This window comes from Kitasatospora sp. NPDC093102, assembly GCF_040683915.1.
Classification (GTDB): Bacteria; Actinomycetota; Actinomycetes; order Streptomycetales; family Streptomycetaceae; genus Kitasatospora.
Genome location: NZ_JBFBFA010000018.1, coordinates 1 through 56373, shown reverse-complemented (window position 1 = coordinate 56373; position 56373 = coordinate 1). Strand labels below are relative to the sequence as shown.

Sequence of the window (56373 nt, the reverse complement as noted above, 5' to 3'; positions counted from 1 at the left end):
GGTGGGGGTGCCGCCGCGCTGGGTGTGGCCGAGGATCACCGGGCGGGCCTCCTTGCCGAGGCGGTGCTCCAGTTCGCGGGAGAGCTGGGTGGCGATGCCGGTGAACCGCTCGTGGCCGTAGATGTCCTTGGTGCCCTCCTCCCAGTGCATGGTGCCGGGCTCGGGCTTGGCGCCCTCGGCGCAGACCACGATGGCGAACTTCTTCTGCCGGTCGAAGCGCTCGCGGACGACGGCGGTGAGCTTCTCGATGTGGAACGGGCGCTCCGGGACGACGATGGCGTGCGCGCCGGCCGCCATGCCCGCGTTCAGCGCGATCCAGCCGGTGTGCCGGCCCATGACCTCGACGACCATGACCCGCTGGTGGGACTCGGCGGTGGTCTTCAGCCGGTCCAGCGCCTCGGTGGCCACCGAGACGGCGGTGTCGAAGCCGAAGGTCACGTCGGTGGCGGCGATGTCGTTGTCGATGGTCTTCGGCACGCCGACGATCGGCAGGCCCGCGTCGCTCATCAGCTTGGCGGCCTTCAGGGTGCCCTCGCCGCCGATCGGGATGACCGCGTCCAGACCGAGGTCGGAGCAGTACTTCCTGGCCCGCTCGACGCCGTCCCGCAGGTGGCTCGGCTGGACCCGGGAGGAACCGAGGATGGTGCCGCCCTGGGCCAGGATGCCGCTCACCGAGTCCAGGGTCAGGGGGCGGTGGTGGCCCTCCAGGAATCCGCGCCACCCGTCCTCGAACCCGATGATCTCGTCGCCGTGGTCGACCACCCCCCGGTGGACCACGGAGCGGATCACCGCGTTCAGGCCGGGGCAGTCACCGCCGCTGGTCAGCACTCCGATACGCATTAGCTTTGCAACTCCCGAGCAGAACCGAGGAACGGCCGGACTACAGGCTGGGACGACGAGCCGACACCGTCACGGGGCGCTCCCGCACCGTGGTGGCGGGGAGGCGGCCGTGGGGTGAAGGACCGGCCGATCCGGACAGAACGCCCGAAAACGGCCGTGAAGTCGAGCATACGGCCCCTGGTCCGGCCGGGCAGGAGCCGACGCGGGAGCGGCGCCGTCGGCGCCCCCGCGCGGAATTGCAGCCTGCTGCCGAGGAGGGTGTGCAGTAGGCAGCCCCATTGTGGTACTTCCGGGGCCGCCCGCGGACCGGGTGACCGCATGGCGGGCACCCGACCGGGGCGTACGGGTGTACTACTGGGGGCGCGTCGCGGCCGCGATGCGCTCGGCGCGCAGCGCGTCGTACCAGGTGGTGTCGGCCGGCGGCAGGGCGCTGACGTCCAGCGCCAGCTTGAGCAGCATGTCGGCCACGGCGGGGTTGCGGGCCAGCACCGGGCCGTGCAGGTAGGTGCCGAACACGGTGTCCCGCCAGGCGCCCTCGGTGCCGTCACCGGTGCCGTTGCCCCGGCCGACGGAGACGTTCGCGAACGGCTGGACGCCCTGGCCGAGGTGGGTGACGCCCTGGTGGTTCTCGAAGCCGGTCAGCTGCGGCAGGCCGAGCCGGGGGTCGACGTCGGCGAGCACGTCGCCGACGCAGCGGGCGCCCTCGCCGCGGGTGGTCCAGACGTCGAGCAGGCCCAGGCCCGGCTCGCGCTCGCCGAGGTCGTTGATGAACTCGTGGCCCATGATCTGGAAGCCGGCGCAGACGCCGAAGATGATCGCGCCGTTCTCGGCGGCCCGCACCAGGCCGCTGTCGGCGCGCAGCCGCTCGGCGGCCAGGCGCTGCGGGCGGTCCTCGCCGCCGCCGATCAGGTAGATGTCGCCGCTGGTGGGGATCGCCTGGTCGGAGCGGACGTCGATCCGGGTCACGTTGAGGCGGCGCTGGCGGGCACGGCGCTCCACGACCAGGGCGTTGCCCCGGTCGCCGTAGGTGCTGAGCAGGTCCGGGTAGACCCAGACCACGCGCAGGCTGCTCTCACTCATCCTCGAAGGCCTTCCGTCACGTAAAGACTGGTGTGCGGGCGCGGCATCAGCCGGCCACGACCTTCCGCAGCTGCTGGAAGGCGGTGTAGTTGGCGATGGCCTCGATCCGGCCGGGCGGGGCCATCCGGACGGCCTGTTCCAGGGTGTCGACCACGTGGAACTGGAGCCCGGCGACCTCCAGGCGGACCGCCAGGTCCAGCTTGCGCTGGCCCATCACGAAGACCGGGTGCCCGGCGAGGCGCTCGTAGTCGACGTCCCACAGCCAGGAGGTGTCGGTGCCGTCGGCGTCGAGGGCGTTGACGGAGAGGATCACCGGAGCGGGCGGGCCGTCGATCAGCGAGAAGGTCTCCAGCCAGCCGGCCGGGTTCTTGGCCAGCAGCAGGCGGATGTCCCGGCCCTGGTACTGGACCACGTCGTAGCGGCCGGCCACGGCGGCCACCGAGCGCATCCGCTCCAGGGCGACCTGCGGGGCGACGCCGAACACGGCGGCGACGGCGGCCGAGCTGGTGGCGTTGGCCAGGTTGGCCCGGCCGGGCAGCTGGAGCTGGATGGGCCAGGCGCCGCGCTGCGGGTCGATCACGTGGGTGCCCTGGAGCGCCCAGTGCGGGTTGGGACGGCGGAAGCCGCAGTCCTGGCAGAACCAGTCGTCGCCGGGCCGCTGCATCACACCGCCGCAGGCGGGGCAGGACCAGGCGTCCTCCTTCCAGGCCTGTCCGGCGGCCACCCAGACCACCTTCTTGCAGGAGGAGGCGGCCCAGGTCACCAGCGGGTCGTCGGCGTTGGCGATGACCACGGCCTCGGTGTTCTGGAGGCCCTCGCGCCACTTCTCGGCCATCATCCGGGTCTCGGCGGCGCGGTCGAGCTGGTCGCGGGAGAGGTTGAGCAGGGCGATCGCCTTGGGGCGGGTGTCGCGGGCGACCGTCGCCAGGTACTTCTCGTCGACCTCGATCACGCCGAAGCGGGCGTCCGTGCCGCCGGCCAGGGCGGAGGTGATGCCGGCGGGCATGTTGGCGCCCAGGGCGTTGGAGACCACCGGGCCCGCGGCGCGCAGCGCCTCGGCGATCAGGCGGGTGGTGGTGGTCTTGCCGTTGGTCGCGCTGACCAGGACGACGTCCAGGTGGTCGGCGAGGGTGGCGAGCAGGTCGGGGTCGAGCTTGAGGGCGACCTTGCCGCCGATCACCGAGCCGCTCCCGCGCCCGGCCTTGCGCGACACGGCGGCGGCGACCCGGCCGGCGGTGACCGCGATCTTGGCGCGGGCCGGCAGCGAGGCGTCGCGTGCGCCTGTGGGCTCCGATTCGGTGCCTGCCATGCTCAGTGGTTCCTCCTTGCTGCGGCACCGCCTGCGACCGGATAACGGGCCGTCGGGCGGCGGGGACGGGGGTCAGCCTACCGACTCCGTCGCCCGACCGGACGATCCGGACCCCGCGCCGCCTGCTGCGACGCGTTCGCGGGTGCTGCTGAGGGCCCGTCAAGGAGGGCGGTGTACGGAGCGACCCCTTACTGCTTGACGACGCTCCGCGGGTACCGCCGGGTTCCCGAGCCGCCCGGTAAGGATCTGGTGAAGAAACGATCAGTGGTCCGGATGGTGGGTGCAGCCGGCCGGATTCCCGGCGGCCAGCGTGGCGGTGATCACCAGGGTGCCGTCGTCGGCCCGGAAGTCCAGCGGTGCGTCCAGCCGTCGCATCGCGGCGATCAGCCCGGTGTTGGTGCCGTGGGTCACCGCGTAGACCGTCCGGACGCCTGCCGCCCGGGCCGTCGCCGACAGCCGCCGCAGCAACGCCAGGCCCAGCCCGCGCCGCTGCCAGGCGTCCTCGACCAGGACGGCCAGCTCGGCCTCGCCGTCGTCCCACATCAGGTGCCCGAGCGCGACGATCCGCCCGTCCGGGGCGGTCACCGCGAGGCTGCGGCCGTGCCGGGGGTCCAGCAGGTGGTCCAGGTAGCGGCCGGCGTCGCGGACCGGGCCGTGGTAGCGCAGTCGCAGCGCGGCGGGGGAGCAGCGGCCGTGCATCGCCAGCGCCGCCGCCCGGTCGGCAGGCCCGGCCGGACGCAGCAGCAGCCCGGTCCCGTCCGGCAGGGACAGCCGGGACGGGGCCTCCGGTGCCTGGCCGGCGGTGCGGGTGGCGGACGGGTGCGGCCGGACGGTCCGGTACGGGCCGCCGGTGAGCGCGGGCAGCCGGGTGGCCTGGCCCTCGGGCGCCGCGCACCTGCGGCCGGACCTGCGGAAGGGCCGGTGCCAGAGCCGTTCGGGGCGCGTGCGTGATGCCTTCATGCCGCCGACGCTACCGACGGTGCGCTTCCGTTCGGTTACGTGATCGTGAACGTGCGAATGCCCCGCGTCGCGGCCGGGCGGTGGGGCGCCGGGCGGGACGGGCCGTCGAGGGCGGCACCGGCTGCTCCGCCGCCCCGCCCGCCCTCGCCCAGCCCGCCGCCGCCGAGCACAACGGACCCAGGACACCCGGGGAGGCCGCCGCCTGCCACCAGGTGATCGGCGCCCTGTTCGGCGGTTTCGGGCCGGTGCTCGCGAACTCGGCCGGTGTCCTGCGGCCCGCCGTCGAGGGCTGGGCGGCCGTCCTCACGGCGCCTTCGCCGGTGCGGGCCCCGGCGGGACCCGCGCCGGCGCACCGCTGCGCGGAGCCGGGCCTCAGGGCAGTCGCGAGACCTGGTAGTGCGCGATGGCCCACCCGTCGTCGGAGCGTCGCAGCAGGACACCGAGGTTGACGGTGAGGGTCGGGCGGTCGGTGAAGGCGAACTCGGTGCCGAGGTAGCCGAGGAGCAGGCCGTCGGCCGGCCGGCGGGTCTCCAGGACGCGGTACTCGGCGGTCATCCCGAGCGGCTGGGACTCGTAGTAGGCGGCGACGCCCGCGCGTCCGACGCTGTAGGGGTGGAGGCCCTGGAGGACCGCGTCCTCGGTGAAGAGGGCGGCCACCCGGTCGGGCCGGTGCTGGTCGACGGCGGCCTTCCAGCGGTCGAGCACGTCGCGCAGGATCGCCTCGTCCTGGGCGTTGGTCCGGTTCATCGCTCTGCTCCGGGAGTCGAAGGGAGGGACGGGGCAACGGGGGCTCAGTGGCCGGCGCTCATGCCGCCGTCCACGTGGAGGATCTCCCCGGTGACGAAGGCCGCGTTCTCCAGGTAGAGCACGGCGTCGACGATGTCGGCGATCTCGCCCAGGCGGCCGACGGGGTTCATCCGGGCCAGGTGGTCGTGGGTCTCGGGGGCGTGCATCGGGGTCCGGACGTTGCCGGGGGAGACGGCGTTCACCCGGATGCCCCGGGTGGCGTACTCGATGGCCAGGGACTTGGTGGCGGACTGCAGGCCGCCCTTGGTCAGCGAGGCGAGCACGGAGGGGGCCCGGGTGTCGGCGTTGTCGACCAGGCTGGTGGTGATGTTGACGATGTGTCCGCCGCCCTGCGAGAGCATCTGACCGACGGCCAGCTGGGTGAGGTGGAAGAAGCCGGTCAGGTTGACGCCGGTCACGGCGGCGTAGTCGGCGGGCGTGTAGTCGGTGAAGGGCTTGGCGATGAACAGGCCCGCGTTGTTGACCAGGGTGTCGATCCGGCCGAAGCGCTCGATCGCGGCGGAGACCAGCCGTTCGGCGGTCGCCGGGTCGGCGATGTCGCCCGGGACGGCGAGGACGCCCGCGTCGTCGGCGGGGGCGATGCCGCGCGAGGTGGCCACCACGGCGTGGCCGAGCTTGCGGTAGCCGTCGACCAGGCCGGCCCCGATGCCCTGGGAGGCTCCGGTGATGAGGGCGACCTTCTGCCGCGGCCCCGGCTTGGACGTAGACATGACATACCTCCGGTGGGTGCGGCCGGGCATCGGCCCGGTGGCGGGTGCGGGATCGCTGTCGACCACGGTTGCGGCCCCGTCCTTCGGGGCGTCCGCCGGCCGACTCCTCGACGGTAGGCCGGGCGCCATGGTCGGGCAACGCCGAACCGCCCCAGCGCCGGGACCGGCGGTGGGCCGCCTGCCCCGGCGCAGTGGCCTACCGCAGCAGTTCCGACGCCGCGGCCTTGACCTCGGCGAGCAGGAGGTGGAGGTCGGCCTCCGTGGTGGCGGCGTTGAGGAGGCAGGCGCGGAGCATCTCGGCGCCGCCCAGACGGGCGCCGGTGACGAAGACCCGGCCGCGCCGCTGGACGGCGACGGGGAGCTCGCGGTTGAGGGCGTCGCGGGCGGCCTCGTCCAGACCGGGCGCGCGGTGGCGGAACGCCACGATCGAGGTCTGCACCTCGGCGAGCAGCTCCAACTCCCCGTCCGCTTCGACGAGTTCACCGAGCCGGCGGGCCAGGGCGGTGCACCGGGCGATGTCCTGGACGAGGCCGTCGCGGCCCTTGTGGGCGATGGTGGCCCAGACCTTGAGGGCCCGGAAGGGCCGGGTCTGCTCGGTGCCGTACTCGGAGAACCAGCCGAGCGCGCCGGACGCCTCGTCGCGCAGGTAGGACGGGACGAGGCTGAAGGTGCCGCGCAGCTCCTCGGTGTCGCGGACCAGCGCGCAGCCGCAGTCGACCGGGACGCCGAGCCACTTGTGCGGGTCGAGGGCGAGCGAGTCGGCGCGCTCCAGGCCGGTGTAGCGGTGGGCGATGGCCGGGTCGAGCCGGCCGAAGGCGCCGTACGCGCCGTCCACGTGCAGCCAGAGGCCCTGGTCCTCGCACAGGTCGGCGATCGGGCCGAACTCGTCCACCGCGCCGGCGCCGACGGTGCCGGCCGAGGCGACCACCAGGAAGGGCAGCAGGCCGGCCGCGCGGTCGCGCTCGATCGCCGCCCGCAGGTCGGCGGTGTCCAGTCGGCCGTCCGGGCCGGTGGCCACGGTGCGCAGGTGCCTGCTGCCGAGGCCGAGGAGCTCGGCGGCCTTGCGGACGCAGGAGTGGGTCTCGCCGGTGACGTAGCCGACCAGCGGCGGGAGTCCCGTCAGGCCGTCCTCGCGGACGTCCCGGCCGGCGAGCCGGGCGGCGCGGTCGCGGGCGGCGGCGAGGCAGACGATGGTCGCCATCGAGGTGCCGGAGGTGAGCAGACCGCCGCCGGCCGGGTGCGGGAAGCCGACCAGCTCGGCTATCCAGCGGACCACGGCGCGCTCCAGGTGGACGTCGGCGTGGTCGCCGCCGGCCGAGCTGGGGTTCATCGCGGAGGCGGCGAGGGTGGCGAGCACCCCGGCGGGGGCGGGGGCGGAGTTGACCCAGCCGAAGAAGCGCGGGTTGCCGTTGCCCATCGGGTACGGCAGGACGTCCCGCCCGATGGCGCCGATCAGCTCGTGGAGCGGGCGGCCGCCGGCGGGCAGCGGGGCGTCGAGCAGGGCTTGGCGGGCGGTCTCGTCCATGGGCTGCCAGACCGGGCGCCCGGGCAGTTCGGCGAGGTAGTCGGAGACCAGGTCGGCGGTGGCGTGCGCGGCGGCGCGGAAGTCCTCGGTGGTCATGGCGTGCTCCAGGGAGGCCGGGGGACTGGCTGGGCGAGGCGCGGCTTCCTCGGCGCACCCTGATCTGGCGATGATCGGGGGATCCTATGCATGAGGGCCCTCGCCGTGCGGCGAGGGCCCTCATGCTGAGACCGGGAGCGTCGGTCCGGGAGACCGGGAGCGTCAGTCCAACGTGCTGGACAGGCCGCCGGCCGAGCGGCAGTAGCCCTGCATCTCCTTGTTGGTGATCTTGGCGCAGAGCCGTCCGGCCGCGCCGCCGTCGGTGTAGTTGACCGTGTAGTAGCTGACCAGGCCCTCGGCACAGGCCTTGCGCTGCCAGCCGTCGGCGGCGGTGGCGCACTGCTCGGCCGCCCAGTCCTCGCGGTCCAGGTTGTACTTCATGGTGCGTGAGCCGACGCCGCGGCTGCAGTCCACCGCCCCGCCGTCGGCCTTGCCGTTCAGGCACCACTTGAGGGCCTCGGCGTAGACCTCGGGGTGGTTCGGGTAGTCGTGCGAGGACAGGTAGAAGGTCGGGGCGTAGAAGTAGCAGGCGGACTGGAACAACGCCGGCTGGTCCTTGCACGGGTAGAGCGGATCCTGGGCGAGCTTGTCGGCGGGCAGGTTGGCCTTGGCCTGCTCGTCCTCCTCGTCCGGGCCGAAGAGCTGCATGAACAGGCCCTCGGAGCAGCGGATCCGGTTCTGCTCGGAGGGGAACTTGTTGCACAGGTCGCGCGCCTTGGCGACGTCCTGCTTGACCACGAACATGGTGCCGTGGCCGACGCCGTGGATACAGGGCCCGGCGTTCTTGGGCGCGCAGAGCTTGAGCAGGTCCGTCTCGGGCTGGGTGGAGGCGTTGAGCATCTCCTCGACCGCGCCGTGCAGGTAGCCGGCCGCGCAGGTCTCGTGCGGGAAGGAGATGACCTTCTGGAAGTCGGCGTTGAAGCGCTTGACCGCCGCGTGGCCGAGCTCGTGCGCGATCGGGTGGCAGAAGCGCACGGTGTACGGCTTCTCCTTGGTGATCTTGTCGAGGTCGGCCAGGGCGACGCCGGGGTCGGTGGCGTCCATCTCGGCCATCAGCTTGTTGCGCAGCGTGGAGCGGGTCCACACCGCCGGGTCGCCGGTCGGGGTGGCGCTCGCGGGGCCGGTCACGGCGAGCCGGGCGCCGGCGCTCCCGGGGGCGACGGCGGCCTGGGTCGCGGTGGCCGCCGCGGGCGACCAGTCGGTGACGGCCACCGACCCCAGGCCCAGGACGCCCAGGAGCAGGGCGGTGAGAATCGCGAAGACTCGCGGCTGCATGACGGGATCCCCCGGCGGATCGAGGTGAACGTTTCGCTTCCATCCTGACGGTACGTGAGCGGTAATCCGCGAGTTCGTCCGCCATTCGGGAGGTGTCGGCGACGCTACCTCACCCCGGGACCTCCGGGCCTGGCGGGATGGTCCCGCACAATCACCCGGACGGAGTATGGGGGCGCGGGCGTCGGCGGCTGCGCCGTCCGGGTGGTGGTGCCGGGCGCCCCGGCGCCTCGTGGGTGGCGGCGCCGGCGGCCCCGCCCTCCGCTGTTCGGGCGCTGACGGCTCCGCCGCTCACAGCTCCAGCGTCACCCGGTACTCCGTCAGCCAGGCGTCGAAGTCCAGTGCGAGGTCGACGGCCAGCCGGACGGACTGCGGGTCGGTGTCCGGGGCGAGCGCGTCGGCGAGGCGCTGCCGGTCCAGCAGGTCCAGGGCAGGGGACGTGCGTTCGGCGGCGAGCCGGGCCAGTCCGGCGCGCAGCTTCGCCGGGTAGTGCGGGTCGGTGGTGACCGGGTACGGGCTCTTCGCCCGCTCGGCGACCGCTTGCGGCAGCACGTCCCGGACCGCGGCGCGCAGCAGGCTCTTCTCCCGTCCGTCGAAGGACTTCATCGCCCACGGGGTGTTGAAGACGTACTGCACCAGCCGGTGGTCGCAGAACGGCACCCGCACCTCCAGGCCGTTGGCCATGCTCATCCGGTCCTTGCGGTCGAGCAGGATGCAGACGAAGCGGGTCAGGTTGAGGTACGAGATCTCGCGCATCCGCCGTTCCAGTGAATCGGCGGCCGGAAGGTGCGGGACTTCGGCGATCGCCTCGCGGTAGCGGGCCTTGCGGTAGCCGTCCAGGTCGAGCTTGCGGAGCAGTCCGGCGTCGAGGAGGTGCTCGCGCGGGGTGGCTCCGCCGCCGGCGATGTCGGTGAGGCCGAGCGCCCAGGGGAAGTCCTCGACGGCGATCGTCTTCGGGTCGTGGAACCAGCGGTAGCCGCCGAAGAGCTCGTCCGCGGACTCGCCGGACAGTGCGACGGTGGAGTGTCGGCGCACGCCCCGGAAGAGCAGCAGCAGCGAGGTGTCCATGTCGCCGACGCCGTTCGGCAGGTCGCGGGCGCGCAGCACGGCGGAGCGCCGGGACGGGTCGGTCAGGTCGGCCGCGTCCAGCTCGACGACGCTGTGGTCGGCGCCGACGTGGTCGGCGAGCAGCCGGGCGTACGGGCCGTCCTGGGTTTGCCGGACGTCGTCGGCGTGGAAGTTCTCGCTCTGCCCGGCGAAGCCGACGGAGAAGGAGCGCACCGGCCCGGCCCCGGCGGCGCCCAGTGTCCGGGCGGCCAGGGCGGTGACGGCGCTGGAGTCCAGGCCGCCGGAGAGCAGCGAGCAGAGCGGGACGTCCGCCTCCAGCTGGCGGTGCACGATGTCGTCCAGCAGGGCCCGGACGGTGGCCACGGTGGCCTCCAGGCTGTCGCCGTGCTCGCGTGCCTCCAGCGCCCAGTAGCGGCGGATCGAGAGGCCCTCGCGGCGCACCCGGACGACGTGCCCGGGCCGGACCTCGTGGATGTCCCGGTACGGGGTGAGGCCGGGGGTGCGGGTGTAGCCGAGCAGTTCGCGCAGCCCGTCCAGGTCCACCACCGGGCGGACGGCGGGGTGGGCGAGCAGGGCCTTGACCTCGGAGCCGAAGACCACGCCGTCCGGGGTGCGGTGGTAGTGCAGGGGCTTGACGCCCATTCGGTCGCGGACCAGCAGCAGCTCCTCGCGCCGGACGTCCCAGACCGCGAAGGCGAACATGCCGTTGAGTCGCTCGGCCAGGTGCTCGCCCCACTCCAGGTAGGCGCGCAGCACGACCTCGGTGTCGCTGTGGGTGCGGAAGCGGTGCCCGGCCGCCTCCAGTTCCGCGCGCAGTTCGCGGTGGTTGTAGACCTCGCCGCTGTAGGTGAGCACGGCCAGCGGCCGGCCGTCGTGTTCGACCGTCATCGGCTGGACGCCGCCCGCGATGTCGATCACCGCGAGCCGGCGGTGGCCGAGCGCGGCGTGCGGCTCCAGGTGGACGCCGCCGGCGTCCGGGCCGCGGCGGAGCTGGGTGGCCGTCATCGCGTCGAGGACACCCCGTTCGGCGGTGAGGTCGCGCTCGAACGCGACCCATCCGGTGATCCCGCACATCAGCAAGCCTCCGGTCTTCCGCTTCGTGTTCAGGGGGTCACGCTACGTGCGGAGTCGGCGCCGCTTCAAGGGGCTTTCGGGAACGGGGGCGAACGGGCGGCCGGTTGACGGTCGAATGTGGAGGAGGTGTGAAGGTGGGCTGAAAGTCGTAATGTCTGCCCGATTTCGGGCAGGAACTTTGGCTTCGGTGGGCCGCGCGACCTAGGCTCCTCATTCGTGCCGAGCTCACCCCACCCTCACGAAGACCTCCTCGCCCACCTCACCCGGACCAGCCCGCTCGGGCCCCGGGAGGCGGCGCGGGTCGTGGCGGAGGTGCTGGCGTACTTCTCCGAGAGCACCGAGGAGTACGTGCGCCGCCGCCACACCGAGCTCCAGGCACGCGGTCTGACCAACGAGCGGATCTTCGCCCGGCTCGCCGAGGAACTGCCGCAGCGCCGGGTCTCGGCGCCGGAGCTCTCGGCCCGCCAGCTGCGGCGGATCGTCTACGGCTGAGCCGTCGTTCCCGACCTTCCGAAGACTTCGAAGAGGAGACCACGCATGTGCGGAATCGTGGCCTACATCGGCCCCAAGGACGCGACCCCCTTCCTGCTGGAGGGGCTGGCGCGGCTGGAGTACCGCGGGTACGACTCGGCCGGCGTCGCCGTCACCGGGCGCAGCGGCGGGATCAAGCTCCGCAAGGTGAAGGGCCGGGTCGCGGACCTGGCCGCCGCCGTGCCGGCCCGGTTCAAGGGCACCACCGGCATCGGCCACACCCGCTGGGCCACCCACGGCGTCCCCAGCGACGCCAATGCGCACCCGCACCTGGACAACGCCGAGCGGATCGCCGTCGTCCACAACGGCATCATCGAGAACGCCGACGAGCTGCGCGCCAAGCTCACCGCCGACGGCGCGGTGTTCCGCTCCGAGACCGACACCGAGGTGCTCGCCCACCTGATCGCCGCGCACGTCGCCGAGGGCGTCGAGCTGGAGGACGCGGTGCGGGCCGCGCTCGGCCGGGTGGTCGGCACCTACGGCATAGCCGTGCTCGACGCCCAGCAGCCGGACCGGATCGTGGTCGCCCGCAACGGCAGCCCGATCGTGCTGGGCATCGGCGAGAAGGAGATGTTCGCCGCCTCGGACGTCTCCGCGCTGGTCCGCTACACCCGCCAGGTCGTCCACCTGGAGGACGGCGAGCTGGCCACCGTCCGGGCCGACGGCTTCCGCACCTTCACCGCGGACGCCCGCACCACGCACCGCCAGCCGTCCACCGTGGACTGGGAGGTCGACTCCTACGACACCGGCGGCTTCGAGCACTTCCTGCTCAAGGAGATCCACGAGCAGCCCGGCTCGGTCGAGCGCACCCTGAGCGGCCGGCTCGACGAGCGCTTCGCCACCGCGCACCTCGGCGGCCTCAACCTGGACGCCCGGGAGCTGCGCGAGATCCGCCGGGTGAAGATCCTCGGCTGCGGATCGGCCTACTACGCGGGAGAGATGGGTGCGCAGCTGATCGAGGAGCTGGCCCGCATTCCTGCGCACAGCGAGCCCGCCTCGGAGTTCCGCTACCGCAACCCGGTGATCGAGGCGGACACCCTGTACGTCGCGGTCAGCCAGTCCGGCGAGACCTACGACACCCTGGCCGCCGTCCAGGAGATCAAGCGCAAGGGCGGCCGGGTGCTCGGCGTCGTCAACACCGTGGGCAGCGCTATCGCCCGGGAGTGCGACGGCGGCATCTACCTGCACGCCGGTCCGGAGGTGTCGGTCGCCTCCACCAAGGCGTTCACCTCCACCGTGGTCGCCTTCGCGCTGCTCGCCCTGCACTTCGGTCGCATCCACGACCTGTCGCCCGCCGACGGGCGCCGGATCGTCTCGGCACTCCAGGCGCTGCCGGACCAGATCCGCGAGGTGCTGGAGCAGAGCGAGGCGATCGCCGGACTCGCCGCCGAGTACGCCGACTCGGTGGGCATGATGTTCATCGGCCGGGTGCGCGGCTACCCGGTGGCTCGCGAGGGCGCGCAGAAGCTCAAGGAGATCTCCTACGTGCACGCCGAGGCCTACCCGGCGAGCGAGCTCAAGCACGGTCCGCTGGCGCTGATCAGCCCCGAACTTCCCACCGTGGCACTGGTTCCGGACGACGAGCTGCTGGACAAGAACCTGACCACGCTGGGCGAGATCAAGGCCCGCTCCGGGCGGGTCATCGCCGTTGCCCACCGGCGGCCGGAGGAGAAGCTCGCGGACCACTGCATCCTGGTGCCGAAGAGCGAGCCCGAGCTGGACCCGCTGCTGCTCAACATCCCGCTCCAGCTGCTCGCCTACCACGCCGCCGTCGCCCTGGAGCGGGACGTGGACAGGCCGCGCAACCTCGCGAAGAGCGTGACGGTGGAGTAGGGCCCTTCGGGGAGGGCGCCCTCGGAGCCGGGCGCGTGCATCGGACTCGCGGGTTCCGGTCGCTGTGCGGACGGCCGGGGCCCGCGTCCGGCTGGACTTCGCCTCGCCGGGCGGCTGACCCGGCGAGGCGGTCCGGTCGGCCGGGCCGGCCCGGTCAGGCGGCAGGCCGGCGGAACTGTTCGATCAGGGCCGCGTAGCCGCTTCCGGCGTGGCCCGCGGCGATCGCTCGGTCGACCAACTCCCGGTAGAAGTGGGGAAGTTCGACGTTCACGCCAAGGGCTTCACTCTCCTCGGTGAGGTGGCGCAGGCCGCCCGGTGGCGGCTCGGAACCGATCAGAACACCGAGCACCCGGAGAGGGTGGTCAGAGTGTCCAGGGCGGTGACCGCGGCGACGGAGTTGCCGGCCTGGTCCAGGCGCGGGCCCCAGGCGCAGACGGCGGCGCGGCCGGGGAGTATGGCGAGGATGCCGCCGCCGACGCCGCTCTTGCCGGGCAGACCCACGCGGAAGGCGAACTCGCCGGCGGCGTCGTAGGTGCCGCAGGTGAGCAGGACGGCGTTGATCCGCTTGGCCTCGCTGCGGGACATCAGCCGGGTGCCGTCGGCGCGCACGCCGTAGCGGGCGAGGAAGGAGCCGGCCAGCACCAGGTCGCGGCAGCTGGTGGCGACGGCGCAGTGGGCGTAGTAGTGCTCCAGGACGGTCTCGACCGGGTTCTCCAGGTTGCCGTGGCTGGCGATGAAGTGGGCCAGCGCGGCGTTGCGGTGGCCGTGTTCGGCCTCCGAGGCGGCGACCACCGGGTCGGTGTCGAGCAGCGGGTTGCCGGACTCGCGGCGCAGGAACTCCCGCACCGCACCGGAGGCGTCGCCGGTCATGGTCTGGAGGCGGTCGGTGACCACCAGGGCGCCCGCGTTGATGAACGGGTTGCGCGGGATGCCGTGCTCGGTCTCCAGCTGCACCAGGGAGTTGAACGGGTTGCCGGACGGTTCGCGGCCGACGCCCCGCCAGAGCGTGTCACCGCCGTAGGCCACCGCGAGGGCGAGCGAGAACAGCTTGGAGACGCTCTGGACGGAGAACGGCTGCTCCCAGTCCCCGACGCCGTACAGCTCCCCGTCGACGGTGGCGACGGCCATGCCGAAGGCCTCCGGGTCGGCGGTGGCGAGGGCCGGGATGTAGTCGGCGACCCGGCCCCGGCCCGTGGTCGCCCGGGCGGCCGCCTCGGCGGCCTCCAGCAGCACCGGCCAGTCCAGGATCTCCCCGCCGGGCACACCGTTCAACGCTTCTCCTCCACCGGCACCGACTGGGGACACGACCGGGACCGGGCGCGCGGTGCGGGTGCGTCCGGTCCGACCAGGATTATCCGTGTTTCGGGCGGGTGGTTCGGGAGGGGGTGGGGGTTGGCCTGGTGCGGCGTGGTGCGGAGCCGTGCGGAGTGGTGCGGAGCCGGTGTCGCTCGGGGGCGGCTACGGCGCGTTGGTGGGGGCCTGGACGGGCGGGCCGGTGAGCAGGGTGCCGGTGTCCGAGTACGGCCGGCCGTTGGGGACGCAGCCGTGCAGCCCCTTGATCTGCTGCATCATCACCGGTGCCGGGGCGCCCGGGCCGGGGCAGTCGACGTGACCGTAGCCGAGGATGTGGCCGACCTCGTGGTTGACGGCGAGTGCGTGGTACGGCTCGGGCCTGCCCTGGTAGAACTCGGACAGCTCGGTCCAGCGCTTGAGGTTGATGACCACCTGGTGGGTGACGCCGCAGTTCACCCAGCCGCCGGTGTCCAGGCCGTACTGGCCGCAGATCCGGTCGGTGGACTTCGGGGTGGCCAGGTAGACGGTGAAGTCCACCGGGTCGGCGGGCATCCGCTGGAACGAGGCCGTGCCGCCGGCCGCCCAGCCGTGCTCGACGTCGCCGAGGACCGCGTCCACCTCGGCGGCGAACTGCGCCGGGCTCTCCGCGATCCCGTCCTCCACCCGCACCTTGTAGCGGTACAGGCGCTCGCCGGTGCCGAAGCGGGCGGAGCCGCCGGGCGCGGTGGTGAACGCCAGCCGGTCCCGGTCCTCGCCCCCGCCGCTCCACGGTTGCCACCAGAGCAGCCCGGCGGTCAGCGCCGCGACCAGCGCGAGGGCGAGCACGCCGCGGCGGGTCTTCCAGCGGCGGAGCCGCGCGAGCGCCCTCAACGGCCCGCTCCCGCCGCGTCCAGGTGGCCGTACACCCTGCGCGTCCGCCGATGGTGGACGGGGAGCGTCGGGCGGAAGGCGCGGACGGCGCGGAAGGCGGCGATCCCGGCGCGCCGCGCCCCCGCGCCGGGAGCGCGACAGGCCCCGGCGAGGCGGGCGGACTCGCCGCGTAGGGCGGAGCGGGCCGTCAGAAGGGCGGTGGTGCCCGGTCGGGCGGGAATCGGGGCCGGAGCGGACATGGCGGAAGTACTCCAGGACGGGATCGACGGGCCGTGGCGGCCGATCGGTGGCCGGGCCGTCGCCCGGTTGCGCGAAGGGGTTGTACCTGGAGGAACGGGGCGGGGCGGGGCGGCGGTTCAGGAAGTGGCGTGCGCCACGGCGGGATCCCTGTCGGACGGGAGGCCCGGGCGGTTCCCGGAACCGCTCGATGGTGTCACCCGGGCGGCGTGTCCCTGGGCGGTGCCGTCGGATTCGGGTGTCGTAGGGCGGGTCGACCCGTCCGGGTCGATTCGTCGGGGCCGATCCGCCCGGGTCGGCCCCGTCCCGTCCGGAACGCCATCGGAGGCACCGTCATGTCCATCACCGCCGTTTTCACCGTCGACGGCATGAGCTGCGGCCACTGCGAGGAGACGGTCAGCGCCGGGCTGGCCGCCCTGCCGGGCGTCACCGACGTCAGTGCCGACGCACCGAGCGGCCGGGTCGCCGTGGCCTCCGCGCAGCCGCTGGACGAGTCCCTGGTCCGCAGCGTGGTCGACGGGGCCGGGTTCACCTTCGTCGGGCGGGCCTGAGGGCGGCTCCCGGGTGCGGGTGCGGGTGCGGGTGTGAGGGGTCGGGGTTTTGAGGGGGCGCGGGGCCCGCCGGTCGTCGCCGACGGGCCCCGCTGCCGTGCGGACCGGGCTCAGCCCATGCTCTTCGCGCCGTCCAGGGACTCGCGGATGATGTCGGCGTGGCCGGCGTGCTGGGCGGTCTCCGAGACGATGTGCAGCAGCACCCGGCGGGCCGACCACTCGGTGTCCGCCTCGAACCACGGGGCCTTCGGCAGCGGCTGAGTGGCGTCCAGGTCGGGGAGGGTGACCACCAGCTCGTCGGTCCGGCGGGCCACCTCGGCGTAGGCCGCGAGGACACCGGCCAGCGTCTCGCCGGGCAGCAGGCGGAACTCGTCCGCGCGGCGGGCGAAGTCCTCCTCGGTGAAGCTGGTGAAGTCGGGCATCGCGGACGGGCCCTGCACGATGAACTCCGCCCAGAGCCGCTCGACGCTGGTCACGTGCTTGATCAGGCCGCCCAGGCACAGCTCGCTCGCACAGGACCGCAGACCGGCCTGCTCGTCGGTGAGGTCCCGGGTGGTGAAGCGCAGGAAGTGCCGCTGCTTCTCCAGGGCCACCAGGAGGTCGGCGCGCTCGCCGGTGGGGCTCTCGGTGGTGGCGGCGGCGGTGGTGGTCGTGCTGGTCATGGTTCCGGCCCTTCGTTCGGTTCCTGCTCCCTCGGACAAGAACAACGCTATGGGCCATTGCGGTCACTTCCTGTCCTGAATTCCGGGAAGAATCGACGCATGGCGAACACCAGCACCCGGACGCTGCGACTGCTCTCGCTGCTCCAGACCCACCGGTACTGGCCGGGCGAGGAACTGGCCGACCGGCTCGGCGTCTCCGCCCGCACCCTGCGCCGCGACATCGACCGTCTGCGCGAACTCGGCTACCCCGTCGAGGCGCAGCGCGGCGTCGACGGCGGCTACCAGCTGGCGGCGGGCGCGGCGCTGCCGCCGCTGGTGATCGACGACGAGGAGGCGGTGGCCCTCGCGGTGGGTCTGCAAGCGGCCGCCGACAGCCCGGTGGAGGGGGTCGCGGAGGCCTCGGTGCGGGTGCTGGCGAAAGTGGTCCAGGTGATGCCGGCCCGGCTGCGCCGACGGGTGGAGGCGCTGCGCGCGATGACCGTCCCGGTGGACTGGGGGACGCAGCCGAGCGCGGGTGTCGACCCGGACGCCCTGACGGTGGTGGCGCTCGCCTGCCGGGACGGCGAGCGGGTGCGGTTCTCCTACACGGCTGCCGACGGGCGCGGTTCGGAACGGCACGTCGAACCGCACTGGTTGGTCTGCCTGAACCGCCGCTGGTACCTGGTCGCGTACGACCTCGACCGGGCGGACTGGCGCAGCTTCCGCCTCGACCGCCTCACCGCCCCGTCCGGCAGCGGCGCACGCTTCGCCCCGCGCACCCTCCCGGCGGCCGACGCGGCGGAGTTCGTCCGCGCGGGCCTCAACGGCATGCCCCGGCCGCACCGGGTGGAGGCCCTGATCGAGGCGCCGGCCGACTACGTCCGGGCCCGGGTCGGCCGCTGGGCCACCGTGGAGCCCGTCACCCCGCACCGCTGCCACCTGCGGATGACCGCCGACTCGCTCGACTGGCCCGCCATGGCCCTGGGCTCCCTCGGCGCCGAGTTTCGGGTGCTCGCCCCGGACGCCCTGCGGACACTCCTCGCGGACTGGAGCGCCCGCTTCGCCCGAGCGGTGGCGCAGGGGGAGGCGTAGGACCTCGCCGTCGGGAGCCGCGGCACTCCCGCCGTGCCGGAGCCCGACGTGCGCCGGCCCCGCCATGGCCGGGTGGTGGCGCGGATCGGAGCGGGGAGCGGGATGTCAGTGGCGGGGTTCGCTCAGGGGGCGATGGCTTCGAGCGTGGTGCGGAGGCGGGTGAGGACGGTGGGGAGGGTGGGGAGCGGGGGTGTGGCGAGGGCCAGGCGGAGGGCGTTCGGGTGGTGGGGGGTGGTGGCGAAGGCGTCGGCGGTGGAGATCAGGATGCCCTCGGCGGCCAGGGCGGCGGCTGCGTGGTCGGCGCGCTGGTGGGGTTCGAGGGTGAGCCACACGATGTAGGAGGTGGGGTGGGCGATGGTGGCCAGGCCCGCCAGGGCGGTGCGGGCGACGGACTGGCGGGCGGCGGCGTCCGTGCGGCGTTCCTGTTCCAGGCGGGCGACCGTGCCGTCGGTGAGCCAGCCGGTGGCGAGGGCGGTGATCAGGCCGGGGGCACCCCAGGCCGCCGTGCGAAGGCTGGTGGTGGCGGCCCGGAGGAGGTGGTCGGGCAGGACGGCGAAGCCGAACCGCAGGCCCGGTGCGACGCTCTTGGAGAGGCCGGCCAGGTAGCAGGTGCGTTCGGGGGCGAGGGTGTGCAGGGGCGGGGGCGGTGCGGCTTCCAGGAAGGCGTAGGTGCCGTCCTCGATCAGGGTGAAGCCGTGGTCGGCGGCGAGCCGGACGAGGTGCTCGCGCTGCGCCGGGCCGAGCACCCAGCCGAGCGGGTTGTGGACGGTCGGCTGGGTGTACACCGCCCGCACCGGCCGGGTGCGGCAGAGGCGGTCGAGTGCGTCGAGGTCCGGGCCCGCGGCGGTGACCGGGACGGGGACCGGGTCCAGCCCGTGGGCGGCGGCGAGCAGCTTGATGCCCGGGTAGCCGAGGGCGTCCACGGCGAGGACGTCCCCGGGGCGGGTGAGCGTGCGCAGGACGCAGTCCAGGGCCTGCTGCGCCCCGCTGGTGAGCAGGACGTTCTCGGGGGCGGTGTCGATCCCGCGGTCCAGCAGGTGGGTGGCCACCGCGGCCCGGTCGTGGCGGTGGCCACCCGGCGGGTGCTGGCGCAGCAGGGCTTCGGCGTCGCCGGAGGAGGCGAGCGCGCGCAGGGCCTGCCGCAGCTGGTCGCCCTGCCCGGGGGCGAGCGGCTGGTTGAAGGAGAGGTCGGCCACCCGCGGAACCGGGAGTGCGCGCGAGGGTTCGAGGCCGTCGTAGCCGGAGCGCAGCCGGACGAAGGTGCCGCGGCCCTGCTCGCCCACCACCAGTCCGGCGGCGGCCAGTTCGGCGTAGACCCGGGTGGCGGTGGCGAGGGCGATCCGCCGTTCGCGGGCGAGGGTGCGGTGGGCCGGCAGCCGGGTGCCGGCCGGGAGCGCGCCGGAGCGGATGGCGGCGGCGTACTCGTCGACGATGGCCTTGTAGGAGGGCGGCCGCACGGATCACCTGCCGTTCCTGGGAGTGGAGGCGTGCTCCGGGGCGTACGGGCGTGCACCGGAGTGTATCCAGGACAATAAGTGGATTGTCCTGGGCGGGTGTTCCTAGCCTCGTCACATCCAGCAGCGAGGCCAGGAACGGAGCACGCGCCCATGACCATCCGCAGCGAGCGGGACCGGCACGTCGTCACCCTCACCATCGACCGGGAGAAGAAGCTCAACGCCCTCGACTACCCGACGATCGACGCACTGCTCGCCGAGCTCGACCGGATCGACGCCGACGACACCGTCCGTGCCGTGATCCTCACCGGCGCCGGGGGGCGGGCGTTCAGTGCGGGAGCCGACATCCCGTCGTTGGCGGCCAGCATCGCGGGCGGGCCCGAGCGGGCGCTGCGCGAGTTCGTCCGGCGCGGGCACACCCTCACCCGACGGATCGAGGAGTTCCCCAAGCCGGTCATCGTGGCCGTCAACGGCCTCGCGTACGGCGGTGGTTGCGAGATCACCGAGGCCGCACCGCTGGCCGTCGCGGCCGAGCACGCGAGCTTCGCCAAGCCCGAGATCACGCTCGGTTTCCCGCCGCCCTTCGGCGGTTCGCAGCGGCTGCCGCGGCACGTCGGCCGCAAGCGCGGCCTGGAGCTGATCCTCACCGGTGACCCCATCCCGGCCGCCCGCGCCGCCGAGATCGGCCTGGTCAACTCGGTCGTCCCGGCGGATGAACTGCTGGACTCGGCACGGCACCTGGCCGAGCGGATCATCCGGCACGCGCCGACCGCCGTGGCCGCCTGCCTGCGGGCGGTGACCCGGGGCATCAACCTGCCGATCGACGAGGGGCTCGCGGTGGAGGCGGCGGCCTTCGCGGCGACCGTGCCGACCGACGGCGTGCGGGACGGGATCCGGCGCTTCCTGGACCGTTCGTCCCCCGCCTCGTCCTCCTGAGGCGCACGGGAAAGCCGTTGCCCGCAGCGGCCGAGCGGGTGATCATGGCGGGATGTCGGATCTGCTTGCACGCGTGACCGCCTTCCGTGCCGCCTTCGCCCGTCGCCAGGCGGCGGACCTCAGCGAACTCCCGGAATTTCCCGGGGTGTTCGCCGTTCGGAACACCGAGTTCGTCCGCTCCGAGGAACACAACCAGCTGATCGTCGAGGGCCCGGGCACCGACCCGGAGGCATTGCCCGGGCTCGCCGCCCGATGGCTGGGGCGGCGCCGCCGCTACTGCATCACCGTGCTGGACCCGGAGTCGGGCGAGCGGGCCGCCCCCGTCCTGGCGGCGGCGGGGTGGGAGCGGGAGAGCGTGGTGATCCTGGCCCGGCCGACGGACAGCTGTGTGCTGCCCGAACCGGCCGCGATTCCTGTGGAGTTGAGCGAGGTGCGGGAGGCGGTGCTGCGCCAGCAGCGGGAGTGGAGCGAGGACGAGGAGCTCGCCCGGCAGCTGACCGACCGCCGCACCGCCCGGCTGCGCGGAGCCGAGCGGGTGCACTTCCTGGCCGCGCGGACGCCGGCCGTCGAGGTCGCGGCCTGGGGCGACCTCCACCTCGAACCAGCCTTCGGGCTCGCCCAGTTGGAGGATGTGGTGACCGGTTCGCAGCACCGCGGTGCGGGGCACGGCGACACCCTGCTCGCCACCGGCCTGGCGCTGGCGGCCGAGGCCGGCATCCCGCAGCTGTTCCTGCTCGCGGACGCGGCGGACTGGCCGCGCGCGTGGTACGGCCGCCGGGGCTTCGTGGAGATCGGGCGCAGCCACTCCTTCTACGGCCGGTGAGCGCCTGACGCCCGGAGGGGTGACGGGCGCCACCACCGCACACCGCCACCACCGCACACGGGGAGGCGCGGCGGTCAGACCGTACCGGCCCCGGCGGGCGGCGTGGCCCCGCGGCCGCAGTGGGCGGCGACGGTGTCGGCGAAGGCGCGGGCGAGCGGGCAGAGGTTCTCCCAGTCCCGGACGGCCCAGCCGGCGGTGAGGGCGGGCAGGTCGGGCAGCGGGAGCAGCCGCAGTCCGGGGTGGCCGGGGCCCTGCCACTGCGGGAGGGCCGGGACGACGGCGTGACCGAGGCCGAGTTCGGCGAGCAGGATCGCGGTGTCCCAGTCCGCGACGCTGGTGTCGAAGACCGGCCGGATGCCCGACTTCCCCAGCCAGGCCTCGACTTGGGAGCGGGAGACGGCGTTCTGCGGCAGCCCGATCAGCCGGGCGTCCTGGAGGTCGGCGGGCGAGATCCGGGCCCGGGTGGCGAGCGGGTCGCCCGCCGCGACGGCGAGCACCCAGGGCAGGTCGACCACCGGCCGCTGGTCGATGCCCCGGGCCGGGACGCCGAGGGTGATCCAGGCGAGGTCGGCCCGGCCGGTGTTGAGCGACTCCAGGCAGCTGCGGCTGGAGACCTCGGTCTGGAACTCCAGGCTGACCTGGGGGAAGCGCCGCCGGAAGTCCACCACGGCCGCGGACATGAAGTGCCGGATGCTGGTGGCCCCGGTGGTGATCCGTACGGACCCGCCCTCGCCGCGCGCGAGTTCGGCGATCCGGTGCAGCGCATGGTCGATGCTGCCGAGCCCGGCGGCGATCGCCGTGCGCAGCAGGATCCCCGCCTTGGTGGGGACGACCCCGCGCGGGTGGCGTTCGATCAGGGCGAGGCCGACCTCCCGTTCGAGCCGCTTCACGTGCTGGCTGACCGCGGACTGGGTGCAGTTCAGGTCGCGGGCGACGGCGCTGAGCGAGCCGGCCCGGCACACCGCGGCGAAGACGCGGAGGTCGTCAATGGTCACGGAGGCCCAAGGTATCGCTTGGGGGTATCCCAGTAAATCGGCGGATTGACTTGGGTGTTCCGCGGGATCGATCATCGAACCAGGGCCCAGGGCGGCAACCCGCCCGCTGCCCTCGCGGCGTTCCGGACGCAGTGGCGGGGGCACGGGCGGGTGTCGACCCGCATCGATGTGCAAGAGCGGTGCAAGAGCGGTGACGTACGACGGAGGGGAGCGGGCATGCGGTACGCAGACGGTCCGGGTGTGCAGTGCGAGGTGTTCGTCGCGGCACCGGTGGAGCAGGTGTGGGAGCTGGTGACGGACATCGGCCTGCCCGCCCGTCTCAGCCCGGAGCTCCAGCGGGTCGCCTGGCTGGACGGCGCGGACCGCCCCGCGCCGGGCGCCCGCTTCGAGGGGCACAACAGCCGCGAGAACATGCCCGACTGGCGGACGGTCTCCGAGGTGACGGAGCTGACCGGGCCGGCCGACGGGACGGCACCGGCCGAGCCGGGCGCCCGGCGGGTCTTCGCCTGGGGCGTGATGGACGCGGACGGCCGCTACGGCGAGCCGGTGTCCGACCTCTCCGGGGCACTGGCCCGGTGGCGCTTCGAGCTGACCCCCGAGGACGCCGGCACCCGGCTGCGCCAGTCGGTGGTGATCGGCCCCGGCCGCAGCGGTGCCAGCCTGGTCATCGACGCCAGGCCGGAGCTGGAGGAGAAGATCGTCGAGTTCCGGTTGAACGAGCTGCGCACCGGCATGACGGCCACCCTCGAAGGCATCAGGTCGCTGGCCGAGCAGGGGGACCGGGCCCGGCCCGAGCGCTGATCCCGAGCCCTCGGGGCGGGACGGACCGGGCGACCACCGAGCACGGCCCGTCCATCGGGCCGTGCCGTCCGAACGGAGGGGACGGTGTCATGGCACATGTGAGCTGGGCGGGCTCCGAGGTCATCTGGGCGGGACAGCTCGGTCGGCTGCTCGCCGTGGTGCGAGAGACGGCCGGTGAGCGGATCCTGCACATCGACGACTGGTCCACGGTGGTGGACGACCGGACCGAGATCCGGCACCAGGGCGGTATGCGGCGCCGCCGGCTCACCGTCCGTCGGCCCGGCGAGCAGCCGGTCGTCTTCCGCTACCGGCTGTCGTGGCTGGTTCTGGTGGAGATGTTCCTGGACGTCGGTTATGACCGGTGGGTGGACGAGGAGAACGATCCGGGACTGCTGCTGGTCGAACTGCTGGGCGGAACGGACGACTGGAAGTAGCCGAAGCCCTGATGGGCCGGGAGGCCCGGTCAGCCCGCCACCCGGGCGCCCGGGCGGCGCAGCGCGGCCCGGGCCGGCAGCACGCCGGCGAACAGGGCCAGGAGCAGGCAGACGCCGACGGTCAGGGCCGTGGTCGACCAGGGCAGGGCGAGGTCGACCCGGGTGCCGAGCCGGGCGGAGAGGCCGGAGCGGACGCCCGCCAGGGTGACCACCGCGATCAGCAGGCCGAGCGCGGCGCCGATCCCGACCGCGAGGGTCGACTCGGCGGCGACGATCCGCAGCACCTGTCGGCGGGTCGCGCCGGACAGCCGCAGCACCGCGAAGTCCGGGGCCCGTTGGGCGGTGGCCATCAGCTGGGTGTTGGCGACGGCGAGGCAGCTGTAGCCGAGGGACATGCCGATCAGGATGACCAGGAAGATCCGGACCAGGGCGTCGTCCTCGGAGGTGGTGCGGGAGGCGTACTCGGCGCTGCTCAGCGCCTGGGCACCGAGCGGGGCGAGCGCGGCGGCCGAGGTGGCGCCGGCCGTGTGGACGACCGAGGTGAGTGCCGAGGGGTCGTGCGCCCGGACGGTGCCGGTGGTCAGCAGCACGCTCGCGGTGGCGGAGCCGTCGGTGATCTCGGCGACGACCGTGACGTCCACGGTGCTGCCGTCCTCGAAGGTGACCGGGACGCGGCGGCCGGTGGTCCAGCCCAGCCAGGCGGCGGTGCCGGTCTTGACCACCATGGTGTGTTCGCCCGTCAGGCCGTCCAGGGAGCCGGAGGTGACGGTCATCCGGGTGCGGGCCTTGCGGAACGCGGCCTCGCTCATCCCCACCGCGCCGACGTGGTCGGTGCCGCCGGCGTAGAGCCGGGTGGGCAGCAGCGAGGCGCCACCCGGAACAGCGGCCACGGCGGCGTCGGAGAGCCCGGGCGTGCCGTGCGGGGTGACCACCGAGGCGGCCTCCTGCCGGACGGTCTCCTCCAACGCGTAACCGGTGGCCCGCAGTTGGAACAGCCCGGCGATCAGGACGGCGAAGCCCACGGTGACCAGCACCGGCGCGGCGGTGGAGGCCGTGCGCCGGACGGCGGTCAGCGCGCTCTCCCGGGCCACCGTGACGGTGGCGCCGCGCAGTCCGGCCAGTGGCCGGCAGACCGCGCGGACGATCGGCGGGATCACGGCGGGCGCGAACAGGGTGAGGCCGACGATCAGCGCCATGGCCGCGTACAGGGCATTGTTGATCATGCCGTCGGACTCGCTGCCGGCCGCGACCACCACCAGCCCGAGGCCGAGCGCGGTGCACACCCCGCCGGCGATCCACCGGCCGCGGGTCATCGGCCGGTGTTCGACGGCCGCCTCGCGCAGCGCCTCCAGCGGGGCCGTCCGGGCCGCCCGGCGGGAGGCCGACCAGACCCCGAGCAGCGCGACCACCAGGCCCAGCGCGAAGGAGCCGAGCAGCGGCAGCGCCCGGAACCGTACGGTGAAACCGGCCGGCTCCACGCCGCCCTCGACCATCAGCGCGCCCAGCGCGGGTGCCAGCAGTGCGCCGAGCAGCACGCCTGCGCCGCCGGCCACAACGCCCACCCCGAGCGATTCGGCGTACACCATCCGAGCGATCTGACGCGGGGTGGCGCCGACGGTGCGCAGCAGGCCGAACTCGCGCCGTCGCTGGACGATCGCGAAGGCGAAGGTGGAGGCGACCACGAAGACGGAGACGAAGGCGGTCAGCCCGGCCATCGCGGTCAGGATCTGCAGGCCGATCCAGCGGGTCTTCTCGGCGTTCCTCTCCTCCAGCGCGGTGAGCGCGGCACCGTGCAGCACCGTCCCGTCGCCGCCCACGGCGGAGGCCGTGGCCGCGGCGACGGCCGGGACGTCCGCGCCCGGTGCGGTGACCAGGCCGATCACCCGGACCCCGGGGGCGAGGGCCTCGGCGGCGCGGTCGGAGAGGTAGAAGGCCGGCGAGTCGACGGTGCCGGACACGGTGTAGCGGTCCGGTCCGGCGGCGGTGAGCAGGGTGACCGGGGAACCGGGCGCCAGCCCCAGCGAGGCGTCCAGCACCACCTGGTGCTCGTCGGCCGGGGCGCTGCCCGCGGTGAGCCGCTCGGGGCCGAACGCGGCACCGGACCAGTTGTGGCCGCGCAGCTCCGGGCCCGGGTCGGCGACCGGCCTGCCGTCGATCACGGCCTGGGCGTAGAAGGCGCGGTCCGGTACGGCCCGTGCCACGCCCGGAACGGCGGCCAGGGCCCGCAGCAGTTCCCGCGTGCGCTCTCGGGACCAGGGCCGGCCCGGGGTGAAGGTGCCGTCGGACTGGTCGACGGCGGGGCCCTGCACCACGACCCGGGTACCGGCGTAGCGCCGGGGCACTTCCGGTTCGGCGGAGGTGAGCACCAGGGCGGTCATGGACAGGATCGTCACGCCCAGGCCGAGCGCGACGAAGGTGCCGAGGAAGGACGCCCAGCGGGCGCGGACGGAGGCGAGGCTCAGCATGCCGGCGCCTCCAGGGCGGCCATCCGGCCGGCGATGACCGCGGCCTCGCTGCGGCCGTGCAGCTGCTCCACGATCCGTCCGTCGGCGAGCAGCAGGACGCGGTCGGCGTAGCAGGCGGCGGCCGGGTCGTGGGTCACCATGATCACGGTCTGCCGGTGGCGGTCCACGATGCCGCGCAGCAGCGTGAGCACCTCGCGCGAGGTGCGGGTGTCCAGGGCGCCGGTCGGCTCGTCGGCGAAGAGTACGGCGGGCCGGGTGATCAGGGCCCGGGCGATCGCGACGCGCTGCTGCTCCCCGCCGGACAGCTCGCCCGGCCGGTGCCCGCCGCGGTGGCCGAGCCCGACCTCGGTGAGTGCGGCGGCGAGTTCGCCCCGGTCCGGGCGGCGCCGGGCCAGTCGCAGCGGCAGCGCCACGTTCTGTTCGGCGGTCAGCGCGGAGACCAGGTTGAAGGACTGGAAGACGAAGCCGAGCCGCTCGCGGCGCAGCAGGGTCAGCCGGGTCTCGTCCAGGCCGCCGAGCTCGGTGCCGTCGATGACCACGGTGCCGTCGCTGACCCGGTCCAGGCCGGCCGCGCAGTGCAGCAGCGTCGACTTGCCGGAGCCGGAGGGGCCCATCACCGCGGTGAAGCTGCCGCCCGGGAAGGCGACGGTCACGTCGTCCAGTGCGGTCACGGCGCGGGCCCCGGTGCCGTACTGCTTGGTCACGGCCCGGAGGAGGACCGCGTCGGTCGAGTTCGTCATGCGCCCAGGCAACCCGTCAGGGGCGGGGAAGCGCAGGGGTGTTGGGGCGAGAGCGGAGGTAGTGCCAGCACCCCTGCGGCGGGTGGTGGGCGGCGGCTAGGGTCGGCAGGGTGATCGCTGTCCGCAACACCCTGGAGGCGCTGGCCCGGCGGCCGTCCGCGTTCCTCGGCTCCGCGTGGCCGTGGCGCTCGCTGGGCTTCCTGCTCTCGGGAGCGGTGGTGGGGGCGACGGCCGTCGGGCTGTCGGCGCTGCCGGTGCTGCTGTGGGACGGGCTGGGGCCCGGGGTGGTGGCGGTCGTGCTGGCGCCGCTGGCCCTGGCGGGGTGGGCGGCGGCCCGGTACGAGCGGTGGCGGCTGCGGCTGGTGCTGCCGGGGTGGGAGGAGGCGGGCCGGCGTCGACGGGCCCGCGAACTTTCCAGGGGGCCAGGGGCGTGGCGCGACCTCGGCTACGGGCTGGTGTCCCTGCTGCTGCTCTGGTGGATCGACCTCGGACTGGCCGCGGTGGGCCTCGGCACCCCGCTGTTCCTGCTGGCCGCGCCGTTCCAGCCGACCGCGAACCCCACCGTCTCCTGGCTCGGGCCGCTCGCCGGGCTGGTGCTGCTGCCGGTGGCGGCCTACCCGCTGGCGGCCTGGGCGGGGGTGCGGGCGATGACGGCCAGGGCCGTGCTGGAGCCCGCCGAGGACGAGCTGACCCAGGTGGTGGCCTCCCGGGCCCGGCTGGTGGACGCGTACGAGGTGGAACGGCGGCGGATCGAGCGCGACCTGCACGACGGCGCCCAGCAGCGGCTGGTCTCGCTCTCCGTCAGGCTCGGCCTGGCCGGCCTCGACCTGCCCGAGGACTCGGCCGGCGCCCGGCAGGTCCGGGAGGCCCGGGAGGAGGTGCAGGTGGCGCTGCGGGAGCTGCGCGAGCTGATCCACGGCATCCACCCGCAGGTCCTCACCGACCGGGGGCTGGAACCCGCGGTGCGGGACCTCGCGGGCCGCTCGGCCGTGCCGGTGGACGTCGACATCGCGCTGCCCGGGCGGCCGCCCGCCCCGGTCGAGGCCGCCGCCTACTTCGTGGTCTGCGAGGCGCTGGCCAACGTGGTCAGGCACAGCGGCGCCCGGCGTGCCGCGGTGCACGGCCGCGCGGCGGCGGACGGGCTGGTGCTGGAGATCCGGGACGACGGGGCAGGCGGCGCCGACCCGGCCGCCGGAACCGGCCTGCTGGGCATCACCGACCGACTCGCCGTCATCGACGGCACCCTGTCGCTGCGTTCCCCGGCCGGCGGGCCGACCGTCCTGCGAGTGGAGATCCCATGCCGGCACTTCGGCTAGTCGTCGCGGAGGACTCGGTGCTCCTGCGGGAGGGCCTGGTCTCCCTGCTGGAGCGGTTCGGGCACACCGTGGCGGCCGCCGTCGGCGACGCGCCGGCACTGGTCGAGGCGGTCCGGGAACACCGGCCGGACGTGGTGGTCGTCGACGTCCGGATGCCCCCGGACAACACCGACGACGGCCTGCGCGCGGCCCGGCGGCTGCGCGAGGACGACCCGCGGCTGCCCGTCCTGGTGCTCAGCCAGTACGTCTCGCAGGGGTACACCGCGGAGCTGATCTCCGCCGGCGACCGCGGCGCGGGCACCGGCTACCTGCTCAAGGACCGGATCGGCGAGGTGCGGGAGTTCGTCGACGCCCTCACCAGCGTGGCCGGGGGCGGGACGGTGGTGGACCCGGAGGTGGTCCGTCAGCTGCTGACCCGCCGGCACGACCCGCTGCGGCGCCTGAGTCCCAAGGAGCGCGAGGTGCTGGCGCTGATCGCGGAGGGACGTTCCAACGCGGCCGTCGCCCGCCGGCTGGTGGTCACCGAGGCCACGGTGTCCAAGCGGATCGCGAGCATCTTCACCAAGCTCGACCTGCCGCAGGCCCCGGACGACCACCGCCGGGTGCTGGCGGTGCTGACGTACCTGGGGTCCTGAGGGCGTTGCGGTTCCGCGGTCCTGCCGGGGCTTCAGCCGGCGTCGGCCGTGCCGGAGTTGCGGGTGGCCTCGTCCTCCGCCGTGCGCAGTGCCTCGGCGATGGCGCGGAAACCGCGGCGCTCGGCGTGGGTACGGGCGGTGACGCCGTCGGCGTCGGCGAGGTACGGGTCGGCGCCGTGGGCGAGCAGGACGTCGACGATCTCGCGGTGGGCCGGGCCGCCGTCGCCGAGGAGGACGGCCTCCAGCAGGGCCGTCCAGCCGAGGTCGTTGACGTGGTCGACGTCGATCGCGGTCTCGGCGAGGACCGCGCGGACGTAGGCGACGTGGCCGCGTTCGGCGGCGGGGATGACCGACACCCCGCCGTAGCGGTTGCGGCGGGTGAGGTCCGGGCCGCCGGGGAGCAGGGCGCGCAGCATCGGGACGCTGCCGGTGATGCCGGTGACCAGCCAGGGGCTGTTCAGCTGGGGGTCCTGCGCGTTGACGTCCGCACCGGCCTCGACCAGCAGCCGGGCGACGGCGACCCGGTCGGCGAAGGCGGCCCGCAGCAGCGGGGTGCGGCCCTCGGCGTCGCGGGCCTCGACGGTCGCGCCCGCGGTCAGGGCCGCGCGGACGGCGTCGAGGTCGCCGCGGTCGGCGGCGTCCAGCAGGGCCTGATCGGCGGGGGAGAGCGGACGGGCGGTCATGGCGGGGACTCCTCGGCGGGGTGGGCGGACGGCGCGATGCTCCCAGCCTGCCGTTGCGGGCGCACGGCGGCGTCGGCGGGGCGGTCGCCCTTGTTCGGCGGATCGGATGACGGTCGGGTCGTCCGATCGGATGACCCGACCGTTCGCGTTCAGTAGGAGAGTGGACAGCCGGTCACCAAGGCGCCGTCGGCCGACGGCGGGATCAGCAGCGGTTGGTCGAACAGGACGCCCACCCCGACCAGCAGGAGCAGGGCGGACGGGGACCCGGAGATGATCAACAGACTGTTGAATGAAAGGTAGGATGTTTTGCCTGTCGGACCGATTCCGTCCAGGGAGCCGGATCACCCCGGGAACCAGAGCGAGAGCGAGCACCCCATGGCCACACCTTCCGGCGCCGCGCGATCCGACGCCACTCCTTCCGCCACCGTGCCGGCCGTCACGGTCTTCCGGGACGTCCGTCCGTACGGCGCCGACCGGGCCGTCGACCTGATCGCCGTGGACGGCCTGCTGGCCGAGCGGGTGCCGGACGGGGTGGTGCCGGAGGTGGTCGGGGGTGGCGGCCGGATCGTGCTGCCCACCCTGGTGGACGCGCACATCCACCCGGACAAGACCGCCTGGGGCGAGCGCTGGTACAGCCGCCGCCCGGCCGGCTCGCTGCCCGAGTACGTGCGGGGCGACGTCGACCTCCACCGGCACCAGCGCACCCCGCTCGCCGACCGCGCCCACCGGCTGCTGAGCCACGCCGTGACGCGCGGCACCCGCGCGGTGCGGGCCCACGTGGACGTGGCGCCGGCTTACGGGCTGGCCGGGGTGACCGGGCTCGCCGAGGTGCGCGAGCGGCTGGCCGGCGTGCTGGACGTCCAGCTGGTGGCCTTCCCGCAGCACGGGGTCCGGCGGATGCCCGGCGCGGGCGCGCTGCTCGCGGAGGCGGCGGCGAGCGGGCTGATCGATGCCGTCGGCGGGATCGACCCGGCGGGCTTCGACGGCGCCCCGGCCGAGGGTTCCGCCGGCGAGGGGCCCGCCCAGCTGGAGCTGCTGTTCGGTCTGGCCGAGCAGCACGGACTGCGCCTCGACATCCACCTGCACGACCGGGGCGAGCGCGGCCTCGGCCCGCTGCGCGACATCGCCGCGCGGACCAGGGCGGCCGGACTGGCCGGGCGGGTGGTCGTCAGCCACGCCTTCTGCGTCCCCGAGCTGACCGGCGACCCGCTTGCCGACCTCGCCGCCGAGCTGGCCGAGTCCGGCGTCGGCCTCACCACCGTGGCGCCCTCGGCCCACCAGGTGCTGCCGTTCCGTGAGCTGCGGGCGCACGGGGTGCGGGTCGGGCTCGGCTCGGACGGCGTGCGCGACTCGTGGAGCCCGTACGGCAACGCCGACATGCTGCACCGAGCCCACCTGCTCGGCTGGACCACCGACGCCCGCACCGACGAGCAGCTGGCCGACTGCTTCGCCCTGGCGGCCGACGGCGGCGCCGAACTGCTGGACCTGCCGGCCGCCACCCTGAAGCCGGGCTCGCCCGCCGACTTCATGCTGGTGACGGGTGAGTGCCTGCCGCAGGTGGTGATCGACCTGCCGGTGCGTGAACTGGTGGTCCGCGCGGGCCGGGTGGTGGCGCGGGACGGACGGTTCACGGGCTGACGGTGTGCGCCGACCGGCGCGGGCGGGGCGACGGGCGCTGATCAGTCCGTACCGGTCAGTCCGTACCGGTCGGCGACGCCGGGAGGCAGGCCCCCACGGAGGGCCCCGGGAAGGGGACGGCCGCGTCGAGGTCCACGGCATCGACCACATCCCCGGCACCGAGCGGCGCGGGCGGCGCCTGGCGGACCGGCCGGGGCAGGAGGGGCTCCGGGGTGGGACCGCTCCGGTGCGGCCGGTTCGGTGTGAGCGGGTGGGACCGGCGGCCAAAGGAAACGGCAAGGAGGACCAATCCCCTTGCCACTATCAAGCTATAGCGTGCCCCGGGGCTTGCGGCAAGCCCCCCGTTGTGCCGCAGAATCCCGGCCGTAAGGCCATGACCTGCGGAAACGGGAGTCGTGAAATGCGTGTGTTGATGACGACGTGGGGATCGCGCGGAGATGTCGAGCCGCTGGCGGGGCTGGCGGCGGCGCTGCGGGGGCTCGGTGCGGAGGTACGGGTGTGTGCGCCGCCGGACGAGGAGTTCGTGGACCTGCTGGCGCGGGTCGGGGTGCCGTTGGTGCCGCTCGGTCCGTCGGTGCACTCGGTGGTCGCCGGTCCGAAGCCGCCGACGGCCGAGGACGCGTTCCGGCTCGCCCGCGAGCTGGTCGCCGCGCGGTTCGAGACGCTGACCGCGGCCGCCGAGGGCTTCGACGTGCTGCTGGCGACCGGCCTGATGCCGGCCGGGGCGCGGGACGTCGCCGAGAGGCTCGGCCTCCACTACGTGTTGGCCTGCTTCCACATCTTCGGACTGCCCTCGCGGCACTTCCGGCCCGGGCGGCGGCCGGGGACGCCGTCCCCGCAGGACGAGACCGACCACCGGAAGCTGTGGGAGCAGGACGCCCAGCGGGTGAACGGGCTGTACGGGGACGCACTCAACAGCCACCGCGCGGCGATCGGCCTGCCGCCGGTGGAGAACGTCCGCGACCACGTCTTCACCGAGCGGCCGTGGCTGGCGGCGGACCCGACGCTGTGCCCGTCGGAGGGCAGGACGGAGCTCGACCTGGTGCCGACCGGGGCGTGGATCCTGCCCGATGACCGCCCGCTTCCGGCCGACCTGGAGGCGTTCCTGGACGCTGGTGAACCGCCCGTGTACGTCGGCTTCGGCAGCATGGCCGCGTACGCACCGGAGGGCATCGCGCGGGTGGCCGTCGAAGCGAGCCGGGCGCACGGCCGCCGCGTGCTCCTCGCCCGTGGCTGGGCCGGGCTCGCCCCGATCGACGACCGCGAGGACTGCCACGTCGTCGGTGAGGTGAACCAGCAAGCCCTGTTCCGCCGGGTGGCCGCCGTCGTCCACCACGGCGGTGCGGGTACCACGACGACCGCGGCCGTGGCGGGCGCACCCCAGGTGATCGTCCCCCGGATCGCGGACCAGCCGTACTGGGCCGGCCGGGTGGCCGAGTTGGGCATCGGCGCGGCCCACCTCGACCTCACGCCGACCGTCGACTCGCTCTCCGCCGCGCTCACCACGGCCCTGGCGCCCGAGGCTCAGGCCCGGGCGAAGACCGTCGCCGGCAGCATCCGCACCGACGGGGCGACGGTGGCCGCGAAGTTGCTGTTCGAAGCGGTGGGTCAGGAGGTGCCGACCGTTTCCGGATGAGTCGTGCGGTGCCGACGCAGGCGTCGGTGCCGGTGCCGGGCGAATTGCGCTGCGGGCCGGGTGAGTTCGGCTCCGGATCAGCCCCCTTCCGATCGATCAGGGGTGGTTGTCGGCCCACGCGCGGCCGGTTCCGGCACCGATCCGGCGACCGGTCTCCGGCTGTCGGCCGGGTCGGTTAGGGTGCCGACCGGCGCGCCCGGTCACCGCAGGCCACGCGCGAGGGGAGGGCGGCATGACCGACGGCACGCACGAGGGAGTGGGGCCGGACGGAGATGGCATCCAGTGGCTCGCGGAGATCGGCGGGCCGGGCGCCGGCCGATCGTCAACGGGCCGCCTCGACGCGGACGGTGAGCTCGGCGGTGTCGTCTTCGCCCGGGGGATCACGCCCGAGGAGCTCGCCCGCCGGATGGGCGCGGACCCGGCCACCGCGACCCGGCCGATCAGCGACACCGAGATCCGGGACCTGGACATCGAGGTCTACCGCCCGGGTGGCGACGGCGACGGCGTGATCCGGGTCGGTGCGTGCGCCGGCTGGTCGTTCGCGATCGAGTACGGCGACTCCACCGGCGGTGAGCTGCTCACCGAGATAGCGCGCGACGGCGTCGAGGTGGTGCACTTCCGCGCGATGCCGGAGCAGCGGCAGGCCCTGCTCGACTACGCCCGGGACGGCGCCGTGCTGTGCGGCTTCGGCCTCGGTGAGGAGCGCTGGCGCTGGGGCCAGGAGCCGGACCTGTTGGTGCCGGACCTGGTCGCCGCCAGCGTCCTGGAGGCCGATGGCGTGACCTCGTGCGACCCCGGGCGGCAGGCCGACGGGGCCGCCCGACGCCGCACCCTCGGCGCCGTCGAGCGGCGCTTCGGACTGAGCCTGCCCCGCGCAGCCCTCGGCGGGCTGCGCCTGCCGGCGTACGCGGTGCGGGGAACCCCGGGCATGGCGCTGCGCTGAGGGGATGCGCCGGCGACGCGTGGCGTGCAGGGCGTTGACGCGGGCGCAGGGGGAGACGCCGAAGGCAGCGGACAGGGCGAGGCGCAGGACCGGGAACGGCAGGAAGAGGCACGACAGGAACAGGCACGGCAGGACCGGGAACGGCAGGACAGAGAACGGCAGGAACAGGGCGGTCACGGCAGGGCTCCTTCCCGGGCCCCACCGGCGGGGCCCCGATGGCCGTCATCCTTGCGCGCCGCCAGTCCGTCGCACAGGTGCCGATCGGGAGGTTCCCGGGCCGCGATCGCCGTCGCCACCCTGCCGATCGGCAGGGTGGCGACGGGACAAGGCGGTGGAGACGTGCCCCACCGCCACCGTGAGGCGCCGCAACCGGGCTGCGCGGATCGACCTCTCACCCGGTCGGCCGGTGGCAGTCGGTTCGGCGCGCGCCCCCCATCCGGCGGTTGCCGCAGGGCATCGCCGGGCCCCGGCCCCTAGGGTCTGTGATGCGTCGAAGAACCGAGCGCCGGGCGCGCACGCAATCCTGTCGTGGGCCGGGGCGGTCGGCAGACCCGAGACCGCGCCCCGAGGTGCCCGGCCGACCCGAGAGGTGGTCCCACCCCATGCACACCGTCGTCCGCGGCGCCGGAGCAATCGGCCTGACCGTCCTGCTGCTCACTGCCGCCACCGGCTGCCAGGGTGACGGCTCCTTCGCAGCCGAGCCCGAGCAGGCCCCCCCGGCCATCGGGACCGGAGCCGCCACCGGACTGGCCGCCCAGCAGCTGCACTGGCACGCCTGCGCCGCCCCCACCAGCGCCCAGGGCACCAGCACCGCGCCCGCCGCCGACTGGCAGTGCGCCACCCTCAAGGCCCCGCTGGACCACAGCAAGCCGGACGGTACGACGATCGACCTCGCGCTGATCCGCAGCCGGGCCAAGGACGAGCAGCACCGGATCGGCTCGCTGCTGTTCAACTTCGGCGGCCCCGGCGCCTCCGGCGTGGCCACCCTACCCGCCCTCGCCGCGGCCTACGCCTCGCTCAACTCCCGCTACGACCTGGTGAGTTTCGACCCGCGCGGGGTCGGCGCCAGCGCCGGGGTGAAGTGCCTGGACGACCGGGCGATGGACGAGGCCACCGCCGCCGACAGCACCCCCGAGACCCCCGGCGCGGTGAAGGCACTGGACGACGGCAACGCCCGTTTCGTCGCCGCCTGCGAGCACAACTCCGGTGCGGTGCTGCCGTACGTGGACACCGAGAGCGCCGCGCGGGACATGGACCTCATGCGGCAGGTGCTCGGCGACCGGAAGCTGTCCTACTTCGGCATCAGCTACGGCACCCAGCTCGGCGGCGTCTACGCGCACCTGTTCCCGCAGCACGTCGGCCGGATGGTGCTGGACTCGGTGGTCGACCCGACCAAGGACCCGCAGCAGTCCGCGCTCGGCCAGGCCCAGGGCTTCCAACTCGCACTCGGCGACTTCATGAAGGCCTGCGCAGCCCAGGCCGGGACCGCCTGCCCGACCGGCGCGGGCGGCGACGAGGGCACCGCGAAGGTCGTCGCACTGGTACAGAAGCTGGCGCAGTCGCCGCTCCCCACCAGCCAGGGGCGGCAGCTCACCGAGAGCCTGGCGATCACCGGCATCGCGGGCGCCCTGTACACCACGGAGACCTGGCCCGCGCTGGCCGCCGGGCTGACCGAGGCGACGCAGCAGGGAACCGGCGACACGCTGCTCCGGCTTGCCGACGCGTTGAACGGGCGCGACGCCCAGGGGCACTACACCGACCTGAACGCCGCGAACCGGGCGATCACCTGCGTGGACGCCCGGCAGCGCTACTCCGACCAGGACGTGCAACGGCAGCTGCCGCAGTTCCGCGCCGCCTCGCCGGTGTTCGGGCCCTACACCGCCTGGGGCCTGACCGGCTGCACCGGCTGGCCCGTCCCCGGCAAGGCCGCCCACCCGGAGGTCTCCGCACCGGGCGCCGCCCCGATCCTGGTGATCGGCACCACCGGAGACCCGGCCACCCCGGTCGAGGGCGCCCGCGCCATGGCGCAGCAGCTCGGCGCGGGCGTCGGCGTCACCGTCACCTTGCAGGGCGAGGGGCACGGCGGCTACAACACCGGCAACCCGTGCCTGAAGCAGATCGTGGACGCCTACCTGCTGGACGGCACGGTGCCGGCGGACGGGACGACGTGCGGTTGAGCGGCCGGCCGGGTGGAGAAGTGGCCCACCGGGTCAGTCGACGATTGGCCCTGGAGAGTGGGCCACCCGGATCCTAGCCTCTCCGGTGTGACAAACGATGCGACGAACAGCGCGCCCCACCGGCACCTCGACAACGGCCACCCGACCGACACCGACACCACCGAGGTCGACTTCTACTTCGACCCCATCTGCCCGTTCGCCTGGATAACCTCCCGGTGGATCCTGGAGGTCGAGCGGCAGCGCGAACTCGACCTGAACTTCCGGGTGATGAGCCTGTCCGTCCTCAACGAGGGCCGCACCGACCTGCCCGAGCGCTACCAGCGCCTGCTGACCACCGGCTGGGGCCCCGTGCGGGTCTGCACCGCCGCCGCCGCGCAGCACGGCCCGCAGGTGCTGCGCGCGCTGTACACCGAGCTCGGCACCCGGCTGCACGACCAGGACCGGCCCGCCGACGACGCCGTCATCCGGGAGGCGCTGGTGGCGGCGGGCCTGCCGGAGGAGCTGGCCGAGGCGGCGAACGGCACGGAGTACGACGAAGCGCTGCGCAAGAGCCACCACGAGGGCACGGACCCGGTCGGCGAGGAGGTCGGAACACCGACCATCCACGTGGACGGCGTCGCCTTCTTCGGCCCGGTGCTGAGCGCCGTCCCGCGCGGTGAGGAGGCCGTACGGGTCTTCGACGGTGTGCGGCTGCTGGCCGGGTACCCGAAGTTCTTCGAGCTCAAGCGGACCCGGACGGGCGGCCTCGACTTCTCCTGAGCGGCCGGGGCGCGGGGACGTGCGGCCCTGACCGGCGGCCGAAGGGGCGGTCGCGGGGACGGCCGGCGGAGCGGTCGGGCGGTGGGGCCGCAGCTGTGGCCGGCCGCCGACCCGCACCGAGCGGGCCGCGCCGAGCGGACCGTCGGGTGGACCGTCGAGTGGTGATGTTTTGCCCCGGTTGGACCGGTATCGTCCCGTTCGGGCTCCCGTCCGGGCGCGGAGCGTCCGACCATGGAGGGGCGGAGGCTGTTCGGTCCCCCAAGAGGCGGTGAGCGTGGATGATCGTACGAATCCGGCTGCGCGCTGCCCGCCACCCCACGACCCCACCGGGCCGCGGCGCCGGACCGGGGCAGGGCCGGGGCCAACCGCGAGGACCGGGCGGCCAGGGTCCGGGGCCGGGCCCCGGCGGCCCGGCCAAACCCTCGCCGCCCTCGTGGCGCCGCTGGCTGCTGCCCTTCGCCGTGCTGGCGACGCTGTTCCTGCTGGTGCTCTTCTCCAATCCCGGCAAGCCCGGCACCCGCTACGGCTACACCGACTTCCTGAACCGGGTCAACGCCGGCCAGGTGCAGACCGTGGACGTCAGCGACACCGGCGGGGTGAGCGGCACGCTCAAGGACGGCACCCACTTCACCAGCCAGATCCCCACCGCCCTGGGCACCTCCGAGCTCAGCGGCGCGCTCTCCGGCCACCACGTGACCGTCACCGGCAGCCGGACCAGCGGCGGCGGCTCGATCTGGTCCACCCTGCTGCTGTTCCTGCCGCTGCTGATCTTCGGCGCGCTCTTCCTCTGGTCCGGCCGGATGGCCGCCCGGTCGCTGGGTGGCGGCCTGAGTGCCATCGGGCGGTCCCGGGCGAAGATCATCGAGGCCGAGCGGCCGGCCACCGGATTCGCCGACGTGGCCGGGTACGAGGGGGTGAAACAGGAGGTCAGCGAGGTGGTCGACTTCCTGCGCAGCCCGGAGCGGTACGCCGCGGCCGGAGCCAAGGGGCCGCGCGGGGTGATCATGGTCGGGCCGCCCGGCACCGGCAAGACCCTGCTCGCCCGGGCGGTCGCCGGCGAGGCCTCGGTGCCCTTCCTCTCGGTGACCGGATCCGGCTTCGTGGAGATGTTCGTCGGCGTCGGCGCCTCCCGGGTCCGTGACCTCTTCGACGAGGCCCGCAAGCGCGCGCCGTCGATCATCTTCATCGACGAGATCGACGCCGTCGGCGGCCGTCGTGCGGGTGGAACCCGGATCGGCGGCAACGACGAGCGCGAGCAGACCCTGAACCAGCTGCTCGCCGAGATGGACGGCTTCGACCAGAGCACCGGCATCGTCGTCATCGCCGCCACCAACCGCCCGGACGCCCTCGACCCCGCCCTGCTGCGCCCCGGCCGCTTCGACCGGCAGGTCACCGTCCCGCTGCCCAACCAGGCCGAGCGGGCCGCCATCCTCGCCGTGCACGCCCGCGGCAAGACCCTGGCCTCGGACGTCGACCTCGGACGGCTCGCCCGCGGTACCCCCGGCTTCTCCGGCGCCGACCTCGCCAACCTGGTCAACGAGGCCGCCATCAACGCCGTGCGCGCCGACCGGGCCACCCTCACCGCCGACGACCTCGACGCCGCCCGCGACCGGGTGCTGCTCGGCCGGCGGGAGTCCTCCAACGCGCTGCTGCCCGAGGAGCGGCACGCCGTCGCGGTGCACGAGTCCGGACACGCGCTGGTGGCCGCGCTGTGCGAGCACGCCGACCCGGTCGCCAAGGTGACCATCCTCCCGGCCGGCGTCGCCCTCGGCGCCACCGAACAGCTGCCCGAGGCCGAACGGCACCTGTACAGCGAGGCCTACCTGACCGACCTGCTCACCGTCCAGCTCGGCGGCCGGGCCGCGGAGCTGGTGGTCTTCGGCGAGGGTTCCACGGGCGCCGCCAACGACCTCGCCAACGCCACCTCGGTCGCCACCCGGATGGTCCGCGAGTTCGGCCTCTCCCCGGAACTCGGCCCGGTCGGCTACTCCAGCGGCACCCCGCACTACCTCGGCGACAACCCCGAGGACCTGCTGCGCCGCCCGTACTCCGAACAGACCCAGCACACCGTGGACGAGGCGGTGGCCCGCCTGCTGCGCCGGGCCGAACGGCGGTCCGTCGACCTGCTCACCGAGCACCGGCACCACCTGGACGAGCTGGCGGCGCTGCTGGTCGCCCAGGAGACGGTGGACGGCCGGGTGGTGCTCGACATCCTGTCGCACCCGGCGCCGGGCCCTGATCAGCCGGGCCCGGGCCAGCCGGTCCAGCTGACGAAGCCGGAGGCACAGGTGAGGCCCGAGGCGCAGGCGGGGCCGGAGGCGCAGGCAGGGACGGACGGGACGGGGGCGCTGTCGGGACCTGCGGGACCTAGGGGACCGGGGGAGGACCCCCGCCCGTGAAGGCCGCGACCTCGGTGGTCGTATCCTCGTGACCGCGTCTCGTACCCACCGTCCCGAGGAGTCGGAATGACCGAGCCCCTGCCCGCCGACGTCCAGCGGGAGATCGCCCGCGCCCTCGGGGTCGCGTCCGTGCCCGACCCCGCGAAGGAGGCCGAGCGCCGGGTGGAGTTCCTGGCCGACCAGGTACGGGCCACCGGTGCGCGCAGCCTGGTGCTGGGCATCAGCGGCGGCGTCGACTCCACCACCGCCGGGCGGCTCTGCCAGCTCGCCGTCGAGCGGCTGCGGGCCGAGGGCCGCCAGGTGACCTTCACCGCGATGCGGCTGCCGTACGGCGTCCAGGCCGACGAGGCGGACGCCCAGCTCGCGCTCGGCTTCATCCGCGCCGACGAGGTGCTGACCGTCGACGTCAAGCCCGCCACCGACGGCGCGCTCGCCGCCCTGAAGGCCGCCGGCCTGACCTACACCGACCACGGCCACGAGGACTTCGTCGGCGGCAACGTCAAGGCCCGCCAGCGGATGGTGGTCCAGTACGCGGCCGCGGGCGCCAAGGGCGGGCTGGTCGTCGGCACCGACCACGCGGCCGAGGCCGCGGTCGGCTTCTTCACCAAGTTCGGCGACGGCGCGGCCGATGTGATGCCGCTGTCCGGCCTGACCAAGCGCCAGGTGCGGGCGATCGCGGAGGCGCTGGGCGCGCCGGCCGAGCTGGTCAAGAAGACCCCGACCGCCGACCTGGAGAACCTCGCCCCCGGCCGCCCCGACGAGGACGCCCTCGGCGTCAGCTACGACGCCCTGGACGACTTCCTGGAGGGCCTGCCGGTCAGCGAGGACGCCCACCGAACCGTCCTCGGCCACTACCGCCGCACCGAGCACAAGCGCAACCTGCCGGTCACCCCGCCCCTGGCGTGACCGGCCCGGACGAGCGCGCGGCCGGAGCCGTCCTCGGATCAGCCGTGGGCGACGCCCTCGGCGCTCCCTACGAGTTCGGTCCGGCCGGCGCCTTCTCCGCCCGCTTCCCGGACACCCCCGGTGACCTGGTGGCGGGCGGCGGCTGGGAGCTCGGCGAGGCCACCGACGACACCCAGATGGCCGTTCTGGTCGCCGAGTCCCTGATCGAACGGGGCGGCCTGGACCTCCCGGACCTCTTCGACCGGTTCCGCCGCTGGGCCGCCGCCGGGCCCCCCGACATCGGCATCCAGACCGAATCGGTCCTCACCAGCGGCCTGCCCTGGGACCTTGCGGCCGCCGTCCACTTCAACACCACGCTGCGCGCCGCCGGCAACGGCGCCCTGATGCGCGCCTCGACCTCCGCCGTCGCCTTCGCCCGCGCCGGGCGGCAGGCCACCATGGACGCTGCCCGGCGCATCGCGGCACTGACCCACGGCGACCGGGCCGCCTGGGAGGGAACGGCGATCTTCCACGAGCTCGTCCGGCTCGCGCTCGACGGCGCCGACCCGCTGGCCGAACTCCCCGCCGTCCTGGCGCATGTCGCCCCCGACCACCGCGAACGCTACGCCACCGTCCTCGCCCCCGACTGGCACCCGGAGCGCGCCACCGAGGCCAACGGCGCGGTCTGGCCCTGCCTGGGCTCGGCGGTCTGGGCGCTGCGCACCACCGACGGCTTCGAGCAGGCGCTGCGCGCCGCGGTCGACCTCGGCGGGGACACCGACACGGTCGCCGCCGTCACCGGCGGCCTGGCCGGGGCCCGGTACGGCCTGGCGGCGATCCCGGAGCGCTGGACCGGGCCGCTGCACGTGGAGCTGCCCGGGTTCGGCGGGAGGGTGCTTCGGACGCCCGAACTGCTAAATCTGACGGCCAGGTTGACGGGCCGTGGCGGCCGGTGCGCGGACGGCTGACGAGTGAGGGGGATGAAGCGATGACGGTGGATCGGCCCGCGGTGGTGTCCGGCGGCGGTACCGGGATCGGCCGGGCGATCGCGGCGCGGCCGGCCGGGGAAGGGCACCGGGTGGTCCTGGGCCGCAGGCCGGCGGTCCCGGAGCAGGCTCGGGAGGAGATCGAGCGGGCTGCCGGGCCGGGAAGGGTCGTACCGATGGCAGCCGATCCGACCGACCCGGCGGCGGTCGAGGCGGCGGCCCGGATCGCCGGACTCGGTCCGGTGGACGTGCCGGTGAACAACGCGGGTGCGATCGTCACCCCGCCCGCCGGGTACCTGACCGGTCAGGCGATCGGGCTCAACGGCGGTGCGCTGCTGGGCCGCTGAGCCGTCGAGAGGACCTCGCCGAGCCCGGCGGTGCGGTCCGTCAGTCCCCGTCGGCGTCGGGCTCCGGGGTCGGGGCGGAGCCAGTGCGGATGGCGAGCTTGGCCTCGGCGGTCGTCCAGTCGGTGGCGATCGCCTGCTGGGCGGCGGCCAGGGTGACCTGGCCCTTGCAGATCGCGGTGTGCAGGTGGGTCTCCACCGAGTCCTTGGGGTTGTTCGGGCCCTTGCCCGGGACGTGGCCGGGGGAGGGCGGCTGGACCCACAGGTTGCGCGGGTCGTTGGGGTCGCCGCCGAGCTGGAGGCTGATCAGGTGGTCGTACTCGGCGTCGCCCATCGGGCCGGTGTAGCCGTAGGACTTGGCGTTCTCGGCCTTCTCCTTGCCGGTGATGTTCACCGGCGGTCGGATGGTCGAGGTGTAGCCGCCCGGCTTGCAGATGGTGTCCTTGAGGTTGTCCTGGTTGACCGCCGGGCTGATCGCGCCCGGGGTGCAGTTGGGGTCGGGCAGCGGCTGCCTGTCCGCGGTGTAGCGGTAGTGGCAGCTGCCCGGCGCGGGCTGCGGCTGAACGTCGTAACTGCTCTTCGGGCCGGGGCCGGTGACGATCGCGGCGGCCGCGGGCGGGGCGGCTGCGGCGTCGCCCGCCGCCGGGGCGGAGCTGCGCCCGGCCCCCTTGGCGGCGTGGCCGCCGCCGGACGAGCAGCCTGCGGCTGCGGCGGCGAGCAGGACGGCCGTGGCTATGGCCAGGGCACGGCGGGCGGGAGCCGGCACGGGTTCCTCCATCGGGGTGTGCGTGGGTGGCGGTCGCCGGGTGTGCCGGGGCCGCGCCAGCGGACACTACCGTGCCGACGGGGTCGATGGGATGACGCCACGTCCGGGCGTGGGAAGCCTTTGCCGGGCGTGCGGAACCGTTTCCGCGACGGTGCCGGTTCGGCTGCCGGAGACCGTTACCGCCCTCGGGCTGGACCCCGTCGTCCGGGCCCAGCCCGGTGCGGACGGGCACACCCGCTACCCGGCCGGGTTCAAGGGCGGCGACCCCGTCCTGCGGACGGTCCGGTTCCGAGGCGGACGCGGAGGGGGCCCGAACCGGCGGCCGGACGCCGAGCAGCGTCCGGCCGCCGGCGGCCTACTGCTCCAGGATCCAGTCCGTCACCAGCTCCTCCAGCACCCCGAGCGGCAGGCTGCCGTGCCCGATCAGCTGGTGGTGGAACTCCCGGACGTCGAACCGGGCGCCGAGTGCCGCCTGGGCCCGCTCGCGGTGCCGCACGATCTCCCGGCGGCCGATCAGGTAGGCGGTGGCCTGGCCCGGCCAGGCGATGTAACGGTCGATCTCGTTGCGGACGTTGGCCTCGGGGGTGGCGGTGTTGGACCGCATGAAGGCCATCGCCCGCTCCCGGGACCAGCCGTAGTGGTGCATCCCGGTGTCCACCACCAGCCGGACCGCCCGCACCGCGTCCAGCGAGAGCATGCCGAACCGGGACAGCTCCGAGCCGTACAGCCCCATCTCGTCCGCGAGCCGCTCGGTGTACAGGCCCCAGCCCTCGACGTGGGCGGTCAGCTGGCCGCTCGGGTTCTGCCGGAACCGGGGCAGGTGGTGCAGGGTCTGCGCGACGGCGAGCTGGAGGTGGTGGCCGGGAACGCTCTCGTGGAAGGCGATCGCCTCGTACTCGTAGCTGAACCGGGTCTCCGGGCGCAGCGTGTTGATCCAGTGGGTGCCGGGCAGCCCGCCCGGGCCCGGCGGCTGGTAGTAGGCCAACGGCGCGGTCTCCGCCCCGATCGGGTCGATCTCCCTGGTCACGCAGTCGGCGATCGGGTACGGGCGGAACCAGTCGGCGCTGGCTCGGCGGGCCCGCTCCAGCGCGCCGTCCACCAGGGCGACGATCTCGGCCGCGCTGCCGAAGCGCAGCGAGCGGTCCTCGCGCAGCGCGGTCAGCACGGCCGCGGGGTCGGTGATGCCCAACACCTTGCCGCCCAGCTCGGCGAACTCCTCGCGCAGTGCCGCGACGGCCTCCAGACCGATCCGGTGCACCTCCTCCGGGGTGAGCCCGGGCCGGGTGAAGCGGGCGACGGCGTCCGCGTAGCCCTCGGTGCCGCCGGGCACGTGGCAGACCCCGGCCTTGTCGTCCGGCCGGGCGGAGGGCGCCAGCTGCTGGGCCAGCCCGGCCCGGAAGCGGGCCACCGCCGGGCGGACGGCGTCGCGCACGACGGTCCGGGCGCGCTCGTGCTCCCGGCGGTCGGCCAGCGGCCGCAGCAGCTTGTCCTCGGCAGGGGCGGTGGCCAGGTAGGCGTCCAGCTGGGCGACGGCGGCGTCGACCCCGCTGCGCAGCGGGAGGCGGCCCTCGGCGGCGGCGTCCAGGATGCCGCGCAGGGCGGCGTCGAAGTAGCCGGGCAGTCCGGCGAGGCGCTCCAGGTAGGCGTCGGCGCCCTCCTGGTCGACCGAGGTCATGGCGAGCGCGGAGAAGGCCTCGTTCTGCGGGGCGATGATGGTCGCCGAGACGCTGAACTCGGCCAGGCCGTGGGTGATCTGGCCGATGCCGTTGTCGATCAGCCGGGCGAGCACCCGGTGGGTGATCCGGTCCTCGCCGGCCAGCGTGTCGAGCGGGATCGCGGCCAGCCGTTCGGCGAAGCCGCGCAGCGCCTCGCGGTGGCGGTGCGCGGCCGCGCGGGACGGGTCGGGCACCAGGTGGGCGTAGCCCTCGACCCCGCTGAGGGTCGCATCGAACGGGTTGTGGGTGTTCTCGGCGGCGAAGAACTCGTCCGCGAGTGCGGCGATTCCGGCGTGCTGAGGCTGCTCGATCACTGGTCGCTCCCCCGATGCGATGTGGTGCGGTGCCTACCGGTGTTGCCCACCGGCAGTTCCGGCGGGCGTCGCCCGGCCGGCACGCCCGGTACGGCACGGGGCCCTGCGGTGCCCCGGTCCCGCCGATTATTCGGAGTGATCGGCGGCCCGGTCAAGACGCGCCGGCCGGAGGCGAGTTCCGCCCCCGGCCCCCGTCTGCCGGGCCGGAGGTCAGCGGTAGGCCTCCGGTGCGGCCGGCTTGCCCGCGTTCTGCACCTCGACGAGGTAGCGCCAGCAGTCCGGGCGGCTGCCGTCCCGGTCGGTGAAGCCGTACTCCAGGGCCAGCTGCCCGCTGGAGGCCGACAGACCGTTCCACCGGGCCATGGCGGGGTCGGCGGCCAGCGCGGCGACCGCGCGGCCGACGTAGTACGGGGACTCGGAGATGCCGAAGTGCGGTTCCTGGGCGAGGGCGTCGCGCCAGTTCTCCTCGGTGACGCCGAAGTGCTCCAGCATGATCTCGGAGCGCATCCAGCCGGGGGTGAGGGCGAGGGCGGTGGCGCCGCGCGGGCCCAGTTCGTGGCCGAGCGAGAAGGCCATCCGCAGCACCGAGGCCTTCGCGAGGTCGTAGAAGAAGGAGTTGCGGTAGGTGTCGCGGTTGTACTCCGCGGTGCCGTCCGTCATCTCCACCACCAGGCCGCCGGGGTGCTTCAGCAGCAGCGGCAGGGCGTGGTGGCTGGTGACGGCGTGCGTCTCCACCGCCAGGCGCAGCAGTCGCAGGCCGTCGTCCAGGTCGTGCTCCCAGACGGGGACGTCCCAGCCGAACAGCTTCTCGCCGCCCCAGATGTCGTTGACCAGCACGTCCAGCCGGCCCTGCGCGTCGCCGATCCGCTCCACCAGGGCGGCCACCTCGGAGGGGACCAGGTGGTCGGTGGGCACCGCGATTCCCCGGCCGCCCGCGGCGGTGACCAGGTCGGCGGTGTCCTCGATCGTCTCGGGGCGGTCGTACTCCGAGCGCCGCTGCCGGGTGCTGCGGCCGGTGACGTACACCGTCGCGCCGGCCGCGCCGAGCTCGACCGCGATGCCCCGCCCGGCGCCCCGCGTCGCCCCCGCGACCAGTGCGATCCTGCCTTCCAGTGTCCCCGCCATCCCTGGGCCTCCTCGCCTGTAGAACGCCCGTGTGAACCCGTGCATGACGGTGCCGACGCCCGTCGGGACGGACGTCGGCACCATCGTTGCGCAGGGGTCTGACAATCGGCGCCGGAGCGCCGCCGTGCCGGACGGGGGAGGACGGGTCAGCGGGCCTGGGTGGCCTTCGCCTCCTTGGCGGCCTTGGCGGCGTCCTCCTTCTCGTGCTTCTCCTTGATCCGGGCGGTCTCCTTGCGGACGTCCACCTGGTTGGCGCGCTCGTGCTGGAGCCAGAGCGGGTTCTCGGCCTTGAGGGCGTCGATCTGCTCGGTGGTGAGCGCCTCCGTCACGCCGCCGCGTGCCAGACCGGTGATCGAGACGCCGAGCTTGGCGGCGACCACCGGGCGCGGGTGCGGGCCGTTCTTGCGCAAGTCCTGGAGCCACTGCGGCGGCTCGGCCTGCAGCGCGTTGAGCTCCTCGCGGGAGACCACGCCCTCCTGGAAGCCGGTCGGCGCCGCGGCGAGGTAGATCCCCAGCTTCTTGGCCGCCGTGGCCGGCTTCATGGTCTGGCTGGTCTTCTGCTTGAGCGATGTCATGGTGACAAGGGTAAGGGAGTGCGCGGGCGCTTCCGGTCACGGTCGGTAGCCTTGCCCTGTGACAGACATGCAGGTGAACCCGTCCTTCCGGCTCGTGTACGTCCCGGGCGTGACCCCCGGCAAATGGGTCCGGGTCTGGGGAGAGCGGCTCCCGGACGTGCCGCTGGACCTCCTCGCGGTCCCGTCCGGCGACGGCGAGCGGATCCTGTGCGAGGGTGGCGCGGACGCCGGGCTGGTCCGGCTGCCGGTCGACAAGGACGTGCTGAGCGCGATCCCGCTCTACACCGAGACCACCGTCGTGGTCTTCCCGAAGGACCACTGGCTCGCCGCCGCCGAGGAGGTCGCGCCGGCCGACCTGGCCGAGGAGGTGGTCTTCCACCCGCTCGACGACACCCTGGGCTTCACCGCGGACACCCTGCCCGGGCGCCCCGCCATCGCGCGCCCGGACAGCACGGCGGACGCGATCGAGCTGGTCGCGGCGAACGTCGGTGTGCTCCTGGTGCCGCAGTCGCTGGCCCGGCTGCACCACCGCAAGGACCTCACCTACCGGCCGGTGGTGGAGGCGCCGCAGTCCCAGGTGGCGCTGTCCTGGCCGCAGGAGCGGACGACGGACCTGGTGGAGGAGTTCATCGGGATCGTCCGGGGCCGTACGGTCAACAGCTCGCGCGGGCGCGGGGCGGGTCAGGCGGCGCCCGAGGCGCAGCCGAAGAAGGCGGCGGCCGGCCGGGGCAAGCCGCAGCAGCAGAAGACCGGTGCGCAGAAGTCGGGCGGGCAGAAGACCGGTGCGCAGAAGTCGGGCGGGCAGCGGGCGGGGTCGCCGAAGGCCGGGGGAGCCAAGGCCGGCGGACGGGGCGCGGCGGCCCGGCGCGGTAGGCCGAAGCGGTGACCGTGGCGTAGCGTCTGCCCCGTTCCCGGCGGTCGAGGTGGGAGGAGCGGGGCAGTGTGGCACGACCTGGTGGCCGTCCAGATTCCGATCGTGGAGAAGGTCCTCCGCACGATCGCCGTCTACGCGTTGATCCTGGTGCTGTTCCGGCTCGCCGGAAAACGCGGGCTGGCGGGGCTGAACACCTTCGACATGGTGGTCGTCTTCCTGCTCTCCAACGTGGTGCAGAACGCCATCATCGGCAACGACAACAGCCTGCTCGGCGGTGCGATCGGGGCGGTCACCCTGGTCGCGGTGAACTCTGCCGTCACCCGCTGGCTCTCCCGCGACCCGCGGGCCGCCCGCATCCTGGAGGGCACGGCCACCACCGTGGTGAAGGACGGCAGGCTGGTGCCCGGCGCGCTGCACGACCTGGCGCTGCGCCCCTCCGAGCTGGAGCATGCCGTCCGGATCCAGAACGGCGACGACCTCGGCCAGGTGGCCCGTGCCCGGCTGGAGCCGGACGGGCAGCTGCTGGTCACCCTCAAGAAGACCGACCAGAGTGCCACCCGCGGCGACGTCGAGGATCTGCGGCGCCGGCTGGAGGAGATCGAGCGGCTGCTCACCGCCATCGCCGCGGACCGGCGGCCACCCCGCTGACGGGCGCTCGGTCCTGCGGCCGGACCGCGCCCCGGAGGAAGCGTCGTGGCTCCTCAGGGCGTGATCACCGCTCCGCCGGTGCCGGGCCGAGGCCCTCCGCGCGGCGGCGGGAGGCGGTGAGGGCCACGGTGATGGCCAGGGTGAAGCCGAGGGCGGCGGCGAGGAGGTGGCCGACGGTGGTGAAGGCCGGGAGGGGGCCCGGCCATTCGCCGTCGCCGGAGAGCGGCCAGGCGACGACGAAGGCGGCCCAGGGCAGCCGGGCCCAGCGGGGTACGGCGAGGGTGGCGAGGGCGAGGAGGGTCTGGGCGCCGTAGCTGATGCCGTAGTCCGAGGCCTGGCGCACGCTCTCCGGGTACCAGCCGTGCCGCAGGGCCAGCAGGATCACCGCGGTGGTGATCAGCGTGGCGCCGATGTGCCCGCCGAGGAGGACGGCGGCGGCACGCAGGCTGCCGAAGCGCCGCTCCGCCCAGGCGAGGCAGCAGCAGACGCCGAGGCCCAGGGTGATCAGGGTGCCGCCGAAGCCGGTGGAGAGGATCTCGGTGAGGGTGCCGTCGAAGAGCAGCGCGCTGCCGAGCAGGGCAGTGACCGGGTGGTCGTGCAGGTTGTCGAGGTTGGTGCTGATGTGGTCGCGGAGCGCGTCCGCCCGGTCCGCGGCGAGCAGGTTCTCGACCCAGACGTGTCCGGTCAGGAGCAGGACGACGTAGCCGAAGGTCAGTGGCGAACGGCGCGGATACGTCCGGACGGCGCGGAGCAGCCCGGTCAGGAGCCCCGATGGGGTTCGAGCGTTCATGGTCTGGTGGCGTCCCGGTCGAGCGGCGTGGTTCCGGCCGGCGCCCGTGCGGCCGGCCATGCCGGGACAGTACCGAAGCCCGGTCGGAACCCGGTCAACGGACCCGGCGGGTCAGTGTCGCGGTGAAGGGCCGGGGCGAGAGGGAGGAGCCGCGGGCGGGGCGGACGGGCCGGCCGGGGGTGGGGGCGATGGTCCAGCGGGCGGCGATGGTGGCGATGGCGAGGACGGCCTCGGTGACGCCGAAGGACTCGCCGATGCAGCGGCGGGCGCCGAGGCCGAAGGGCGTGTAGGTGCCGGGGGCGGGTCGGGCCGTGGTGAGCCAGCGGTCGGGGTCGAAGCGGTCGGGACGGGGGAACAGGTCGGCCCGGCGGTGCAGCAGGTAGGGGCTGTACAGCAGGGTGGCGCCGGCCGGGATGCGGTGGCCGCCGAGCTCGGTGTCGGTGGTGGCGGTGCGGCTGAGGATCCACGGCGGCGGGTAGAGCCGCAGGGTCTCGCTGACGATCCGGGCGGTGAGCGGCAGGGCGGGCAGGTCCTGGTGGCGGGCGGGCCGGCCGTCGAGGACGGTGTCGAGTTCGGCGTGCAGGCGCATCCGGACGGCCGGGTTGGCGGCGAGCAGCGTCCAGGCCCAGGAGAGGGTGGCGGCGGTGGTCTCCACGCCGGACAGCAGGAAGGTGACCACCTGCTCGTGGATCTCGGCGTCGGACAGGCGCCGGCCGTCCCCGTCCGTCGCGGCGAGCAGCGTGGAGAGCAGGTCGTGGCGGTCGGTGCCGGCGGCGCGGTAGTCGGCGATCAGCCGCCGGGTGATCTCCCGCAGGTCCTGCCGGGCGCGGCGGAAGCGGCGGTTGCCGGGGGTGGGGAGGCGGTCGGTGCCGGGCAGCGGCAGCATCACCCGCCGGCCGGCGCCGCGGGCCACGACGTCCATGCTCCGGTGCACCGGCAGCGAGCCGGCCCGCTCGTGCGCGGCGAACAGGCAGCGGGCGGTGACGGCGGTGGTGAGGCGGTGCATCGCGGCGGGGACGTCGATCACGTCGCCGTCGCGCCAGCGGGCGGTGGCGCCGGCGATCTCCTCGGCCGTCATCGCGGCGTAGTCGGGCAGCCGGTCGCGGTGGAACGCGGGTTGCAGCATGCGGCGCTGGCGCCGGTGGGCGGCGGCCGGGCAGGTGGCGAGGCCGTTGCCGACGACCTCCCGGGCCTTGTCGAGGAGGGGGCCGCCCTTGTCGAAGGCGCGGTCGTCGGTGAGCAGCCGGCGGACCAGCTCGGGGTGGCAGACCACGTACGCGTGGAGCGGGCCGAGCCGCAGCCGGACGAGGTCGCCGTGGGCGGGCAGGCCGGCGACGAACTCGTGCGGGCGGTGGAGGAGGGCGGGGGCGTGGCCGAGCAGCGGGAGGCCGCCGGGGGCGATGGCCGCGGTGAACCGGGTGGTCGGGAAGAAGGGGGTCGGCACGGGCGTCACCTTGGTTCGGCGGGAGGACCTGGGCGGTTCGTGAACGTGATCTTTCCCGGCGGGGTGCGGCGAAACGATCGCGGACCGGCGGACGGGGTGAACGCGGGGGCGCGGGCCGAACGCTCGTGCGCCCTCGACGATGTGACGGACGGTTCACCCGCCGGAGGCACCCCGGTCCGGTGGCTGTCGCAGGGCGCGCCTACACTCGAACCCTTGCGAGATTACCCGTCAGTAGAGCCGGGCGGGTGCGACCGGCCGGTGCGATCGCCGGACGGTGGAACGTCCGGCAGGGAGTGGGGAGTTCGGATGACCGACGAGCGGGTCCACGCGTTCGCCGACGACGCCCTGGGCGCACACGACGCGGTGGCACTCGCCGCGCTGGTGCGGGCCGGCACGGTCAACCCCCGGGAACTGGTCGGCGCGGCCGTCGAACGGGCCGCGCGGGTGGACGGCGCGCTGCTGCCCGTCGCCCATGCTTCGTACGACAAGCCGCGGATCAGCCGGGAGGGCATCGGCGGTCCGCTGTGGGGCGTGCCGACCTACCTCAAGGACAACGTGGACCTGCGCGGCCTGCCGACCGCGATGGGCAGCGAGGCCTACCGCGCCCGCCCGGCCCGCCGCAACGCGCGCTTCACCGACCAGTTCCTCTCCACCGGCCTGGCCGTCCTCGGCAAGACCAGACTGCCCGAGTTCGGCCTCAACGCCTCCACCGAGTTCGCCACCGCCCAGCCGGTGCGCAACCCGTGGAAGCCCTCGCACTCGGCCGGCGCCTCCTCGGGCGGCTCGGCGGCCCTGGTGGCCTCCGGCGTGGTGCCGATTGCGCACGCCAACGACGGAGGCGGCTCGATCCGCATCCCGGCGGCCTGCTGCGGACTGATCGGGCTCAAGCCCACCCGGGGCCGGCTGGTGACCAACGCCCAGGGCGGCAAACTGCCGATCGACCTGGTCACCGACGGCGTGCTGACCCGCTCGGTGCGCGACACCGCCGCCTTCTTCGCCGCCGCCGAGCGGCACCGCAGCAATCCCGGACTGCCCCCGCTCGGCCTGGTCGAGGGGCCGGGCCGGCAGCGGCTGCGGATCGGCCTGGTGGTGGACTCGCCGATCGCCAGGACCGACGAGCCGACCCGGCAGGTGGTCGAGGAGACCGCCGCCCGGCTGGAGGCGATGGGCCACCGGGTCGAGCCCACCGCACTGCCCTTCGGCGAGGAGTTCGCCCGCGACTTCGTCGCCTACTGGGGCTACATCGCCTGGGCCATCGCGGCCACCGGCCGGCTGCTGATCGACCCGGGCTTCCGCGCCGGGAAGCTGGACGGCCTGACCACCGGGCTGCGCCGCCGGTTCCGGAGGGAGTTCCCGCAGACCCCCGCCGTGTTGCGGCGGCTGCGCCGGGCCGAGGGTGAGTACGCGCGGATCTTCCGCCACCACGACGTGATCCTCTCCCCGGTGCTCGCCCACACGGCCCCACCGATCGGGTACCTGAGCCCGAACGTGGACTTCGACGAGCTGATGGACCGGCTGATGCGCTACGTCGCCTTCACCCCGGTCAACAACGTGACCGGCGGCCCGGGCATCGCCCTGCCGGCGGGCTCGGCGCCCAGCGGGCTGCCGGTCGGAGTGCACCTGTCGGCGGCGCACGGGCAGGAGCGGCTGCTGCTGGAACTGGCCTTCGCGCTGGAGGCGGAGCGGCCCTGGCGGCGAATCCAGGACTGAACCCGGCGAATCCAGGACTGAACCCGGCGGGTCCGGACTGAACCCGGCGGGCCCGGGGCTGAACCCGCCGGGTCCACGACTGAAGCCGGCGGGTCCAGGACCCCGCAGCTCTCAGAGCGCCGCCACCGACCGGGCGGCGTGCACCTCGTGGTGCAGCCGGGCCAGCGCGCAGTCCGGCGACAGCACGTCGGGCTGCGCCTGCGGCAGCGGCCGGCCGGTGCGCAGGGCCTCGGCCAGGTCGGTCAGCTCCCGGGTGACGGTGGTGACCTCGGCGGCGGTCGGCACCGGCGCGCCGTGCTCGATCCGTACCCGGGTGGCGGTGGTGACGTCCACGATCCGCTCGACGGCGATCACCACCGGCCACCACGCCTCCGCCCGGGCCCCGACCGGCGGCGGCTCGGTGAGGGCCCGCTGGAACTCGCTGCGCACGGTGGACAGGTCGCGGTAGAGCCGCCGTCGGTAGCGGGCGCGAGCCGGTTCGTCCCGCCCGGGTGCGGTGGTGAAGGCCAGCGACACGTACGAGGCGGTGTCCTGGACGGCGTCGGCGAGCCGGTCGCCGATCCGGGTGTGCCAGGACTCCGGCCACAGCAGGTAGCCGGCCAGCAGCGCGATGCCGCAGCCGATGAGCGAGTCGTAGAGCCGGGGCAGCACCAGGTGGAAGCCCTGGTGGTTGAGCAGGTCGGAGAGCAGCAGGATGACCGGGGTGATGGCCGCGGTCTGGAAGGCGTACCCCTTGGCGGACAGCGCCGGGATCAGCGCCGCCAGCACCGCCATCACCGGAACGTCCCACCAGCCGTGCGGCACCTCGGCCAGCACCGGCACGGCGATCAGCAGCCCGGCGGCGGTGCCGAGCGCGCGCAGTACCGCGCGGGAGAACACCGAGCCGAAGTCGGGCTTCATCACGAAGGTCACGGTCAGCGCCACCCAGTACGAGCGGGGCACCGCGATCACCGAGACCAGTACCTGCGCCAGTCCGATGCACAGCGCCAGCCGCAGTCCGTACCGCCAGGACGTGCCGGACAGCAGCAGCGACCTGGTCGCCCGCCGGGCCCTGACCACGAGGCGGGCGGGCCGGCCGAGCCGGTCGGCGGCGGCGTACGGGTCGGGCGCGGCCTCGTGCGCGACGGTGGTGGCGTGCCCGATCGCCTCGACCAGCGCGCGGGTGGACGGGCCGGCGGGGGCCGGAAGGTGGAGCGGCGGGGCCGGGCCGGTGCGGCCCCGCTCGACGGCGTCGGCCAGCGCGCGGACGGCGGCCGGGTAGCCGGCGGGCAGCGGGCCGAACTCGGGCGGGCGCAACTGCGCCGCCGCGGCCGCCTCGACCACCGGGATCACCGCGTTGAGCTGGGCGAGCAGCCGCGCCAGGCCGGCCGAGCGGCCGTGTCGGCGGGCCCGGCGGGCGAGCAGCAGGTCGTAGGACTGGTCGAGCGACCGGGTGAGCTCGTGGCGGCGGCCGTCGTACCCCGGCGTGCCGGTGGCCTCCAGCATGTCGGCGACCGCCCGGTAGGTGCCGGCCACCACCGCCCGCTCGGGAACGCCCAGGCGCAGCGGCCAGGCGAGCAGGGTCAGGGCGAGCACCACCAGGCCGCCGAGCAGCAGCAGGGCGGCCGGCAGCCACCAGGGGGAGGGCAGCGGCAGGCCGGCCCCGACCACCGCGTTGAGCAGCAGGAGCAGTCCGGAGACGGAGGCGACCGCGCCGATCGAGGAGATCATGCCGGAGACCAGCGCGACGGCGGTCACCGTGGCGACGGCCGTCCAGCCTGCGCCGAACACCAGGGTGCCGAGCAGCAGTCCGAGGGCGCCGAACAGCTGGGGCACGGCGATGTTGAACACCCGCATCCGGTACGCGTCGGCGGTGTCCCCGATGACCCCGGACAGCGCGCCCATCGACACCAGCGCGCCGTAGGCGGGCCGCCCGGTGGCGGTGCCCACCGCGAGCGGGGCGGCGAGGGCGACGGAGGCGCGGGCGACCGCCGCCCACGGGATCGGTGCGGCCCGGGGCCGCAGGATCTCGGTCAGCCAGCCGGGCGGGGCGAGCCGGACGGCTCCTCGGGGTCGTGCCACGGTCCCAAGCTACGGCGGGTGGGCGGGCCCGGCCCGGTGTGGTACGCCCGGGCGCGTCCCGGAGTCCGGTGTCACGGGGGTGCAACGGCTCTCCGACCGGTGACGGTTCAGTATCCCGCCGTTATGCCGATTCCGGAAACATACCCGCCCTTATGTCAGTCTCCGAAACATAAAGCGAACTCCGAGAGGCTTCGCGAGCTGCGCTGATTTCCCAATCGGTGACCCGCGGGAAAGGGTTGACACCATTAGTTGGTCTAGTCCAACGTATGGGGAGTGCGGTTCGGCAAAGGCTGATGCAGGGTGAGAGCCCTTGCCGGACGGGCGAGTTGGGCCCCTGACGTGGCGCTGTTCCGCGCCCGTGGGCCGAGGCGAGAAGGACCGTGTGCGGACGGCCCTCCGATCCACGCTCGAATTCCTGTTGCGGCCGGCCACCGGCCGTCGACTCGCCGTGCCCGCACCGGGCGCCCGAGGAAGCGCCACGTCGACCACGAACCATGGAGTGACTGCCCGTGCCGAGCCCTGCCGACCATCCCGACGAACCCGGGGGATACCTGTACCGGGCCGCATCGGAGCGCCCCTACTTCAGTGCCGACACCGAGAGCTACCTCGCTCGGACCGCGCTGCGCGAGATCCGCAAGAAGCACCCGCTGCGCGTGCTCTCCGAGGAGGACTACGCGTTCTGGCAGACCTACGGCTACGTGGTGGTGAAGCGGGCCGTCCCGGCCGGGGCCGCGCGCCGACTGCTGGACTTCGCCTGGGAGTTCCAGGGCCTCTCGCCGGACCGCCCCGAGGACTGGTACCGCGAGCGCGAGTACCGCGACGAACTCGACCGGCACCTGCACATCTACGGCTTCGTCGAGGCCTACCACCACCAGCTCATCTGGGACAGCCGTCAGGCGCAGCGCGTCTACGACGCCTTCGTGGACGTGTGGGACTGCGAGGAGCTCTGGGTCACCCTCGACCGGCTCAACCTCAACCCGCCGAACGTCCGCAACCGCGACCGCGCGCTGATCGAGCCCACCGACCGCGGCTTCGACATCGACCTGCACTGGGACGTCGACACCACCCGGGGCATGCTGCCGCAGCGCGTCCAGGGCATCATCGCGCTCGACGACACCGCCCCCGACCACGGCGGTTTCCAGTGCAGCCCGGAGCTGTTCCGCCGCTTCAACGAGTGGCAGGCCGCCCAGCCCGCCGACCGCGACCCGATCCGCCCGGACGTCGACCGCACCGAGTTCCCCGTCGTGCGGCCCGAGTTGAAGGCCGGCGACCTGCTGATCTGGAACGGCCTGCTCGCCCACGGCGTCGAGCGCAACACTTCCGAGAACGGTGTGCGCGCGGTGCAGTACCTGTCGATGATGCCCGCGCTGGAGGAGTCCGGGAAGCTGCGCCGTTCCCGGGTGGAGTCCTGGCGCACGCTCGCCACCCCGGACTGGAACCGCACCCTGGTCGGCGACGCCGGCCGGCCCGAGGCGCAGCGTTACGGAACCGCCGAACTCACCGAGCTGGGGGAGAAGTTGCTCGGCCTGCGGTCATGGAGCGGCAAACCGTTCGAGCAGTGCGGGGAAGACCGGCAGGGCGCCACGGGGGAGCGGGAATGCGCGACGTCTGTCTGACCCTGCCCACCAACCGCGAGTGCGCGGACACCATCACCGCGATCGGTGCCGAAGCCGCCTACGCCGCAAGGCGGTTCGGCGTCCGGGTGCACCTGCTGGTGCTGGACTCCGCCGACCCCGCTTCCCGCACCCGGCACGCCGGGGCCCTCACCGCCCTGCCGGCCGTCGAGGGCGTGGTCGTCCACCACCTGGACGAGGAAGCCCAGCGCGCCTTCCTGAGCGAGGTGATCGACCGCTCCGGCGCGGCCGGCCCGGACAAGCTGCTGGACCTCATGCTGCCCGACGCCGTCTCCTACGGCGCCTGCACCAACCGGGCGTTCCTGCTGGCCGCCGCACTCGGCTGCGAGTCGGTGCACCGCCGCGACTCCGACAGCCGCTACCAACTCCTCGACGGAGAACCGGTGTTCCCGATCGAGCACGAGCTGGCCACGCTCGGACTGAAGGCCGCCGAAGCGGCCGCGGCCGTCACCGGGAACAGCCTCGACGCGGTGCACGCGGACAAGCCCGTCGTGCTGGTCGGCGCCTCCTTCGTCGGCGAACTCTCCGTCGACATCGGCGAGATCCGGGAGCTCGATCCCGAGGCCTACCACGACGTGGTCGCGCTCTGGGCACCCACCGGCGCGAGCGAGGAGGAGAAGCGCGAACTCGTCGCCGGGTCCTTCGTCGGCGGCGGCACCGAGCCGTTCACCGCCGACCGCGCGGTGCTCGACCTGCCCGACATCTGGCACATCGACATGTGCAACATCGGCCTCGACCGCGAGGTGTACGAACGGGTGCCGCTGCCGCCCGCGACCGACACCATCGGCAGCGACTACTTCCTGCACCACCTGGTGCGTGACGCGACCCTGCCGGGCGTCACCCACAACCGCCACATCGTCAATTACCACACCCCGGAACGGCGCACCGGCCCCGGCTTCACCGCCTACCAGCTGCGCTACGCCAAGTTCCTGCTCTCCATGCTCTACCTCTACCCGGTCTACTCCGAGATGGAGGCCGCCGGCGGCGCTCTGCTGGACGAGTGGCACCGCGTCCGCCCCGAGGTGATCGCCGACTCCGTCCGTCGCAGCGCCGCGACGGACCGCGCGGAGAACCACCGCAGGCTCGCCGAGCTCGACCGCTGCTACCGGCGGCTCGGCGGGAAGTACGCCGAGTTCGCAGACCACCTGACGCCCCTGCGGGCGCGCCTGCTCGACGAGGCGCAGGCGGACATCGAGGACTTCGCAGCGCTGATCGACGCGTGGGGCCCGCTGGTGCGGGCGAGCAAGGCCACCCCCGCCGACCGGCTGCCGCGCTAGTCGGACGGGAAGCTCCACGTGATACACCAGACCACCAGCCAGCCGACCGGCCGGCCCACCGGCCACAGCGTCGGTCACCGTGCCGGTCACGCCACCGGCCACCACACCGGCCACCCGCCCACCCACCGCATCCCGGCCGTTTCCGCGGTCCACACCGACGCGCCCCGGCCCGGGCCGCTCCGCCCCGGCGAGCACGACCGCGCCGCGCTGCGCGCCGCGCTCGCCGCCGCCACCGAGGACCGGATCATCTACGACCTCGACGGCATCGGCCGCCAGTACGCCACGCTGTGCGCCGAACTGCCCGGCGTGGCCGTCCGGTTCGCGATGAAGGCCTGCCCCGTCGACGAGGTGCTCGGCCACCTCGCCGCGCTCGGCTCCGGCTTCGACGCGGCCAGCCCGCAGGAGATCGCCCAGGCACTGCGCACCGGTGTGCCGCCCGGGCTGATCCACTACGGCAACACCATCAAGTCCGACCGCAACATCGCCGAGGCCCACCGGCTGGGCGTACGGGACTTCGCCACCGACAGCCTGGAGGACGTCGCCGCGATCGCCGAACACGCCCCCGGCGCACGGGTGTTCTGCCGGATCGCGACCACCGGCGA

The 56373-nt window shown here is 74.2% G+C and carries 50 protein-coding genes and 1 pseudogene (1 of these 51 only partly in view); 25 read left to right on the top strand and 26 right to left on the bottom strand.

Annotated features, from left to right (window positions below; genetic code table 11):
- The 9 genes from AB0O11_RS22725 to asnB form a co-directional block, all read right to left on the bottom strand.
- On the bottom strand, nt 1–840 hold the 5' portion of the coding sequence (locus AB0O11_RS22725) for a 6-phosphofructokinase (RefSeq protein WP_153465032.1). 186 nt of this gene lie to the left of the window's left edge; 840 of the gene's 1026 nt are visible here — the first part of the coding sequence; the start codon lies at nt 838–840; its stop codon lies off the left edge, out of view.
- Nucleotides 841–1191: 351 nt separating this feature from the next.
- Nucleotides 1192–1920: a glutamine amidotransferase gene (locus tag AB0O11_RS22720; RefSeq protein WP_363389877.1), complete on the bottom strand. Its 729-nt coding sequence runs from the start codon at nt 1918–1920 to the stop codon at nt 1192–1194.
- Between the two features lie 46 nt (nt 1921–1966).
- Nucleotides 1967–3229, bottom strand: coding sequence for a MurT ligase domain-containing protein (locus AB0O11_RS22715; protein ID WP_224281748.1), 1263 nt, complete (start codon nt 3227–3229; stop codon nt 1967–1969).
- 261 nt (nt 3230–3490) lie between these two features.
- Nucleotides 3491–4189, bottom strand: a complete 699-nt coding sequence (locus tag AB0O11_RS22710; protein WP_363389874.1) for a GNAT family N-acetyltransferase — start codon at nt 4187–4189, stop codon at nt 3491–3493.
- A 372-nt stretch (nt 4190–4561) separates the two neighbouring features.
- Nucleotides 4562–4936: a nuclear transport factor 2 family protein gene (locus AB0O11_RS22705; protein ID WP_363389871.1), complete on the bottom strand. Its 375-nt coding sequence runs from the start codon at nt 4934–4936 to the stop codon at nt 4562–4564.
- Nucleotides 4937–4980: 44 nt separating this feature from the next.
- The gene (locus AB0O11_RS22700) at nt 4981–5706 is read right to left on the bottom strand and encodes an SDR family oxidoreductase (protein ID WP_363389868.1); all 726 of its coding nucleotides are present in this window, start codon (nt 5704–5706) and stop codon (nt 4981–4983) included.
- A gap of 196 nt (nt 5707–5902) precedes the next feature.
- Nucleotides 5903–7327, bottom strand: coding sequence for a pyridoxal-dependent decarboxylase (locus AB0O11_RS22695; protein ID WP_363389865.1), 1425 nt, complete (start codon nt 7325–7327; stop codon nt 5903–5905).
- Nucleotides 7328–7489: 162 nt separating this feature from the next.
- Nucleotides 7490–8602 (bottom strand): hypothetical protein, encoded by a 1113-nt coding sequence (locus AB0O11_RS22690; RefSeq protein ID WP_363389862.1) that lies wholly within the window; start codon nt 8600–8602, stop codon nt 7490–7492.
- A gap of 288 nt (nt 8603–8890) precedes the next feature.
- The gene (gene asnB / locus AB0O11_RS22685; protein ID WP_363389860.1) at nt 8891–10741 is read right to left on the bottom strand and encodes an asparagine synthase (glutamine-hydrolyzing); all 1851 of its coding nucleotides are present in this window, start codon (nt 10739–10741) and stop codon (nt 8891–8893) included.
- Nucleotides 10742–10957: 216 nt separating this feature from the next.
- Here asnB and AB0O11_RS22680 point away from each other — a divergent pair, with 216 nt between their 5' ends.
- Together AB0O11_RS22680 and glmS are read left to right on the top strand one after the other, a co-directional pair.
- Entirely contained in the window at nt 10958–11233 is a 276-nt protein-coding gene (locus AB0O11_RS22680) for a hypothetical protein (RefSeq protein WP_355254796.1), read from the top strand.
- A 45-nt stretch (nt 11234–11278) separates the two neighbouring features.
- Nucleotides 11279–13105, top strand: coding sequence for a glutamine--fructose-6-phosphate transaminase (isomerizing) (gene glmS, locus AB0O11_RS22675; protein WP_363389857.1), 1827 nt, complete (start codon nt 11279–11281; stop codon nt 13103–13105).
- Between the two features lie 154 nt (nt 13106–13259).
- On the opposite strand, the gene AB0O11_RS22670 is transcribed toward glmS, so the two are convergent.
- The 3 genes from AB0O11_RS22670 to AB0O11_RS22660 all read right to left on the bottom strand — a co-directional run bounded on the left by AB0O11_RS22670 (nt 13260) and on the right by AB0O11_RS22660 (nt 15268).
- Nucleotides 13260–13454 carry a hypothetical protein gene (locus AB0O11_RS22670; RefSeq protein ID WP_363389855.1) on the bottom strand — a complete coding sequence of 65 codons (195 nt, stop codon included), beginning with the start codon at nt 13452–13454 and terminating at the stop codon, nt 13260–13262.
- Nucleotides 13439–14338, bottom strand: a complete 900-nt coding sequence (locus tag AB0O11_RS22665) for a glutaminase (protein ID WP_363390051.1) — start codon at nt 14336–14338, stop codon at nt 13439–13441. Before AB0O11_RS22665 ends, AB0O11_RS22670 begins: the two co-directional genes overlap by 16 nt.
- A gap of 225 nt (nt 14339–14563) precedes the next feature.
- The gene (locus AB0O11_RS22660; protein ID WP_363389852.1) at nt 14564–15268 is read right to left on the bottom strand and encodes a DUF3152 domain-containing protein; all 705 of its coding nucleotides are present in this window, start codon (nt 15266–15268) and stop codon (nt 14564–14566) included.
- Nucleotides 15269–15840: 572 nt separating this feature from the next.
- Between AB0O11_RS22660 and AB0O11_RS22655 the strand changes: the two genes are divergently transcribed.
- Nucleotides 15841–16056: a heavy-metal-associated domain-containing protein gene (locus tag AB0O11_RS22655; RefSeq protein WP_363389849.1), complete on the top strand. Its 216-nt coding sequence runs from the start codon at nt 15841–15843 to the stop codon at nt 16054–16056.
- Nucleotides 16057–16166: 110 nt separating this feature from the next.
- Here the strand turns inward: AB0O11_RS22655 and AB0O11_RS22650 are convergent, their stop codons facing one another.
- Nucleotides 16167–16718 (bottom strand): DinB family protein, encoded by a 552-nt coding sequence (locus AB0O11_RS22650; protein ID WP_363389846.1) that lies wholly within the window; start codon nt 16716–16718, stop codon nt 16167–16169.
- A gap of 99 nt (nt 16719–16817) precedes the next feature.
- Here AB0O11_RS22650 and AB0O11_RS22645 point away from each other — a divergent pair, with 99 nt between their 5' ends.
- Nucleotides 16818–17789 (top strand): YafY family protein, encoded by a 972-nt coding sequence (locus AB0O11_RS22645; RefSeq protein WP_363389843.1) that lies wholly within the window; start codon nt 16818–16820, stop codon nt 17787–17789.
- A gap of 122 nt (nt 17790–17911) precedes the next feature.
- Here AB0O11_RS22645 and AB0O11_RS22640 read toward each other — a convergent pair whose 3' ends face one another.
- Entirely contained in the window at nt 17912–19246 is a 1335-nt protein-coding gene (locus tag AB0O11_RS22640) for a PLP-dependent aminotransferase family protein (RefSeq protein ID WP_363389840.1), read from the bottom strand.
- Between the two features lie 150 nt (nt 19247–19396).
- Here AB0O11_RS22640 and AB0O11_RS22635 point away from each other — a divergent pair, with 150 nt between their 5' ends.
- Both AB0O11_RS22635 and AB0O11_RS22630 read left to right on the top strand, forming a co-directional pair.
- A complete protein-coding gene (locus AB0O11_RS22635) occupies nt 19397–20179 on the top strand; it encodes a crotonase/enoyl-CoA hydratase family protein (protein ID WP_363389838.1) in 783 nt (260 codons plus the stop codon).
- Between the two features lie 73 nt (nt 20180–20252).
- Entirely contained in the window at nt 20253–21002 is a 750-nt protein-coding gene (locus AB0O11_RS22630; RefSeq protein ID WP_363389835.1) for a GNAT family N-acetyltransferase, read from the top strand.
- Nucleotides 21003–21076: 74 nt separating this feature from the next.
- Here AB0O11_RS22630 and AB0O11_RS22625 read toward each other — a convergent pair whose 3' ends face one another.
- Complete coding sequence (locus AB0O11_RS22625; protein WP_363389832.1) at nt 21077–21997, bottom strand: LysR family transcriptional regulator; 921 nt, start codon at nt 21995–21997, stop codon at nt 21077–21079.
- A gap of 216 nt (nt 21998–22213) precedes the next feature.
- Here AB0O11_RS22625 and AB0O11_RS22620 point away from each other — a divergent pair, with 216 nt between their 5' ends.
- Both AB0O11_RS22620 and AB0O11_RS22615 read left to right on the top strand, forming a co-directional pair.
- Nucleotides 22214–22798, top strand: coding sequence for an SRPBCC family protein (locus tag AB0O11_RS22620; RefSeq protein WP_363389830.1), 585 nt, complete (start codon nt 22214–22216; stop codon nt 22796–22798).
- An 89-nt stretch (nt 22799–22887) separates the two neighbouring features.
- Nucleotides 22888–23232, top strand: a complete 345-nt coding sequence (locus tag AB0O11_RS22615; RefSeq protein WP_363389827.1) for a hypothetical protein — start codon at nt 22888–22890, stop codon at nt 23230–23232.
- 29 nt (nt 23233–23261) lie between these two features.
- Here the strand turns inward: AB0O11_RS22615 and AB0O11_RS22610 are convergent, their stop codons facing one another.
- Both AB0O11_RS22610 and AB0O11_RS22605 read right to left on the bottom strand, forming a co-directional pair.
- On the bottom strand, nt 23262–25697 hold the full coding sequence (locus tag AB0O11_RS22610; RefSeq protein ID WP_363389825.1) for an ABC transporter permease: 2436 nt from the start codon (nt 25695–25697) through the stop codon (nt 23262–23264).
- Entirely contained in the window at nt 25691–26437 is a 747-nt protein-coding gene (locus AB0O11_RS22605; protein WP_363389822.1) for an ABC transporter ATP-binding protein, read from the bottom strand. The genes AB0O11_RS22610 and AB0O11_RS22605 overlap by 7 nt, the downstream gene beginning before the upstream one ends.
- Nucleotides 26438–26547: 110 nt before the next feature.
- On the opposite strand from AB0O11_RS22605, the gene AB0O11_RS22600 reads away from it, so the two are divergent.
- Together AB0O11_RS22600 and AB0O11_RS22595 are read left to right on the top strand one after the other, a co-directional pair.
- A complete protein-coding gene (locus AB0O11_RS22600) occupies nt 26548–27753 on the top strand; it encodes a histidine kinase (RefSeq protein ID WP_363389820.1) in 1206 nt (401 codons plus the stop codon).
- Nucleotides 27735–28388, top strand: coding sequence for a response regulator transcription factor (locus tag AB0O11_RS22595; protein ID WP_363389817.1), 654 nt, complete (start codon nt 27735–27737; stop codon nt 28386–28388). The genes AB0O11_RS22600 and AB0O11_RS22595 overlap by 19 nt, the downstream gene beginning before the upstream one ends.
- A gap of 32 nt (nt 28389–28420) precedes the next feature.
- Here the strand turns inward: AB0O11_RS22595 and AB0O11_RS22590 are convergent, their stop codons facing one another.
- On the bottom strand, nt 28421–29071 hold the full coding sequence (locus AB0O11_RS22590; protein WP_363389815.1) for an ankyrin repeat domain-containing protein: 651 nt from the start codon (nt 29069–29071) through the stop codon (nt 28421–28423).
- Between the two features lie 149 nt (nt 29072–29220).
- Nucleotides 29221–29349 carry a hypothetical protein gene (locus AB0O11_RS22585; protein WP_363389813.1) on the bottom strand — a complete coding sequence of 43 codons (129 nt, stop codon included), beginning with the start codon at nt 29347–29349 and terminating at the stop codon, nt 29221–29223.
- A gap of 97 nt (nt 29350–29446) precedes the next feature.
- Between AB0O11_RS22585 and AB0O11_RS22580 the strand changes: the two genes are divergently transcribed.
- From AB0O11_RS22580 to AB0O11_RS22540, 9 genes are all read left to right on the top strand, one after another.
- On the top strand, nt 29447–30709 hold the full coding sequence (locus AB0O11_RS22580; protein ID WP_363389810.1) for an amidohydrolase: 1263 nt from the start codon (nt 29447–29449) through the stop codon (nt 30707–30709).
- Nucleotides 30710–31109: 400 nt separating this feature from the next.
- Complete coding sequence (locus AB0O11_RS22575; protein WP_363389807.1) at nt 31110–32345, top strand: glycosyltransferase; 1236 nt, start codon at nt 31110–31112, stop codon at nt 32343–32345.
- A gap of 232 nt (nt 32346–32577) precedes the next feature.
- A complete protein-coding gene (locus tag AB0O11_RS22570; RefSeq protein ID WP_363389804.1) occupies nt 32578–33288 on the top strand; it encodes a DUF6461 domain-containing protein in 711 nt (236 codons plus the stop codon).
- A 602-nt stretch (nt 33289–33890) separates the two neighbouring features.
- A complete protein-coding gene (locus tag AB0O11_RS22565) occupies nt 33891–35465 on the top strand; it encodes an alpha/beta hydrolase (RefSeq protein WP_363389801.1) in 1575 nt (524 codons plus the stop codon).
- Nucleotides 35466–35651: 186 nt separating this feature from the next.
- A complete protein-coding gene (locus AB0O11_RS22560) occupies nt 35652–36224 on the top strand; it encodes a DsbA family protein (protein ID WP_363390048.1) in 573 nt (190 codons plus the stop codon).
- A 278-nt stretch (nt 36225–36502) separates the two neighbouring features.
- Complete coding sequence (gene ftsH, locus AB0O11_RS22555; RefSeq protein WP_363389798.1) at nt 36503–38623, top strand: ATP-dependent zinc metalloprotease FtsH; 2121 nt, start codon at nt 36503–36505, stop codon at nt 38621–38623.
- Between the two features lie 66 nt (nt 38624–38689).
- Nucleotides 38690–39529, top strand: coding sequence for an ammonia-dependent NAD(+) synthetase (nadE, locus tag AB0O11_RS22550; protein ID WP_363389795.1), 840 nt, complete (start codon nt 38690–38692; stop codon nt 39527–39529).
- Nucleotides 39526–40476, top strand: coding sequence for an ADP-ribosylglycohydrolase family protein (locus tag AB0O11_RS22545; protein WP_363389792.1), 951 nt, complete (start codon nt 39526–39528; stop codon nt 40474–40476). The genes nadE and AB0O11_RS22545 overlap by 4 nt, the downstream gene beginning before the upstream one ends.
- 20 nt (nt 40477–40496) lie before the next feature.
- On the top strand, nt 40497–40841 hold the full coding sequence (locus tag AB0O11_RS22540) for an SDR family NAD(P)-dependent oxidoreductase (RefSeq protein ID WP_363389789.1): 345 nt from the start codon (nt 40497–40499) through the stop codon (nt 40839–40841).
- A 40-nt stretch (nt 40842–40881) separates the two neighbouring features.
- Here AB0O11_RS22540 and AB0O11_RS22535 read toward each other — a convergent pair whose 3' ends face one another.
- From AB0O11_RS22535 to AB0O11_RS22520, 4 genes are all read right to left on the bottom strand, one after another.
- On the bottom strand, nt 40882–41604 hold the full coding sequence (locus tag AB0O11_RS22535; protein ID WP_363389786.1) for a hypothetical protein: 723 nt from the start codon (nt 41602–41604) through the stop codon (nt 40882–40884).
- A 355-nt stretch (nt 41605–41959) separates the two neighbouring features.
- Nucleotides 41960–43633: a DUF885 domain-containing protein gene (locus AB0O11_RS22530; RefSeq protein WP_363389783.1), complete on the bottom strand. Its 1674-nt coding sequence runs from the start codon at nt 43631–43633 to the stop codon at nt 41960–41962.
- A gap of 210 nt (nt 43634–43843) precedes the next feature.
- The gene (locus tag AB0O11_RS22525; protein ID WP_363389780.1) at nt 43844–44758 is read right to left on the bottom strand and encodes an SDR family oxidoreductase; all 915 of its coding nucleotides are present in this window, start codon (nt 44756–44758) and stop codon (nt 43844–43846) included.
- A gap of 146 nt (nt 44759–44904) precedes the next feature.
- On the bottom strand, nt 44905–45333 hold the full coding sequence (locus tag AB0O11_RS22520; protein WP_363389777.1) for a DUF5997 family protein: 429 nt from the start codon (nt 45331–45333) through the stop codon (nt 44905–44907).
- Nucleotides 45334–45400: 67 nt separating this feature from the next.
- Between AB0O11_RS22520 and AB0O11_RS22515 the strand changes: the two genes are divergently transcribed.
- Nucleotides 45401–46219 (top strand): LysR family substrate-binding domain-containing protein, encoded by an 819-nt coding sequence (locus tag AB0O11_RS22515; protein ID WP_363390045.1) that lies wholly within the window; start codon nt 45401–45403, stop codon nt 46217–46219.
- A 54-nt stretch (nt 46220–46273) separates the two neighbouring features.
- Nucleotides 46274–46855, top strand: coding sequence for a YetF domain-containing protein (locus AB0O11_RS22510; RefSeq protein WP_363389774.1), 582 nt, complete (start codon nt 46274–46276; stop codon nt 46853–46855).
- A gap of 64 nt (nt 46856–46919) precedes the next feature.
- On the opposite strand, the gene AB0O11_RS22505 is transcribed toward AB0O11_RS22510, so the two are convergent.
- Together AB0O11_RS22505 and AB0O11_RS22500 are read right to left on the bottom strand one after the other, a co-directional pair.
- Nucleotides 46920–47645 (bottom strand): rhomboid-like protein, encoded by a 726-nt coding sequence (locus AB0O11_RS22505; protein ID WP_363389772.1) that lies wholly within the window; start codon nt 47643–47645, stop codon nt 46920–46922.
- 94 nt (nt 47646–47739) lie between these two features.
- Nucleotides 47740–49089 carry a cytochrome P450 gene (locus AB0O11_RS22500; RefSeq protein ID WP_363389769.1) on the bottom strand — a complete coding sequence of 450 codons (1350 nt, stop codon included), beginning with the start codon at nt 49087–49089 and terminating at the stop codon, nt 47740–47742.
- Nucleotides 49090–49395: 306 nt separating this feature from the next.
- On the opposite strand from AB0O11_RS22500, the gene AB0O11_RS22495 reads away from it, so the two are divergent.
- Nucleotides 49396–50799: an amidase gene (locus tag AB0O11_RS22495; RefSeq protein WP_363389766.1), complete on the top strand. Its 1404-nt coding sequence runs from the start codon at nt 49396–49398 to the stop codon at nt 50797–50799.
- Nucleotides 50800–50910: 111 nt separating this feature from the next.
- Here AB0O11_RS22495 and AB0O11_RS22490 read toward each other — a convergent pair whose 3' ends face one another.
- Nucleotides 50911–52860, bottom strand: coding sequence for an FUSC family protein (locus AB0O11_RS22490; RefSeq protein WP_363389763.1), 1950 nt, complete (start codon nt 52858–52860; stop codon nt 50911–50913).
- Between the two features lie 509 nt (nt 52861–53369).
- Here AB0O11_RS22490 and AB0O11_RS22485 point away from each other — a divergent pair.
- The 3 genes and pseudogenes from AB0O11_RS22485 to AB0O11_RS22475 all read left to right on the top strand — a co-directional run.
- Nucleotides 53370–54476: a phytanoyl-CoA dioxygenase family protein gene (locus AB0O11_RS22485; RefSeq protein ID WP_363389761.1), complete on the top strand. Its 1107-nt coding sequence runs from the start codon at nt 53370–53372 to the stop codon at nt 54474–54476.
- Nucleotides 54458–55771, top strand: a complete 1314-nt coding sequence (locus AB0O11_RS22480; RefSeq protein ID WP_363389758.1) for a DUF6271 family protein — start codon at nt 54458–54460, stop codon at nt 55769–55771. Before AB0O11_RS22485 ends, AB0O11_RS22480 begins: the two co-directional genes overlap by 19 nt.
- Nucleotides 55772–55978: 207 nt before the next feature.
- Nucleotides 55979–56373: pseudogene (locus AB0O11_RS22475) on the top strand (type III PLP-dependent enzyme); the annotation flags it as partial.

Excerpts from the sequence above, each read along its gene's own strand:
- AB0O11_RS22645 (WP_363389843.1), top strand. The coding sequence starts at position 16,818 with ATGGCGAACACCAGCACCCGGACGCTGCGACTGCTCTCGCTGCTCCAG.
- AB0O11_RS22715 (WP_224281748.1), bottom strand. The coding sequence starts at position 3,229 with ATGGCAGGCACCGAATCGGAGCCCACAGGCGCACGCGACGCCTCGCTG.
- AB0O11_RS22505 (WP_363389772.1), bottom strand. The coding sequence starts at position 47,645 with ATGAACGCTCGAACCCCATCGGGGCTCCTGACCGGGCTGCTCCGCGCC.
- AB0O11_RS22575 (WP_363389807.1), top strand. The coding sequence starts at position 31,110 with ATGCGTGTGTTGATGACGACGTGGGGATCGCGCGGAGATGTCGAGCCG.
- AB0O11_RS22690 (WP_363389862.1), bottom strand. The coding sequence starts at position 8,602 with ATGCAGCCGCGAGTCTTCGCGATTCTCACCGCCCTGCTCCTGGGCGTC.
- AB0O11_RS22540 (WP_363389789.1), top strand. The coding sequence starts at position 40,497 with ATGACGGTGGATCGGCCCGCGGTGGTGTCCGGCGGCGGTACCGGGATC.
- AB0O11_RS22620 (WP_363389830.1), top strand. The coding sequence starts at position 22,214 with ATGCGGTACGCAGACGGTCCGGGTGTGCAGTGCGAGGTGTTCGTCGCG.
- AB0O11_RS22695 (WP_363389865.1), bottom strand. The coding sequence starts at position 7,327 with ATGACCACCGAGGACTTCCGCGCCGCCGCGCACGCCACCGCCGACCTG.
- AB0O11_RS22595 (WP_363389817.1), top strand. The coding sequence starts at position 27,735 with ATGCCGGCACTTCGGCTAGTCGTCGCGGAGGACTCGGTGCTCCTGCGG.
- AB0O11_RS22610 (WP_363389825.1), bottom strand. The coding sequence starts at position 25,697 with ATGCTGAGCCTCGCCTCCGTCCGCGCCCGCTGGGCGTCCTTCCTCGGC.
- AB0O11_RS22710 (WP_363389874.1), bottom strand. The coding sequence starts at position 4,189 with ATGAAGGCATCACGCACGCGCCCCGAACGGCTCTGGCACCGGCCCTTC.
- AB0O11_RS22720 (WP_363389877.1), bottom strand. The coding sequence starts at position 1,920 with ATGAGTGAGAGCAGCCTGCGCGTGGTCTGGGTCTACCCGGACCTGCTC.
- ftsH (WP_363389798.1), top strand. The coding sequence starts at position 36,503 with ATGATCGTACGAATCCGGCTGCGCGCTGCCCGCCACCCCACGACCCCA.
- AB0O11_RS22700 (WP_363389868.1), bottom strand. The coding sequence starts at position 5,706 with ATGTCTACGTCCAAGCCGGGGCCGCGGCAGAAGGTCGCCCTCATCACC.
- AB0O11_RS22495 (WP_363389766.1), top strand. The coding sequence starts at position 49,396 with ATGACCGACGAGCGGGTCCACGCGTTCGCCGACGACGCCCTGGGCGCA.
- AB0O11_RS22615 (WP_363389827.1), top strand. The coding sequence starts at position 22,888 with ATGGCACATGTGAGCTGGGCGGGCTCCGAGGTCATCTGGGCGGGACAG.
- AB0O11_RS22705 (WP_363389871.1), bottom strand. The coding sequence starts at position 4,936 with ATGAACCGGACCAACGCCCAGGACGAGGCGATCCTGCGCGACGTGCTC.
- AB0O11_RS22520 (WP_363389777.1), bottom strand. The coding sequence starts at position 45,333 with ATGACATCGCTCAAGCAGAAGACCAGCCAGACCATGAAGCCGGCCACG.
- AB0O11_RS22650 (WP_363389846.1), bottom strand. The coding sequence starts at position 16,718 with ATGACCAGCACGACCACCACCGCCGCCGCCACCACCGAGAGCCCCACC.
- AB0O11_RS22515 (WP_363390045.1), top strand. The coding sequence starts at position 45,401 with ATGCAGGTGAACCCGTCCTTCCGGCTCGTGTACGTCCCGGGCGTGACC.
- AB0O11_RS22565 (WP_363389801.1), top strand. The coding sequence starts at position 33,891 with ATGCACACCGTCGTCCGCGGCGCCGGAGCAATCGGCCTGACCGTCCTG.
- AB0O11_RS22655 (WP_363389849.1), top strand. The coding sequence starts at position 15,841 with ATGTCCATCACCGCCGTTTTCACCGTCGACGGCATGAGCTGCGGCCAC.
- AB0O11_RS22525 (WP_363389780.1), bottom strand. The coding sequence starts at position 44,758 with ATGGCGGGGACACTGGAAGGCAGGATCGCACTGGTCGCGGGGGCGACG.
- AB0O11_RS22570 (WP_363389804.1), top strand. The coding sequence starts at position 32,578 with ATGACCGACGGCACGCACGAGGGAGTGGGGCCGGACGGAGATGGCATC.
- nadE (WP_363389795.1), top strand. The coding sequence starts at position 38,690 with ATGACCGAGCCCCTGCCCGCCGACGTCCAGCGGGAGATCGCCCGCGCC.
- AB0O11_RS22635 (WP_363389838.1), top strand. The coding sequence starts at position 19,397 with ATGACCATCCGCAGCGAGCGGGACCGGCACGTCGTCACCCTCACCATC.
- asnB (WP_363389860.1), bottom strand. The coding sequence starts at position 10,741 with ATGTGCGGGATCACCGGATGGGTCGCGTTCGAGCGCGACCTCACCGCC.
- AB0O11_RS22580 (WP_363389810.1), top strand. The coding sequence starts at position 29,447 with ATGGCCACACCTTCCGGCGCCGCGCGATCCGACGCCACTCCTTCCGCC.
- AB0O11_RS22590 (WP_363389815.1), bottom strand. The coding sequence starts at position 29,071 with ATGACCGCCCGTCCGCTCTCCCCCGCCGATCAGGCCCTGCTGGACGCC.
- AB0O11_RS22605 (WP_363389822.1), bottom strand. The coding sequence starts at position 26,437 with ATGACGAACTCGACCGACGCGGTCCTCCTCCGGGCCGTGACCAAGCAG.
- glmS (WP_363389857.1), top strand. The coding sequence starts at position 11,279 with ATGTGCGGAATCGTGGCCTACATCGGCCCCAAGGACGCGACCCCCTTC.
- AB0O11_RS22480 (WP_363389758.1), top strand. The coding sequence starts at position 54,458 with ATGCGCGACGTCTGTCTGACCCTGCCCACCAACCGCGAGTGCGCGGAC.